Origin of the sequence: Limnobaculum parvum, assembly GCF_003096015.2 — a bacterium.
GTDB classification, from domain to species: domain Bacteria; phylum Pseudomonadota; class Gammaproteobacteria; order Enterobacterales; family Enterobacteriaceae; genus Limnobaculum; species Limnobaculum parvum.
The window spans coordinates 2,359,534-2,417,204 of the sequence record NZ_CP029185.2; the positions used below are offsets into that span (position 1 = coordinate 2,359,534).

The following is a 57,671-nucleotide window of genomic DNA, read 5'->3' on the forward strand; positions in this document are numbered from 1 at the left end:
ATGACATTTCTGAAGCCGGCACACCAGAACGTCATGGCATCGATAAGTGCTTCACACAGGATAATGTCAGTGCTGGCCTGCATCGCCGCTTCATTCCACACTCCGGCCAGCGGAGAAGATAAGTAAAGGTGCCTTGGATTGCCTTTGGTTTCTTTATAGTCAGCCTGTGTTTTACGACCGTAGAGCTGTAACACCCGCCCACGGTGCGCCACGTTGGCCGACTCAGACCAGCCCACCACCGGTATCACCACCGCAGCCTTGAAGTGGTCATGGCGCGTAAGCTGACGCAGAACGCCGAGTTCAACCAGACGGTCACGCTGAGCTTTTCCTTTATGGCTTAACCGGGAGGGTAATACCTCTGTCACACCCTGCAACCCGGCATAGCCTAAGCGGAAGTGGCTTATCAGTTCAGGATGATTGAGGCCACGACGGATTAACCATTCCTGTGCCTCCGGCGATTCCAGTAATTTTTGGTGATAGAAGTCGACTACCTGATTCAGCAGCGCCTGCCCGTCATCATTCAGGTCGATAAGTTTTGTCCGGGACACGGTGCTAGCCTCTTGTTCTGATAGTACTGGCTGGCTAAGCAGCCCGGCCGATTTTCCCAGCTCTCGCAGCCGCACCAGACCATTCAGGAAGGTCAGGTGTTCGGTTTTCATTAGCCAGTCCAGCGCCGAACCCGACGCCCCACAGCCGAAGCAGTGAAACAGGTTTTTGGACGGGGTAACCACTAACGAAGGGGTTTTCTCCTGATGGAACGGACACAGGCAGGTGTAGCTATCCTGACCGCGCTTTTTGAACTTATGCCCCTGTGACTCGGCCACTGATAGCAGGCTTAATGACTGTTTCAGTTCATTGATTTCGTGTTCGGGGATGCGGGGCATAACTCAACTCCTGTAAAAACCTGTCAATAGGGTTTTGATAAAAATAACTCTGTTGCAGAGTACTCTATTATAGGGTATTGTCAACTGAGTTATTTAAAACAGGGGGTATCATCATGGCAACGTCAACAACCAGAATTTTACAAGCCATGAATACAAAAGATGAGCAGTTCTTTAAAGCTCTTGGCTCACGAATAGCCCAAGCCCGTAAAGAAAAGCAGTTAACACAAACACAATTAGCTGAAAAACTGGGTATTGCACAGCAGACAATGGCGCATTACGAAGGGGCAAAACTGAAAGTTTCAGTCTCACTGCTGCCTTTGTTGGCAGAGATACTCAATCTGTCCATTGATGAATTATTGGGGCTACCCAGTACACACCAGACAGCTAAAAGAGGGCCAGCTTCACGGCTGGAACAACAGATAGATGTTATTGCCCAATTACCCAGAGCAAAACAAAAATTGGTGTCAGAGATTTTAGATAACGTAATTGGCAAAACAGAGTAGTTAACAGTCGCGGAGCTGAAGTGCTTGCAACATTCCAGCCCCGCTAACCACAGCAACTAAACGAGGTAGTTATCATGGCTAAACGCAATCATAAAGCAATACACCGGATTTCCCAAGCTGAACGCTATATCCGGGTCAATCGCAACGGGGTTTCACTACAGGGCCGCTGGCTGGCTGAGGCGGGGTTTACTCACGGTATGCCGCTAAAAGTACGGGTGATGCCCGACTGTATTGTGCTCACCGTTCAGAACACCCGTGAACTGTGGAGTTGTCTGGAGGGCTTAAGCATTCAGCCGTTTGATGCTAACGCCGCTCTCAACTGGCTGAACGGTTATCCCGGTGGATTGATGGTGACGGAGGTGGCGCAATGAAGATAGCTTTTTCCGCTGACCAAACCCTGCCTGAAGTGATTATTAGCGGCCCTGAAGCTTTGGCACAGCACGGTTTTACACCGGAGACACCGATTAAACTGCTGCTCAAACAGGGTGCGCTGTGGGTCATTCCCGTGGACGATGAAAGCTCTTGGTTAACGCTGTGCCACTGTTCTGATGCAGAATTGGGGCTGGACGTTATTCGGGACAACGGCGAACTCTATTTAGCCGGTGACTGGCTAACGGAGATTGGTATCACTCAGGCCAGTGATATTGATATGCTCTGTGATACGGGTGTGATTGTGCTGTTTAATCGACAGCGAATGAAGGAAAGCGTCACCGCTTATGACTGTCATTAACCGCTGACGATTAACCCTTAAATCCCGGTCAATTTAAACACTGGCCGGGATTTATTGTGTATATCAGAATGAATTATTGGTATCCTGATTGAAGCATTAGCCAACGCCTTTATTACTGAGAGATAGTATTTTTCATCCTATTAATATTGTTTCCCCTCAGCCCGTTCACTGATATTTTTCAATACAGCATCACAGATAATCACCGGTATTTTTTAGCATAAGTGCCGCTCAATAATCAGCCAAAAAACAAAGCCTATCGCCGGGTAAAACAACAAAATAATAGAGTCTTATTAGAGTTAATTGTGACAACATAGCCGACTCTATATAGAGTCATTCACATCTAACCTACTGATTATAAATACAAGACTCTAAACCTACTCCCAAGCAACTCTAAACCGACTCGGTGACGACTCTGTTTTGACTCTGATTTCATCTTTATTTTTATTTGAAAACTTTCTTTGCAAACTAACTCACTGAAATAGAATGACAATCAGGCAAAATGCAATTTTGCGTGGGGTGTGGTAACTGAACGTCAAAGAGCAGGTATAGAGGCAATACTTTTATCGGGTGGGGTTTTATTTTTAGATTTAGGGATTTTTATATTAATAGGCGCGAAACAGGTAAACAAAATATGCCACACGCAACCCAGCCCACAGCTTAAAATCAGCGGTAAATGGCTGGAAGCTTTGAGGGGTTACCACTGAACGGAGGAGGATGGTGATTGTGGCTGTAGTTAATGTCTGACGTTAAAACTAAATTCCCGGCCAGAGTTTAAAGTGACCGGGATTAAATAACAGGTACTTACACAAATTATTAAACTGACTCATATTTGATGGTTAATACAAAGCTCCCAAATTTAACTGGGAGCTTCTTAGTAATAAACTATGACTAATTTAGTTATATATATTTCATTTTTCGGGATTGATATACGTATACCTATCATCTATTTCTAAGCCAAGTTCATTTGCTATTTTAATTATCTGGCTATATTCATCTTTACTAATCACAACATCATAATCAGCAATATGGTCACATAACGTCTCAAATGCTAATACAACTTCTGAGAATTCGATATATTCAAGCGCAAAGTCAATAAGCGTAGGATCCAGTCGATTTTTTAATCCGTTACCTAATAAATTAATTTGCTTACTTATATCCATGATATTTTTTCTCTTTACTTAATTGGCTTTAACGCAGGTGGAATTGGTTTATCATCTGGGAATGCCGTTACGATTTTACCATTCGCTGGCTCATATACCACTCGAACACGTACCCCATCCCTAACCTCCCAAGCAACCCATCTTGCTGCTTTACCAGCATTAGTATATATACCCCCTGCTCCCGATTGAGCAAACCATTGGGTGCTAGGGGAAGTAACTATATCACCTACATTACTAACAACTCTTTCAGGGGGCCAGTTATTAGGGAAAAAGGTCTTTCCTGGTTGTCCTGGAAATAAATGCCCACCACTACCTGGCTTATCGCCATAAAGCGTATGCATTTTGGTTTCCGAAGAGAGAATATCAACATAATCTATTTTAGGTAATGGTTTATCATAAAGGAACGAATTAGCATCATATTTACTAATATGATAGTCAACATCAGTAACTTTCCCATTTGCTTTTATACTAAATTCACCCTCACCAGCTTTCCAGTTATAAGAAGGTTCTGTCGTTCCTCTTGTCGATGATGTTCCAGCTTTGGTTCCCACCTCACCCGGTTTAACCGTTATCTTCTCTGCACCACCCAGCCCCAGCCAACCCAGACCAGAACCAATCTGCTCATGGCCTTTGGCACTGGCACACTCGCCCCAGCTCATACCCATGCAGGTACCTATCCATTCTGCTGCAACAGCACTGGTTCCATCTAGTGTATTTACCAGATCCGGATCAACCCCCATCGCTTTCAGATAAGCGTATTCTTCTGTGTTGGCTCTTCCATCAAATAATGCTTCAGCCTTAGCAGCATCATTTGAAGCCATCGCTTGGCCTAACTCTTCCAGATTGGCATTAGACCGCTGAATGGCCTCTTTCTGAACCTGCTGCTGACAAGATGCCTGACTACCGCCACCGGACAGACAGGATTTCATCATATCAGCCAGTAATTCTGGTTCACCTTTGCTCAGATAGTTATTGACCGCAACAACTCATCCCGACATGAACTTACTCTTCGAACACCACTTTTCCCTGTTTAGTCAGCTAGTTACAACCACTTTTTGCCAGTGCATTTTGATACCCGAACACTCAAGCCCAGACGCGCTTTTTTGGCCCGATAAGGCACCACCCCGGAACTGTTAAAGAGCAACCAACGCCACATCATAACAGCGGCGTTAGCCGCTGCCATTACCGGTTTTGACCTTTTTTGCTGAACCTCCCCCGTAACCTGCCAGACCAGAACCGGTGACGGTTTCGCAGCTTGCTGCGGGACTGGCGCCGGTTGACCGGGGCGCGGGGTGGTAGACCCCGCTTATAAAGCTTTAACAGGGAGGCCCCCGTGGGGGCCGGATGGGGCGAAGGCTGGTTAAACAGGGAACGAGCAACGCAGTGCGAGCCTGTTTAACCAGACGTAGCTGGGTGGGCCGGGGGTAATAAGCTGCGGAGGCCAACGGCCGACATGCCTTTAGCGTTGTTGAACTTGGCCCTTGGAGCCAACAGGACGTTGGCGACTGCGGTGGTGGGCGTGGGTGATGCAGCCAACAGCGGCGGGAACCGGCGCGCCACTCAGCACCACGATGCCAATGAGCGGCGGCAAGCCGCACTGTGAAGCCCTGTAAGACGCGAAGCGCCCTGAGCTGAACGGCGCTGACATAATGTGTGTTAACCGTACCAGACCGTTATGGGCTGGTACGGTTAATGCCACATTATGTTGAGTGGGGGATGGCCGGGAACAGGTGTTGCAGAGTAGAACTTGGCCAAGTCCCGGACAGCCACCACGTACCGCCGCTGACACTGATGGTAGGGGGCAGTCCGTGCACAAGGATGTGCGCGGTCTGCCAACTCGGACTCAGCAGGCTCACAGAGAGCCAGCTAACTTTGCTCTTTTTGACTCTCCGGCAACGCCGGTGTATCACTGATATTTGGCACTACCCGCAGGTTGCCTTTCCTTACGTCTCCACACTCTGCCGGGTGCGTAGAGGTATGCACCGACTGAAGCGCCTTGATCGATACCTGAGTATAGATCTGCGTGCTGCTCACATCCGCATGACCTAACATCGCCTGTATCCAGCGCAGATCGGCACCGTTCTCCAGCATCTGGGTTGCCATCGCATGACGGAACAGGTGACAGCTTCCCCACTGGCTTATTTCCGCCGCCCGGATATAGTGACCGATGGCGTTGGTGATTCCATTAACCCCCAGTCCCGCCATACCATCCGCCGCCACGAACAGCTCGTTAACTTCCGGGTTGATAACCAGCTCCGAGCGGACCTTATATTTGTACTGTTCCACCCACTTTAACGCACGTTCGCCTATCGGGATGATACGGTCCTTTTTCCCTTTGCCCTGCCGGACTATCAAGGTGCGTCTGTCGGCATTCACGCTGTACATATCCAGCATCGCCACTTCCCCACGCCGGATCCCCGTAGACCACAGTACTTCCATCAGCGCACGATCCCGCAGGCCTAACGGTGTACTGACATCAGCCTGCGCCAGCACCCGCTCTATCTCTTCCACACTCATGATGTGGCGCGGCAGGTGTTTTTCTGCCCGTGGTAACTCAAGGTCTGCTGCCGGGTTAGCCAGTATCAGATTGCCTCTCGCCATCCAACTGAACCAGCCCTTCAGCGGATCTAACGCAGTACGCTGCGTCCGGCTGCTCAGCGGTTCTCCGTTGGCCTTACGATACTGATACAGATGGCGTTGATAGCGCTCAAGCACCGGCCGGGTAATATCACCGGCATAGTGCAGGCCGTGTTCATTCGCCCACAGGATGAAGTGATACAGATGGTGGGTTTGCACCTTCAGCGTGGTTTCTGACCAGTTGCGTTCTCTGCGCCAGATAATGAACTTCAGCAGCAGCGTGTACAGGCTTTTCGGGTGATCGATTGGGCCAACCGGTGTTCGGTACACCTGATCCACCGTCAGCAGGCTATCAACACGGGTGCGGCGCTTAACCATGTGTCACCTCCCGATCGTTCACCACAGCGGAAGAAGCACTTTTCTTTTTCTTTCTTATTACTGTGTTTTGCTCAGACCCGACCACTTTAGCCTCAACCCCTTGCGCCATCTGGCCCGATGCCCCTTTATCACCCTCCGACTGACCGCCGACCACACCCCGACCTTGAACCGACTGAGCCTCATCACTAACCGACCGGTCAGACTCAGACCCCGACCGGCTCTTCCTGCCCGTCACCTTTTGATTGATAGCTGGCTCTACTGACTGAGACATTCCTTTTTTCTCCTTTATTATTCTTTTTTTGCCAGACCCGACCGCTTTGCCCTTTAGGCCTTGCGCTGCCTGACCTGAAGCCCCTTTTTCACTCTCCGACTGACCACCGACCACATGCCGACCGGAGGCCGACTGAGTTCCACCAACATTCGACCGGTCAGGCTCACACCCCGACCGGTTATCATTCCCCGTATCCAGCAACCCACACAGATGGGTGCCGTTGTTATCTTCCCCATCCCATAACAGTGTGTATTCATAGGTCAGTCCGCGCCGGTACAGCAGCAGATATTCCATTTCCAGCAGCCGGGCCAGATGTATCTTGAGTTGCGTATCGCCCCAGCCTAACGCGGCCCGTACATCACGGCGGCTGAAGCGAACCTCTTCGGCCTTCAGCGCCTGATGTACTGCCGTTTCTCCTACCCAGCCCTTTAACAGCACCAGTAACCGGCGGGTTTGCGGCGGCATTTCGTCCAGCGTTCGCCCCAGCACTTCATGGGCCAGCTTATTAGCCAGTTCGATATCGCTTTTTTCCACCTCGATGTAGTCCAGCCACTGACCACGATGCTCCACCCGCTTAACTTTCCGCTGGTACTGATGCAGCAACGCGATGCTTTGTATCAGTGTCAGATACTTCATATGGTCTCTGCGGGTGCGGGTTTTGTCTGACAGGAAGGTCAGTTGATGGGCGAACGGATTGACCACCTTCAGCGGTCGTAGTAGCCGTTGGGCGTTTTGATGCAGTTTAGTCAGCCAGCCTTTTTCACTTTCAGCCAGCAGCCCTTCAAGGGTTTGGTTATGACGCTGAAGCGCGTGGATAGCCTGAGTTTGTTCCCGGCTCTCGTTCACCGTCAGCACAAGACAGCGGTTTAACAGTTCTTCGTCCACGTCGATGGCCGTGGTGGTAAGCATTAGCATGACCGGCCCCTGCACCTTGTACTCCCGCGTCACCAGTTCGCCGCTTTGCTCATTCTTGCCAGTTGAGGCTATCTTCAGCTCACCGTCTGACTGTAGCAGCTTCAGCGCATAAGCAGCCTGCCGAACACCCTCTTCCTCCGCTATCGCCAGTATCTTGTGCTGAAGGCTGGTTTCACCCAGATAGTAAAGGCTCTGACCGGTCATGGCCGAGTACTGGATACGCTCTTCTTCCGGCATCAGGCCGAGAACCGCATCCATCAGACTACTTTTACCGGCTGCCGAACTGCTTTGTATCAGTACGGCCAATGGCTTATCTAACTTGCGTGAAGTCGCCGCCAGATAACCGGTCAGCAGATTGCTGCTCTCTCCCACCACACCGCACGAAGCCAGGTCATTCACCACCCGCTCAGCCAGGTCAGGGGATTTCAGCAGTTCAAGCGCCGCCGCTTCATCCTCTGCCGACATGGTTATCGCAACCACCTCACGCGCCTGCTGTGCCTCCCGCTGTTCGTCCTGCTTTTGTTCCAGCATCAACAACACCCGGCCACATTCGCGTTTGATAACCGAAGGTTCGCATTCCAGCTCTTCCGCTGCCGTATTGATATACCCCTGCCGGTGGCGTGAGCTGTACATATCCAGAGTATCAACGTGGAACACGCCACTGGTTTCGTCACGCACCTGTATGCTGACCTTCATCACTTCCGCAACGGTATTTTTCTGCCAGCCCCGCACCCGCCACACGCGAGGGCCACAGCGTAGCAACAACTCACCTGTTGCCGTTTGTTCGCAGGGTATAATTTCCTCAACGGACTGAGTAGCCGGTGAGGCCGGGGCGGCTAAAGAAGAAGGTTTTTCTTCCTGTCGTTCATCATTATTCGGCGTGGTTTGTAACACCGCCATCGGCCCGGTACTGTGCCCCATCCATGCAGCCTGTTGCAGCACCAGACCCAGAGCCTTTTCAGGCGCACCGCTTTTAACCGCGAACTCGTTGGCATCCATCCCCAGCGAGAACCGTACCCGCCACGCCTCTATTCCCACTTCCAGCAGTTCAGCCGCCACCGATTCAGCCCCTTTATCTCCGGCCTCATCACGGTCGTAGGCAATGAACACTCGCTTCACCCCGTGATGCTGCAACGCCACCAGATGGTCAGCCGTAAAGCCGTTACAGCCATAGGCCGCAATGACATTTCTGAAGCCGGCACACCAGAACGTCATGGCATCGATAAGTGCTTCACACAGGATAATGTCAGTGCTGGCCTGCATCGCCGCTTCATTCCACACTCCGGCCAGCGGAGAAGATAAGTAAAGGTGCCTTGGATTGCCTTTGGTTTCTTTATAGTCAGCCTGTGTTTTACGACCGTAGAGCTGTAACACCCGCCCACGGTGCGCCACGTTGGCCGACTCAGACCAGCCCACCACCGGTATCACCACCGCAGCCTTGAAGTGGTCATGGCGCGTAAGCTGACGCAGAACGCCGAGTTCAACCAGACGGTCACGCTGAGCTTTTCCTTTATGGCTTAACCGGGAGGGTAATACCTCTGTCACACCCTGCAACCCGGCATAGCCTAAGCGGAAGTGGCTTATCAGTTCAGGATGATTGAGGCCACGACGGATTAACCATTCCTGTGCCTCCGGCGATTCCAGTAATTTTTGGTGATAGAAGTCGACTACCTGATTCAGCAGCGCCTGCCCGTCATCATTCAGGTCGATAAGTTTTGTCCGGGACACGGTGCTAGCCTCTTGTTCTGATAGTACTGGCTGGCTAAGCAGCCCGGCCGATTTTCCCAGCTCTCGCAGCCGCACCAGACCATTCAGGAAGGTCAGGTGTTCGGTTTTCATTAGCCAGTCCAGCGCCGAACCCGACGCCCCACAGCCGAAGCAGTGAAACAGGTTTTTGGACGGGGTAACCACTAACGAAGGGGTTTTCTCCTGATGGAACGGACACAGGCAGGTGTAGCTATCCTGACCGCGCTTTTTGAACTTATGCCCCTGTGACTCGGCCACTGATAGCAGGCTTAATGACTGTTTCAGTTCATTGATTTCGTGTTCGGGGATGCGGGGCATAACTCAACTCCTGTAAAAACCTGTCAATAGGGTTTTGATAAAAATAACTCTGTTGCAGAGTACTCTATTATAGGGTATTGTCAACTGAGTTATTTAAAACAGGGGGTATCATCATGGCAACGTCAACAACCAGAATTTTACAAGCCATGAATACAAAAGATGAGCAGTTCTTTAAAGCTCTTGGCTCACGAATAGCCCAAGCCCGTAAAGAAAAGCAGTTAACACAAACACAATTAGCTGAAAAACTGGGTATTGCACAGCAGACAATGGCGCATTACGAAGGGGCAAAACTGAAAGTTTCAGTCTCACTGCTGCCTTTGTTGGCAGAGATACTCAATCTGTCCATTGATGAATTATTGGGGCTACCCAGTACACACCAGACAGCTAAAAGAGGGCCAGCTTCACGGCTGGAACAACAGATAGATGTTATTGCCCAATTACCCAGAGCAAAACAAAAATTGGTGTCAGAGATTTTAGATAACGTAATTGGCAAAACAGAGTAGTTAACAGTCGCGGAGCTGAAGTGCTTGCAACATTCCAGCCCCGCTAACCACAGCAACTAAACGAGGTAGTTATCATGGCTAAACGCAATCATAAAGCAATACACCGGATTTCCCAAGCTGAACGCTATATCCGGGTCAATCGCAACGGGGTTTCACTACAGGGCCGCTGGCTGGCTGAGGCGGGGTTTACTCACGGTATGCCGCTAAAAGTACGGGTGATGCCCGACTGTATTGTGCTCACCGTTCAGAACACCCGTGAACTGTGGAGTTGTCTGGAGGGCTTAAGCATTCAGCCGTTTGATGCTAACGCCGCTCTCAACTGGCTGAACGGTTATCCCGGTGGATTGATGGTGACGGAGGTGGCGCAATGAAGATAGCTTTTTCCGCTGACCAAACCCTGCCTGAAGTGATTATTAGCGGCCCTGAAGCTTTGGCACAGCACGGTTTTACACCGGAGACACCGATTAAACTGCTGCTCAAACAGGGTGCGCTGTGGGTCATTCCCGTGGACGATGAAAGCTCTTGGTTAACGCTGTGCCACTGTTCTGATGCAGAATTGGGGCTGGACGTTATTCGGGACAACGGCGAACTCTATTTAGCCGGTGACTGGCTAACGGAGATTGGTATCACTCAGGCCAGTGATATTGATATGCTCTGTGATACGGGTGTGATTGTGCTGTTTAATCGACAGCGAATGAAGGAAAGCGTCACCGCTTATGACTGTCATTAACCGCTGACGATTAACCCTTAAATCCCGGTCAATTTAAACACTGGCCGGGATTTATTGTGTATATCAGAATGAATTATTGGTATCCTGATTGAAGCATTAGCCAACGCCTTTATTACTGAGAGATAGTATTTTTCATCCTATTAATATTGTTTCCCCTCAGCCCGTTCACTGATATTTTTCAATACAGCATCACAGATAATCACCGGTATTTTTTAGCATAAGTGCCGCTCAATAATCAGCCAAAAAACAAAGCCTATCGCCGGGTAAAACAACAAAATAATAGAGTCTTATTAGAGTTAATTGTGACAACATAGCCGACTCTATATAGAGTCATTCACATCTAACCTACTGATTATAAATACAAGACTCTAAACCTACTCCCAAGCAACTCTAAACCGACTCGGTGACGACTCTGTTTTGACTCTGATTTCATCTTTATTTTTATTTGAAAACTTTCTTTGCAAACTAACTCACTGAAATAGAATGACAATCAGGCAAAATGCAATTTTGCGTGGGGTGTGGTAACTGAACGTCAAAGAGCAGGTATAGAGGCAATACTTTTATCGGGTGGGGTTTTATTTTTAGATTTAGGGATTTTTATATTAATAGGCGCGAAACAGGTAAACAAAATATGCCACACGCAACCCAGCCCACAGCTTAAAATCAGCGGTAAATGGCTGGAAGCTTTGAGGGGTTACCACTGAACGGAGGAGGATGGTGATTGTGGCTGTAGTTAATGTCTGACGTTAAAACTAAATTCCCGGCCAGAGTTTAAAGTGACCGGGATTAAATAACAGGTACTTACACAAATTATTAAACTGACTCATATTTGATGGTTAATACAAAGCTCCCAAATTTAACTGGGAGCTTCTTAGTAATAAACTATGACTAATTTAGTTATATATATTTCATTTTTCGGGATTGATATACGTATACCTATCATCTATTTCTAAGCCAAGTTCATTTGCTATTTTAATTATCTGGCTATATTCATCTTTACTAATCACAACATCATAATCAGCAATATGGTCACATAACGTCTCAAATGCTAATACAACTTCTGAGAATTCGATATATTCAAGCGCAAAGTCAATAAGCGTAGGATCCAGTCGATTTTTTAATCCGTTACCTAATAAATTAATTTGCTTACTTATATCCATGATATTTTTTCTCTTTACTTAATTGGCTTTAACGCAGGTGGAATTGGTTTATCATCTGGGAATGCCGTTACGATTTTACCATTCGCTGGCTCATATACCACTCGAACACGTACCCCATCCCTAACCTCCCAAGCAACCCATCTTGCTGCTTTACCAGCATTAGTATATATACCCCCTGCTCCCGATTGAGCAAACCATTGGGTGCTAGGGGAAGTAACTATATCACCTACATTACTAACAACTCTTTCAGGGGGCCAGTTATTAGGGAAAAAGGTCTTTCCTGGTTGTCCTGGAAATAAATGCCCACCACTACCTGGCTTATCGCCATAAAGCGTATGCATTTTGGTTTCCGAAGAGAGAATATCAACATAATCTATTTTAGGTAATGGTTTATCATAAAGGAACGAATTAGCATCATATTTACTAATATGATAGTCAACATCAGTAACTTTCCCATTTGCTTTTATACTAAATTCACCCTCACCAGCTTTCCAGTTATAAGAAGGTTCTGTCGTTCCTCTTGTCGATGATGTTCCAGCTTTGGTTCCCACCTCACCCGGTTTAACCGTTATCTTCTCTGCACCACCCAGCCCCAGCCAACCCAGACCAGAACCAATCTGCTCATGGCCTTTGGCACTGGCACACTCGCCCCAGCTCATACCCATGCAGGTACCTATCCATTCTGCTGCAACAGCACTGGTTCCATCTAGTGTATTTACCAGATCCGGATCAACCCCCATCGCTTTCAGATAAGCGTATTCTTCTGTGTTGGCTCTTCCATCAAATAATGCTTCAGCCTTAGCAGCATCATTTGAAGCCATCGCTTGGCCTAACTCTTCCAGATTGGCATTAGACCGCTGAATGGCCTCTTTCTGAACCTGCTGCTGACAAGATGCCTGACTACCGCCACCGGACAGACAGGATTTCATCATATCAGCCAGTAATTCTGGTTCACCTTTGCTCAGATAGTTATTGACCGCAGAATTATACGCAGCCGCCGCAGCCGTTCCCGCATCTGCGGTATTATCAGCCACTAAACCCGCCGCCACGCCGGTGGCGATTGAGGTCATATTGGCAATAAACTGACGTTCGGCTTCGGTCAGGTCATCAGCCTTCTTATGATACAGATCTTCCGCTATCGTCTTCGCTATCAGCTCACCGCTGGCCGCACCTAACGCACCAGACAGGCCATTATTACCCGAACCCTCAGCTACCGCCAGACCAACAATCGCATGACCTATCACTTTCGCGAACAGGTTCGCATTGTTCGGATGTTCCTCGTCTATCGGGAAATTCGTATCCGCCAGTTTCTTCACGCCCTGAGCCAGTAACGGGGCCGAAGCCGCCGCGGCGGCGTTCCCCGCACTACCACCGCCCATCGCTACCGTCAGCGCTGCACCGGCTGCCTGTATCGCTCGGCCAACATTGCTGCCGGTGCCGTAGAACTCCATTTCCTTTTCGTAGAATTTGTCATAAGAAGCCTGATAGATAACCGCGTAGGTCGCTTTGTTTAAATCTTCCTGCGTTGGGTTCTCATTACCGGCTTTAGCTAAATCAGCTCTCGCCTGCGCGATGATAGCCGGATCTTTAGAAGCGGCATCCTTATTGGCATCTGCTTCGGCACGGGCTTGATCCTGTGCGTTCATCACCCCAATATTGGTCGCAATGGTTGTCACCTGCGACACTATCTGCCCCGCCAGACCAATTGCCTCCAGATTACGCATCTGCTCATCGGCATCAAAAATCTTATCCAGCGGATTGGCTGCGTTAGCCGTGTCATTGCTGAGCTTCGCAATATCCTGCTGTTGATTGTTTTGGTAGCGAATAGTGATATTGCCATCCGCTATCGCCGCATGAGTCGTGCTACTGGCGCTGTCACCATAGGCCACCACGATAGGCGTACCCGGTACGCCTGGGAACCCAAACGGGGCACCACCGCCCGAGCCGATACTCATCGACACATGGCTGACGTCATAATCTGCCTTGTTCTTGATATCGCTCCAACCCAACGTGCCGGTGTCCAGACTGTTCAGCTCTGGCGTCGCTTCCGACGCAATCACCGCCCCGTCTAACTGGGTGTGCTTACCGACGGTAATGTCATAACCGCCCTTACCGGCGTAAATCCCGCTCTGTTCATTGACGCTGGCCCACGTGCTGTCCATCTTGTCCATCGTGAAGCCCAGACTGCCGTCGAAACCGGTGCCGTAGCTGCCGGCAATATTCAGTGAGTATTGCTCGTAGCTGTAGTCATCGGTGTCCTGCAATGAACGAACGGTCAGGTCACGACCCACGTCCATCGTGACGGAATCCCCTTTCGCCAGTGCACCAATCAAATTGGTATCCCGACCGCTGATGATGGTCAGGTTATTACCGGCCTCTAGCTGACTCTCGCTCCAGTACAGGCCGTCTGCATGCATATTCCCTTGTGAGAAGTTCGCATCCGCAAAGAAGCGCAGGCCGTTTTTACCCCCGCCAATACCAAAACTGACCCCGGCGTTACCGCCGTAGCTCTTGTTCTCACTGTCGGTTTTCTGGGTGTTCGCCGCCGCCAGCAGGTTAACGTCCCGGTTGGCGTCAAGCAGCATATTATTCCCCGCATTGATGGCGGAGCCTTTAAGGGTGATATCGCCATCCACCCCTTTCTCACCGTTACCGGTGGCGGTAATCGACAGATTATTCCCCGCCGCAATGGTTGAACCCTGCGCCGCCCGTATATTGGTGTCAGTGGTGGATTCAGTACGTTGAGCACCGCCCGAAATACTGATACCCACAAACCCTTCGCTGTCTTTGGGCAAGTCCATCATCCCGGCCTGTACGGCCTGCACCGCCGACAGCGCCGCTTTGATTTCCTGTAGCGCCTTGATTTTGCTGTCGTGAGTTTCCTGCGCCTGTTTCGCTTCGGTCACCGCCGCATTCAGTGCACCACCCACCGCACCAGACAGCGCAACGGTCACGCCCGACTGGGTACGTTCGTACTTGTCCTGAATGTGGGTCTGGTTTTCCACTGACTCAACGGTGACGTTTTTACCCGTCAGGCTGATGTCTTGCTGGGCGACAACGTCTGAGCCTTTGACCGCGAGATGATTGCCCGCGCTTAAGGTGACGTTGCCTTCGGTGCTGCCGACAATACTGCCAAGATTGCCAATACCGTGCGTCGTGTTGGTGGATTTTTCATCTATTTTGCCAACGGTAAAGCCAATACCCCCGGTGCCCATCAGGCCCGATTTGGTGGTGCGGGACAGATGCATCTCATCCCGTTTTTCCGCGGCGGTATCGATAGTCAGGTCATTTCCGGCACTGAGCGAAACATCATGAATTCCAGTAACCTGACTTCCGTGAACCAACAGGTCGTTTCCGGCCTTCATCACCACTGAGTCACCGCTAAAGTTGCTGCTGACCCCCGAAACAGCATGCAGCTCATCATGGCTTTCTGACGTAAGTTTTTTGCCAAAACTTCCCCGGCTACTGTACTTTGAATGTTCGCTCAGGTCTTCCGTTGACTCACCGCTGGTAATCGACAGATTATTTCCCGCAATGACCCCGAGTTGACCACCGGCCTCCACCTGCGCTGCTCGGGCATTGATGTCATTTTTCGCTGACAGGGTGATATCGCCGCTGCCGGTCATTTGACTGCCCACCTCTGACGAAGTCGATTCCCGACGGTAGTTGTTTTTGTCTTTATAAAACTCCGTCTGTTTCGCTACTGTCACCGTATTCAGATTCAGGTCGTGACCCGCCGCAATGCTCGTATCACTGTTCTGACCCGCGTTGCTCAGCAGCGCCGCCGTCAGATTAATATCGTGACCCGCCGAAAGCTGTAATGTGCCGTTGTCGTGATTAACCGCAAGGGCTGCCACCTGATTGATAGCCGTATGGGAAGAGCCATTGCGACCCGCCTTTTCTCCCTGCGTGGTGGTGGTGATGAGGTTAATATCATGCCCGGCCTGAAGCCTCAGGCTGTCAAAGCCCTGCATCAACCCACCGATATTATTAATATCGTTATTCGCCAGCAACATCACATTATTGCCGCTGATGCTACCGCCCATATTTTGAATATTCTGCGCCAGCACATTCAGCTTATCCCCCGCCAGAATACGCCCCTGATTGACCAAATCACCGGTCAGTTGCAAATTGACCTGCTTACCGGCCAAAAGCGCACCGCTGCCGTCAATATCCTGCGGCCTAATCATGGCATACACCTGCGGCACCAGAACCGTTTGGATACTGCCATCCGGTAAGGTCACGTCACGGCTGACCAGCCAGACGATGTCTGAAGTCAGGTTAGCCATCTGCTCTGGCGTCAGCGCGATACCTAATGACAGAGGATACTTCTGAGCAAACTCCACGCCGCTGTTCATCAGCGCCATATATTGCTCTTCGTCATTGGCGTAGCCGTTTAAAAAGCGCTGTCCGGTTAGGTTAATTATCTGGTCGCTAATCAGCCGCTGCTCATAGTAACCATCCCCCAGACGTTTATGCATATTGTTCGGGTCAGCCTGTAAGCGGCTGGTCATATAGTCCGAACCCAGCCAGCGCTTAAGTTGGGTATATTGAGGGTCGGTTTCGATTAAATAGCGACTACCTACCGCCGGATTGATTTTATACAGACTGGCATTGGGTAATATCAGATTCAGGCTCGGTGGACGGGTTACCACGCTGACGTCCTTCATACCGTTCTCACCCGGCAGTTGAATGTTTACCCGTTCAATATTGATACCGTTAATACCGCTATTGGGGGCAATGCCTTCCTGACGACCATCAATTGATGTTCTTCCACTGCCATCAGGCTGGGTGTGATTCAAGATTTCAGACGGATGTAGCGTGATGTCCTGCACCACGGTGGCAGGATGATATGGGTTTTTGTCTATATCCTGTGTATCTTCTTTCTGACGCTTTACATGTCGGGTGTACTTCCACACGCGACCAATTTCATCAATGTAGCGCTGACCGGTGACCTCCACATTATTCAAGGTGTTGGCCTCAATACTCAGGACATTACCCGCGACAATCTGGCTTTTATCGTTATTCACCGTATCCGCAGTCATCAGCAAATTATTACCGGCTAAAATTTTGGCCGGGTCTGTTTCCGTGATAACGCTTTCGCTGATGATATAGTCATAAACATACTCATAATGCGTTTCGAAGTATCGGTTAGGGATACCCGCAATTCGAATACGCCTGACCAACTCATCATAATCATAGGTGACCATTTCTTTTGGGTAGCGGGTGGTGTCGCCAACAACGCTGAACTCAAACCGGCTTTCGCGCGAAATTTCACGTACTTCGGTGCTAAAGTGGTCATTAACGTTATTCACCTGCCCCACCGACAACCGTAAATCCCCTAATGCTTCTATGGTCGCACTGTGGTTATTCAACGTTCCACCCATACCGGTGGCGTTGCCGTTGTCATCCAACAATCGGCCGATGGACATATTACCGCCGCTGAATATCAGCGAATGGGTATAGTTGTTTAAGGTTCCTGCGCCCATATCCAGCGTTTCACGACCGGCGATAGTGGCGGCCGTGCTGCCTTCTTCCCGGTTGTTGATAACATCCGCCTGTAAACCCAGCCAGGTTCCGTAGATGCGACCGGTGCCGTAGTTGTCGATTTGACTGGCCTGTAAACGGGTCAATAGCCCGTCAATCAGCCCCCGGTTACTTAACAGGCCATTCAGGGTGAGGTTGGTGGACTGCGCGCTGATAATCCCCGCCGCATCGTTGGTCAACGACCCCGCTTTGAGCTGCATATCACCGGCGTACAACTGACCGCCAAGGTTGCTCCAGTGACCGGTGGTTTGTGCGGTGAACACATTGTTCACGTAAAGTTGAGCCCGGTCGGTGTTTATCTCACCCCCGTGCCCCTGTAAATTCATCGCGCCCGCGCTCACCAGTCCGTCAGCCAGATTGATGCCGTTCGCATCCACGTTAAAGGTGCCAGAGGCCAAGATCTGGCCCTGTAAATCCGCAGGCTGTGCGCTGACAAGGGTGATATCACCGGTATTGACCCGTTGACCGTTGCTTTGTACACCGGAGGCCAACAGCGCATTGCTGCCATTGCTAAAGTGGGTGGTCGACAGCGTCATATCGCTGAATGCCGCCAGCACCGAGGTGTTGCTGATATCCCCGATGGCGTGCAGGTTCAGTGCCCCGCCGCTGTATATCTGAGCATGGTTATCCATGCGCTGTCCGGCACTGAAATCAAGCCCGGCAAAAGCATAGATATCCGCGTCATTGAGGAGACTGCCGCCCACCTCCACCGACAGTGTATCTTCGCTGCGCAGCAGGCGGTTGTTGGTAAAGCTGCCCTCGGTGAGGTATTTCCCCGCGCCCTGACTGTACAACGTGCCGTTATTGAGGATGTCCTCACCGGCCTTGAGCATCAGGTTACGGTCAGCGCCGATGGTGCCGTCATTGGTGACCGCGCCGCTAATATTGAGGTTCGCATGGCCTTTGGCGTAAATCGTGTTGCCGTTATACAGGGAATTTTGGCCGGTCAGGGTTAAATCACTGCCGCTGTTGACGGTGCCGCCGTTGGTGATGCGACCGTTGGCCGTGACCGTCATCGGGCCACCGCTGTACAGGGTGCCGGTATTCAGCAGGTTGCCCGGGGTGGTCAGGGACAATCGGCTATCCGAGCCTATCACCCCGAGGTTGGTGACATCGCCACCGGTTTTCAGGGTAGTCTGGCCTTTGCCGTACAGCATTTGGTTATTAAACAGCGTTCCGTAGGTGCTCAGACTCAGTTCGCCGTCAGCACCGATGCCACCATAGCTGGTCACCGACTGGTCCGCGCTTAAGGTCAGGTTGCCTTTACTGTACAGCGTGCCGTTATTGTTCAGCGCGCCCGGCGTAGTCAGGCTCAGCAACCCATCCGCGGCCAGCGTACCGTTATTACTCACTGTATTACCCGCCGTTATCCGGGCATTGCCTTTAGCATAAATCGTATTGTTACTGGAGAACTCACCCGCTGCATTCAGGGTGATATTCTGGTCAGAGCCGAGGGTACCACTGTTAAGCAGGTCACTGCGGCTTTGCGCCTGAACATCGCTACCGCCATACATCGCCCCGGCGTTGTTGATATGGCTGGCCGACAGGGTCAGCCCCAATCCGGTATCCAGAGTTCCCCCGTTAAACAGGGCATTTTGAACTGAAATCGAAGCCGCGTCCGCCGAGTAAATACTGCCGTAGCTGGTCATCCAGTCGCCGCTGTCGAGGCTTAAAAAGCCCGTGCTGCTGATTTTTCCGCTGGCGGTCTGGTTGATGTACCCCGGTGTGCTGATGGCAGTGCGCCCTTTGCCCTGCAACGTCCCGCTGTTATCAATGCTGGCGCCCGAGACCCGGAGTGTCTGACCGGCAGAGACAGTTCCGCCGTTATTCAGGCCGCGACGGCTGCTCACCGTGGTGTTGCCATCCGCCGCCATCACGCCTTGCGTGGTCAGGCTACCCTGCGTGGTGACGTCAAGCTGTCCGTTAGTCCCCATTTGCCCAGCGGCGGTGTTAACGATATCCCCCTGCGCATTAATCTGAACCGTATTTTTACCAAATAGCGTTCCGCTGTTGGTCAGGCTTTCCGGCGTAGAGAGGGTCAGGTCTTGGGCGCTGCTCATCGTTCCGCTGTTCTCAATCCGCCCGTCGGTTGTCACCACCACCGACCCGGCCTGCGTACCAATATGCCCCGCGTTGTGAACCCCCACCCCGTTTTCGGTACCCACCATGCGAATGCTGTTGGCGTACATGCCGCCTAGCACCGCCACATCCACGGAAAATTGAGGGCTGCCCGCCTCATTGCCGCCCTGTTTTTCAATCTGGCTGGTATCGGCACTGACCTTGTTCTTACCGGTGACGACGTTAAGCTCATTGGCCCAGACGCCCGCATTCACACGCACTGAGCGGGCAATAATATCGGTATAGCTTTGCTGGCTGCTGTCCATGCCTCGGCCCTGAATGGTCACATTGCCCTGTTGGACGTTGTAGCCCTCCAGTTGACCATTGACCAGATTCGGCGTACCGGTAGTCAGCGTGGCGCGGTTGGCGTTAATAAAACCACAGCCGTCACAGGTAATGCCTGACGGGTTGGCGATGACCACCTGCGCTTTTTGCCCCGCCACTTCCACATAACCGTTAAGCTGACTTGGGTCGCGGGAATTGACTTCGTTAAGAATGATTTTGGCCCCGCCGCGTATCACCTGCGGGTTACCGTCAACATAGCCGCCCAGTTGGGTTTGTACCGGCGCGGCTGAGTTATTGAGGATAGCGCCACGGTTATCCACATCGAACTGGCTGTAGGTATTGCGCGATACGCCTGCGGCGCTGGGAGTCTGAATATTGACCTGCGGCGTGCCGTTCGCGCTGCTGATAACCGTGGGCTGCTGGTTGCCCGGCGCGCTGTGGTCCGCCACGATATCCGCCTGAGCGGGCAGGCTAATGGTCATCAGGCCTAACGCTAGGCTGGTCAACAGCGTCAGCGGTTTAAGACCGGCAATCAGTTGGCTTAAGGGATGTCTGCCGCCAGACGACGCGCGAGGCGTTCCCCCCGCAGTGTGGGCACCGGCAATCTCCGGTACCACCATTAACTGACCACGCGCTTGGTTAAAAATTACGCGGTATAAATTCTTGTTCATCGGTAAAATCCTTTTACGTCTTTTTGTATTGTTTTTGATTGTTGTTGATTGTTGTTTTTGTTTGTTGTTTCTGATGGTTCATATTTTTCTTCCCGTTATCGGGAACCTGTCTTCATTTTCAATTGAAATCAGACACCTTCCGTATTCCTGCGGCCTGATTAATACTGCCAGTTCAAATTGAACCCCAGCGTCACCGGGTCCGTCTTAAAACCATCCGGTTTTGAGGTGGGAATACCGGCAAACAGGTCATAGCTGGTATTCAGGACATGGCCTCTTAGCCCCAGCGCCGCCCCCGCCAGATGTTTCCCCAGCAGGTATTCACTTCCCCCACCGCCCACTTCGCCGTAGTCCAACCCGACATAGAGTTCCTGCGACGGCATCGGCGTTTGCCACGCCAGTTCATTGCGGGTAAACCACCCTCGGTCAGCCGACAGGCTCAGTTCGCCGTCATAGCCCCGCACCGTGTAGCGACCACCAATGGAGAAGCGGTCCTGTGAGGTCAGCGGGGTTGAGGATGGGAGCTGGCGCTGGTACTGGCTGCGAAAGCTAAATTTCTGTTCAAACAGACTGAACGGCACGTCCAAATTAGCGGAAAGCTGGGTGATTTTACTCAGCGCCGTCGCCAGACCGCTGTACTCCTCCGGGGCAGGCTGTGCGCCAAACCAGCGGGTTCCCTGTTGATAGCTCACCCCCGCATCCAGCGTGGCGGCATAGATGTAATGGCGATGCTGTAACCCTAACCGCCAAGCGGAGGTATTGCGGCGCTGAACCTCAACTTCGGTGTCATTCACGTAGTTACGGGTCGATTTCATCAACACATCGTAAGTCAGGGTGGTTTTCTGTGAGGCATCCCGATGCAGCAAACGACTCAGCCCAAAAGTCAGGTTGTTGCTGTCGCCGCTGTAGTCATAGTTCTCAATCAGGCCGGCCACCTTCTGGTTGTAGCTGTAGGCGCTGGTGGTGACGTTCAGCCCCCAATAGCCGTAAGGCACGGAATAGTTCGCGGTGTAGTTATGGCTGCCCCGGTCGTTTTTCCATTGCAGGTCATGACCGCCAGAAATATAGAAGGTATCGTTGAGGGAAAGCGGGTTATCCACATACAGGGTTAATCCCCCCTGATAGCGACCGGTGCTGGTGGTGCCCGAATCGTCCAGCGAAGCCCCCAGTCGCCAGTGGCGGCTCTGCTTCCAGCTAATGGCTAAATCGGTTTCTCCCGGTTCATGACCGGGCAACATATTGATGTCCGCCTGCGCGGTGGGAACGCGACGCAGGTTCTCTATCCCTTGCTCAATATCACGCAGGTTGAGTAAATCCCCTTCAGAGACCGGCAGCGTATTGAACGACTGAATATAACTGTCGCTTTCCGGCGTAAACCGGATATGGCTGACGTTGCCTTCTAAAATTTGCAGCTTCAGCTCACCGCTGTTCAAATCCTGCGGCGGAGCCAGTACCCGAGAGGTGATATAGCCCCGGTCCACTAACCGATTTTGAATGGCGCTCATCAACAAGTTAATGCCTTGACCGCCGATACACTGCCCTTTAGCTTGGTCGGCTACCCGCTGCAACAAGAGCCAGTTGGTTAAGTAGTCACTGCCGCTTAACGTCACCTGTTGGATGCTAAAGCAACTCTGTTCTTCGGGGAATTGCGTGATGACCGAGCTGCCCGCAGGCAGTTCCATACGCACGTCAGGCTGCTCCGGCGCGAGTTGGTCTTCCAGTGCTTTTTGACGCTCTTGCTGATTAATGATTTGCTGGTCATTGATGCGGTTCAACTCCGGCGCTGAATGGGCCGAGAAAGCAAATGACAGCAACAAAGCTGTACGCCAAACAGGCGGGAAAACTCGCTTCCGATGAGCGAAACTAGAATTGGTTTTAAAAGGCATACCCTGTCCGTGGTCATTTATCCGTTATAAGGGGCTAGCGGTAAAGCTTAAGAAGCGGCTTATTACACTGTAGCCATTGTATGATTACAATAGGTGATTATTGTTTTTTTACTTATAAGACAGGATATTATGTGAGACGTATGTATTATTTTTCTACCTGTCAAAGATACCCGTTTTAGTGGCAAGTCATATTTCAGTAAGGATGTAAGGTGAACAGCGCGTGCCATAATAGGCAATGATTTACCGATTCAAATACTGACCATCAATCTGAATAAACAGCGGTTATTTTTTGATTAAAATTGTAGATACCCATTAAAAATCATGGGTCATATTCGCTGGTTGCGTACTAACAACATTAAGACACCTGAATTTGTTTTCACCTCAAGAAATAACACATTCCTTGATCCCTTCCCACGGCTAGTGCTTAATAAGCCAACACAGCGTTCACACTGAGATTCTCATGATTAACACTCTGCGAAAACTGGCTATTGTTTTGGGTTTAGCGCCTCCATTGGCTTGCGCTTATCCAGCTTATGATCTGGTGATGCCTAACGGCAGTCAGTTACATCTGGTAGGCAGTATTCATATGGGAACTAAAGCGATGTCTCCCCTTCCTAGCTCTCTGATGGAGCAACTCAAACAGGCGGATGGAATCATTGTTGAAGTCGATATTTCCAAACCCGTTAGCTTTAGTGGTCGTCGTGACTATCCCCCTCTCGCTGAACGGTTAAGTGAACCAGAATATCTGGCGCTGACTAACATTAGCCAGCAGCTCAAACTCGACATAAAGCATATCGCAACCGAATCTGGCTGGCAGGCGGCACTGGTATTACAAAATACTCAGGCTCAGCAGTTTGGCTTGCAAGGAGAGTATGGCATTGATTATCAGGTGATACGGGCGGCAAATCAGCACGCTATTCCGATTATTGAATTGGAAGGGGCCCAAAAACAGCTCAATCTATTGGAACAACTTCCCAATAATGGCATACCGCTATTGCAGGATTCGCTAGAGCACTGGCAGGATAATGAGCTACTGATGCAAATCATGGTGGGCTGGTGGCTAAATCAACACGCCAGTAATGAAACCCTCAGCTTACCCTACGGTATGGGAGGCGATCTGTATAACCTGCTGGTTACCGATCGTAACCGTCAATGGAAACAGCATCTATTGGCTTTGCCCAAAGGCAAATATGTGGTCGTCGTTGGCGCTTTGCATCTGTTTGGTGAACATAATTTGCTACAGCTATTAAAAGAAAATGCTGGCGTAACAAGCTATGATAGATCCACGTCACTTTAACCCCTATTTTGATTTTACTGATAGCTAGCTTGAAAGGTATGTTCTATGACGCCCGCGATTGAACTGTTAAAAAAACAAAAAATAAGCCACACGCTGCATCCTTACGATCACGACCCTAACGAAACCCATTTTGGTAATGAAGCGGTTAACAAACTGGGCTTAGATGCCGAACGCGTATACAAAACCCTGTTAGTTAGCATCAATGGTGATATCAAGCAGTTAGCCGTTGCGGTTGTGCCGGTATCCGGCATGCTCGATTTGAAGAAAATGGCTAAAGCGCTGTCCGCTAAAAAAGTCGAGATGGCCGATCCCATGCAGGCCCAGCGCGTTACTGGTTATCTGGTTGGCGGTATCAGCCCTCTGGGGCAGAAGAAAAGGCTGCCTACCGTGATCGATGCCGGCGCAGAGACGTTCCCCACAATATATGTTTCTGGCGGGAAACGAGGGTTGGATATTGAACTGGCACCGGCAGATCTGTGCCGTTTAACCGCTGCTACTTTCGCCCCAATTGCAGCAGAAAGCCGTTAATTACCCATAGAAATGGCGTTTTAACACAGAATAACGCCTTTATTGCCGACCACCACCACGCTATACTAACTTCACACCCATTTAACATATGCACAACCGATAAAGTCCTATTTCAGGGTTTTATCGATTGTTCTTGGGTCAGGGCTATGTTCAGGGGCATTTTCAGCAAAAAATAGTGAATACTATGACAAATCAAACCAGTACCGATACATTGCCACCTGCGGTGGATAATTCGCGCAAGACATCCTTTCGCATATTAGGCGCAATCAGCGTTTCTCATCTACTTAATGACATGACTCAATCGCTGATTATTGCTATCTATCCGATGCTACAAGGGGAGTTCTCACTGTCGTTTGGTCAAATAGGCTTAATCACCCTGACCTATCAATTAACCGCGTCATTATTGCAACCGTTAATTGGGCTTTATACCGATAAGCATCCAAAGCCTTTCTCACTGCCGGTGGGGATGACATTTACCCTGATTGGTCTGCTATTGTTGGCTTATGCCTCAAATTTTCACATGGTGTTATTAGCCGCTGCGCTAGTAGGTACTGGCTCTTCGGTGTTCCATCCTGAATCATCACGGGTTGCCCGTATGGCTTCCGGTGGTCGCCACGGTATGGCGCAGTCTATCTTTCAGGTTGGCGGCAACTTTGGTGCTTCGCTAGGGCCATTATTGGCTGCGGTATTTATTGCCCCTTACGGCAAAGGCACATTAACTTGGTTCGCTATCGCGCCTTTGCTGGCTATTGTGGTGTTATTGCAGATTGGTCGCTGGTATCAGGCTCAACAGCGTAGCAATGGCGGTAAACCGCTACGGCCGTCGTCCGCACAGAACTTGCCTAACCGCACCATTGCTTTTTCACTATTTATTCTACTTTCGCTGATTTTCTCCAAATATTTCTATCTAGCCAGCATAAGTAGTTATTATACTTTTTATCTGATGCATAAATTTGGCGTTACGCTGCAAAATGCTCAGATTCATTTATTTGTTTTCTTGTTTGCCATTGCTGCCGGAACCATCATTGGTGGACCGGTTGGAGATAAGATTGGGCGTAAATATGTTATTTGGGCCTCTATCCTTGGTGCGGCCCCCTTTACCCTTATTTTACCCTATGCATCTCTCTATTGGACCGGTATTTTGACCGTGATTATTGGTCTTGTCATGGCATCGGCCTTTTCAGCCATTTTAGTGTATGCTCAAGAGCTTATTCCGGGGAAAATTGGCATGGTTTCCGGTTTATTCTTTGGCCTTTCATTTGGCATGGGTGGATTGGGAGCCGCTGCCTTAGGCTATGTAGCGGACCAAACCAGTATCGAGACGGTATATCATATATGCGCTTTTCTTCCTCTGCTTGGCATTCTCACTGCTTTACTTCCAAATATTGAGAATAAAGTGTAGTAATTAAGCCTTTTTCTGCGTTGAAAATATTTTTCTTCTCAGATAAAAACCTTATAGAGCATAGTGATAATAATTAAATATGATATAAATACCTACCTTTAATCGATTCAGTAATTGATTGATATTATTTTCATAAAAAAACAAATATTCCCAAGCAAAAATACGATAGATACCATAAAATTAAAACGTCCCCTTTTCCCCCGTAACAAAAAGGAGCGTTGATGGATCACTCTACACCACTGATTACCACTATCGCCGGAGGCCTAGTACTGGCCTTTATTTTCGGCCTCATTGCCCATCGTCTGCGAATTTCCCCTTTGGTAGGGTATCTGATCGCAGGGATTGTCGCAGGTAAACACACTCCAGGATTTGTTGCTGATGAAGCCCTTGCACATCAGCTAGCCGAAGTTGGCGTTATCTTGTTGATGTTTGGTGTAGGTTTGCACTTCTCGCTCAAAGACCTTCTTTCAGTCAAAAAGATCGCTATTCCCGGTGCTATTGCACAAATAGCCGTTGCAACCCTACTCGGTATGGGGCTGGCTTATGGGTTAGGCTGGGATGTGATGACCGGCATCGTATTTGGGCTATGTTTGTCCACCGCCAGTACCGTGGTGTTGCTGCGAGCGCTTGAAGAGAGGCAGCTAATTGAGAGCCAGCGGGGGAAAATAGCCATTGGCTGGCTGATTGTCGAAGATTTAGCCATGGTGCTAGTGCTGGTTTTATTGCCTGCCATCACCGGCATTATGCAGCAAGAACACAGTGACTTTACCAATCTGGCCATTTCGCTGGGCATAACCCTAGGCAAAGTGATTGCCTTTATTGTACTGATGATCGTAGTGGGTCGTCGGGTGGTGCCGTGGTTACTGGCAAAAAGTGCCGCTACCGGTTCCAATGAGCTGTTTACCCTTTCGGTTCTGGCTATCGCGATGGGAATCGCCTACGGTTCTGTACAGCTATTTGGGGCCTCATTTGCGCTTGGCGCTTTTTTTGCCGGTATGGTGCTTAACGAATCTGAACTGAGCCACCGGGCTGCACAAAATACCCTGCCGCTGCGTGATGCGTTTGCCGTACTGTTCTTTGTTTCCGTCGGTATGCTGTTTGAGCCAATGACGCTCATTCACCAACCATTAGCCGTATTGGGTACATTGGTGATTATTGTACTGGGCAAATCTATTGCCGCTTTCCTGATTGTACGCATGTTTGGGCATTCAAAACGTACCGCGTTGACCATCTCCGCCAGCTTGGCGCAAATTGGGGAGTTTGCCTTTATTCTGGCAAGCATGGGCATTGCCTTAGGCGTACTGAATAAAGAGGGGCAAAGTTTAATTCTGGCCGGTGCAATCCTTTCTATTCTGCTTAACCCTCTGGTCTTTAACCTGATTGGGCAATATCTGGCTAAAACTGAAACCATTGAAGATCAAATTATCGAGGAGGTGGTGGAAGAGGAAGTGGCACAGGTTCCTGTGGATATGTGCAACCATGTGATTCTGGTTGGCTATGGTCGGGTTGGCAATATTCTTTGTGAACGTTTACACGATCAAAATATTCCATTGGTGGTGGTTGAGAATTCACTTGCGCGGGTAGAAATCCTGCGGGAGCGGGATATCAGTACGGTACTGGGAAATGCGGGTAATCATGAGATTATGACACTGGCTCGGCTGGACTGCGCCAACTGTCTGTTAGTTACCACCCCTAACGGTTATGAAGCCGGTGAAATTGTCGCTTATGCCCGCTCTCAGCGCCCTGACCTAATGATTATTGCCCGCGCCCATTATGATGACGAAGTGGACTACATTTCAGAGCGAGGCGCAAATCATGTCATTATGGGCGAGCGTGAAATTGCACAAAGCATGATCAATGAGCTGTATCAGAACAGAGAAAACAAAAAAGATACCGTGATGGAAGGTTGTCCGATGTAATCTTTTGCAATAACTATCAGGCCAGTGACCTGCCGTTTGGCAAGCATTGGCCTTTATTTTATGCAGAATTAACTATAATCCGCGTTCGGTGACTAAAGCCTGAAACAGATCGATATGGTCAGCACTGTCATTCAATGCAGGAATATACTGATAGCGCTCTCCCCCATTTTCCAAGAAGAACGCCCTGTTCTGTTGTTCAATCTCTTCAATGGTTTCCAGACAGTCTGACGAGAAGCCGGGACAAATAACCTGTATGGACTTTACCCCCTGTGAAGGCAATAAACGCATGGTTTCATCCGTATAGGGCTGTAGCCAAACCTCACGCCCAAAGCGCGACTGGTAAGTCATTTTGTACTGTGAAGGGTTCAGCCCCAGAGCTGCCACGACGCCACGCGTGGTCGCTTCACAACGTTGGGGGTAATCATCCCCTTCATTCGCATAGCGTTGTGGAATGCCATGATAAGAGAACAGCAGTAAATCTGGTTTGCCATTGCGCTCAAACGATGCCTGAACGGAACGCGCTAATGCAGCGATATATGCCGGATGCTCCGCATAATCACGAATAAACGAGATTTCCGGCAGGTCACGCCGATTCGACAGCTCGGCTGAAAGCGCATCCCAGACAGCGGCTGTGGTTGAGCAGGAGTATTGCGGATAGAGCGGTAGCACAATCAAGCGCTTAATATTCTGGCTTTGTAAGCGGTCAAGCGCCTGTTTAACCGAAGGTGAGCCGTAGGTCATTGCCAGCTCTACCGGTGTTTGTGGCATACGAGCAGCTAGCGCCTGCTGTTGACGTCGACTGTAAACCAATAGCGGAGAGCCCTCTTCCATCCATACTTCGTGATAGAGTTTTGCCACTCTGGGTGCCCGACGCGGTAAGATTATTCCTTTCAGTATAAAAGACCATACCAGTGGATTGAGATCCACTACCCGACGGTCTTGTAAGAACTGCGTCAGATAGCGCTTTACCGCCGCGGTAGTTGGCGCATCCGGTGTACCCAAATTAACCAATAATATGCCAGTTTTAGGCTGGCTTTGTGGAGAATCTACGCTATCTGTTATGAGTTCTGATGACATAATTTGGGGGCCAATGGTTAGCGGCGAATAGTTAACATTATACTGGCTCAATCAGCGGCTTGCTGCCCTATCTTGATTGATTATGGCATCCATTGCGATAGTCCGCAGTTTACGATACAACAAAGGCGACCTAAGTCGCCTTTGTTCTTCAAACCGTTCGGGAATTATCCCAAAATTTTAGCCAGCTCATGGCTAACTTCGGTGACCTTGCGAGTCCCATCAATTTTGAAATAGCGAGTATTCCCGCTTTTTGCTTCTGCATTATAGTAATTAATCAGAGGCTTGGTTAACGCATGATATTCAACCAAACGTTTACGCACGGTATCTTCCTGATCGTCTTTACGAATAGTCAGCTCTTCACCGGTGGCGTCATCTTTACCTTCAACCTTCGACGGGTTAAATTTAACGTGATAAACACGGCCAGAAGCAGCGTGTACCCGACGACCAACAATGCGTTCTACAATGATTTCATCCGGTACATCAAATTCAAGAACGTAATCCACTTGAATCCCCGCCTCTTTCATCGCATCTGCCTGTGGAATGGTGCGAGGAAACCCATCAAGCAGGAAGCCATTTTTACAATCTGGCTGAGCAATACGCTCTTTCACCAAAGCGATAACCAGTTCATCGGTCACTAACTTACCAGCATCCATCAGTTCTTTTGCTTGCTTACCCAATTCAGAACCCGCTTTTACTGCTGCGCGCAACATGTCGCCGGTGGAGATTTGCGGAATACCGTACTTCTCCATGATGAATTGAGCTTGAGTGCCTTTACCGGCGCCGGGAGCGCCAAGTAGAATGATACGCATTGCGTAAATCCCCTAGAATTTTAGCTTTTATATATGAATTATGGAAAACCAGCGAACCTTATCACCCTACGTCAGGATGCTCAAGAGGCAGATTGCGGGGAGATAAGGGGTACAACAAACCAAATAGAACTTTAACACATTGAAATAGATATGTTATTTTTGTATTTTTTGCTGATTTTATACCCAGTATGGTTTTCAAATGAATAGCTATAACAGGCTGATATGGACTATCAGCCTGTTTAGTACCGCTAACTTTCCACTATCATTACTTCAACAGTAGTTGGTTCATGCGGCGGATGAAGCTGTTTGGATCGTCTAAGCTGCCCTTTTCTGCCAGTAATGCCTGCTCTAACAGTAACTCAATCCACTCACCAAACGTTGCGTCATCGGTAACTTCTGATGCGCGCTTAACCAATGCATGGTCGGGGTTCAGCTCAAAGATATATTTAACTTCTGGCGCTTTCTGACCTGCGGCGGCAAATAGCTTGGCCATTTGGGTTGACATTTCATCAGCATCCGTCGTGACGACTGCTGGCGTATCGGTTAAACGATGGGTCAGACGGACATCTTTTACTCGATCGCCCAACAGCGTTTTAGTACGGTCAACAAAAGGTTCTAGCGCTTTCTCAGCCTCTTTTTGCTCTTCAGTTTCTGAATCCGCCAATTTATCCAGTGCTTCATCGGCTTTGCTGACCGACTGGAAAGATTTACCGTCAAATTCGGTCAGATAGCTCATCATCCATTCGTCTATGCGATCGGATAACAGCAGGACCTCAATGCCTTTCTTACGGAATAGCTCCAGATGCGGGCTGTTTTTCGCGGCCGCGTAACTGTCGGCGGTGATGTAGTAAATTTTTTCCTGACCTTCTTGCATACGGTCGATGTAATCAGCCAGAGAGACGGTCTGTACATCGCTATCGCTATGCGTAGAGGCAAAGCGCAATAGGCTGGCGATAGTCTCTTTGTTAGCACCATCTTCCGCCGGGCCTTCTTTCAATACTAGGCCAAACTGCTGCCAGAACTGCTGATATTTGTCCGCTTCGTTCTTCGCCAGTTTCTCCAGCATTTGCAGAACCCGTTTAGCACAGGCATTACGCAGGCTTTGAGTAATGCGATTGTCTTGCAGAATTTCGCGGGAAACGTTCAATGGTAAGTCATTAGAGTCAATCAGCCCGCGGACAAAACGCAAGTAGTTCGGCATAAACTGTTCGGCGTCATCCATGATAAATACGCGTTGTACGTACAGTTTCAGACCGTGTTTATGGTCGCGATTCCATAAGTCCCACGGCGCCTGAGAAGGGATATACAGCAGGCTGGTATACTCTTGCTTACCTTCTACGCGGTTGTGGCTCCAAGCTAGCGGGTCGCTAAAGTCATGGGAAACATGCTTGTAGAACTCGTTGTACTCTTCATCCGTCACTTCTGCTTTATTACGGGTCCACAGCGCCTGAGCTTTGTTAATTTTTTCCCAGCTAACGACCGCCTCTTCACCTTCTTTTTCTTCGGTCACCTGAATCTCTACCGGTAATGCAATGTGGTCAGAGTATTTACTGATTACAGAACGCACACGCCAGTCATCCAGAAACTCATCTTCACCTTCACGTAGGTGCAGTGTAATTTCAGTGCCGCGAGCCGCTTTGCTGATATCGGCAATGGTATATTCGCCTTCACCTGCCGATTCCCAGAAAACGCCCTGATCTTCTGTTGCACCTGCCGCACGGGTACGTACTGTCACTTTATCCGCAACGATAAAAGCGGAATAGAAACCTACCCCAAACTGACCAATTAATTGGCTATCTTTCGCCTGATCGCTGCCCATCGACTCCAGAAACGCTTTAGTTCCTGATTTCGCGATGGTACCCAGATTATCTATCACTTCATCCCGGGTCATACCGATGCCGTTATCGCTCAGAGTCAGAGTACGTTTCTCTTTATCAACAGACACCCGCACGCCAAGCTCGCCGTTACCTTCATACAAATCCGAATTGGACAGCGCACGAAAACGCAATTTATCTGCCGCATCGGAGGCATTAGATATCAACTCACGCAAAAAGATCTCTTTATTGGAGTAGAGAGAGTGAATCATCAAATGCAGTAACTGCTTAACTTCTGACTGAAATCCTCTGGTTTCCTGACTTTTCATGCTCATGACTTACCTCAATTACTTGATTTTACTCAGGCAAATTTCTTCATGCCCTGGATTCTATGGGAATGGTAAACAGATGGGGATTAAGGTGAGTATTTTCAAGGGAATAATATTGGAATAGATAAAAAATATGATGACTGCCGCTAAATAAAAGCAACAATATATCCCTTGACCTTATGCCCTTCATCTTTTGACCTTTAGGAGCACAGGAATTCAGCTGACGACTGAAGGAGGGTAGCACGACCAGCAGGGAAGCTGGTCGAGGTGCAGCGACGCCGGGAGCGGCTCTGCGCCGGTGCGTAAGCCCGAGTGATGGAGGAAGGCAGTCGCCTAAGCGACCTGAATTCGTGTGCGGAGGCGCGGAGGTGCAAGAGGCGCTCGCCATAGCACCTCTTGCTCGGCCACTGGCACGGCGGTCAATTCGAACACTGCACTATTAGTGGACGAAACTCTCTCAGCACTAGATTTTCTTTACTGTGCAATAACTAAACTAAAACTTAATCTGCTGCCGCCCCGCCAACGAGTGCGATAACGTGGTTCCATCTACCATCTCTAACTCACCACCCACCGGGACCCCATGCGCAATACGGCTCGCCATCACCCCATACATACCGCACATCTCAGCGATAAAGTTAGCGGTCGCGTCCCCTTCTACCGTTGGGTTAGTCGCCAGAATCACTTCATTGACTTTCTCTGACGCGAGACGCTCTTCAAGACGATCCAATCCAATATCATTCGGACCAATACCATCCAGCGGAGAAAGGTGTCCCATCAATACAAAATATCGACCGGCAAACTGACCGGTTTGCTCGATGGCATGGATATCTGCCGGACTTTCCACTACGCAGATTTGGCCGCTGTTTTGACGGCGCTGATTACTGCAAATGGTACAAACTTCTTCTTCCGTAAAGGTTCGGCAATCCCGACAATGACCAATTTCAGACATGGCACGGGTTAGCGACTGTGCCAAACGCATACCGCCGCTGCGATCGCGCTGCAACAGTTGAAAAGCCATACGCTGTGCAGACTTCGGCCCTACGCCGGGTAAACAGCGCAGGGATTCCATCAAAGATTCTAACAGTGGGCTGGTTTGCATCAGAACGGCATCTTAAAGCCAGGGGGTAATTGCATACCGCCAGAAACCTGAGCCATTTTCTCTTTTTGCGTTTCTTCAACACGACGCGCTGCGTCATTAAACGCTGCGGCAATCAGATCTTCTAACATCTCTTTGTCATCTTCCATCAGGCTGGGATCGATCTCCACGCGACGGCAGTTATGAGCACCATTTATTGTGACTTTAACCATACCTGCACCTGACTCACCGGTGACTTCCATTTTTGCAATCTCTTCCTGCATCTGCTGCATTTTGTCCTGCATCTGCTGAGCTTGCTTCATTAAATTGCCAAGACCGCCTTTACCAAACATGGTTATCTCTCTCTTTGCTGGGGGTAAAAAATCAATCATCGCCGTGAATGATGTTCACAACGATCGGTTATACGGGTCGAATACTCTCTTCATCCAATTCAGCATCAAAATAACGACACAGCGTCTGTATATGCTGGTCTGCCGCTATTGATTCCCGAGCTTGGGTTAACTTTTCTTCATAAATAGCCTGACGCCATTCCAACGGCGTTTTGACCGTCATGTCTTCATCTTCAACGATGGTCAACGTAATCGTCTGTCCAGCCAATTGGCTGATAGCCGAAGCCAGCACCTGTTGAGCAGACTCCGAATTTAAATGACGCTGAGAAGGCCGCAAGTGCAGACAGATCTCACTCTCAGACACCTGTTGTTTAAAGGCGTTCAGTGCCAGTTGTTGAACCAGTTTTGGCAACGGCATTTGGTTGATTTCTGCCGCCCATAAATCTCGGGTTAATGACTCCTGCGCCAACTTAGCCGAAAGCTCCGGCGTTTTTTCGTGCTCTAGCGCCGAGCGCAAGGCTTTTGGCGTGGCTACGGGTTCACTCGCCACTTCAAAATCATTCTGCGCTTTCCAGCGATAACTCTCTTTTTTAGCCGGGGCCGGTGGCGACACTTTACTTCGGGCAACGGCGCCCTTTTCCGTTGCCGAAGCAAGACGTTCCAGCACCGAACCCGGCTTCACTTTTGATGGTGCCGCCGGTTCCCCCTTTTTTGAGTCGGGGTTTCCCTGATTTCGCCGCAGTTGATTACGGGCCTGCAACATTTGTGCGGTGGTTTCCGACAAACCTGATGCGACACGATCCTCTTGCGAAACTTGCGCTATTGGCGCCGCCGTTACTGGCACCGGAGGCTCTGATGTAGCAGAAGAAGGCATATCTCGGGAGGTATAAACAGGTACACTCTGTGCTTCATGGCGCTGTTCGTGGCTTGGCGCAGCCGGTGGGGTAAACGTTGACGCACGGGTATTTTGCGCTACGGCTTCCGGCGTTTTTATCACCGCTTTAGGATGAAACGCCAATGCCCTCAACAGCGTCATTTCAACACCCATCCGCCGATCGGGCGCATAGGCTAATTCTTTACGACCTACTAATAGGGTCTGATAGTAGAGTTGCAGATCTTGCGGAGACATTTGTCGAGCTAGCTCACGCATCCGCTGCTCATTTTGCTGCAATGGGTCTAACGCAGATGGCAATAACTGCACCATGGCGACCTGATGTAATAAAGCCAGCATATCCACCAGCAAGGTTTCCCAGTCGACGCCTTTTGCCGCTATCTGACTGACCAATGACATCAGCTTTTCGCCATCCGCCTGATTTAATGCTTCCACTAGCGCCAGCGAATGCTCATCGTCCAGTGTACCCAGCATCATGCTGACGGATTCCGTAGCTACGACGCCATCGCCCGTAGCTATTGCCTGATCTGTCAGACTAAGGGCATCACGCATACTGCCTTCCGCCGCACGGGCCAGCAGTTGCAGTGCTCGAGGTTCGGACTGAATGTGTTCAGCCTGAAGAATTTTATCCAACTGGCCCTTTATCTGCTCCATGTCCAGCGCTTTCAGATGAAACTGCAAGCAACGGGAGAGAATGGTAACCGGTAGTTTTTGTGGATCGGTGGTCGCCAACAGGAATTTTACGTGCTCCGGCGGCTCTTCCAGCGTTTTTAGCAATGCGTTAAAACTGTGGCGGGAGAGCATATGGACTTCATCAATAAGATAAACTTTGAAGCGGCCACGTGCCGGTGCGTACTGAACATTGTCCAGCAATTCGCGGGTATCTTCGACTTTAGTTCGAGACGCGGCATCAATCTCTAACAGATCGACAAAGCGCCCTTCTTCGATTTCACGACAGTTACCACATTTGCCACAGGGTGTCGCGGTAATGCCGCTTTCGCAATTCAGACCTTTGGCCAACAGACGAGCTATCGAAGTTTTACCTACGCCACGGGTGCCAGAAAAAAGATAAGCATGATGGATTCGTCCTAAAGACAAACCATTAGCGATGGCGGTCAGAACATGTTCCTGACCGACAACATCTGCAAAGCTTTGTGGGCGCCACTTACGGGCCAGAACTTGATAGCTCATTGGTACCAGAAAAGTCGATTAAAATAGGTGAAACATCTTATCACAGCCGATGATTCGCGACGACGTCTGTTCTGGATTAATGACCGTCAAACGAGACAAGGCTATAACTTTCAACGTTCTGAGCGGCTAAACGAGCGCGACCATCCAGCTCTGGCAATTCAATGACAAAAGCGGCATCGCTCACCTCTCCACCTAAACGGCGAATCAGTTTTACCGTCGCGCTAATCGTGCCACCGGTTGCTAGTAAATCGTCAATCATCAGCACTTTATCATTTGGCTGAATGCTGCTGGTGTGAATCTCCAGTACGTCAGTGCCGTACTCTAATTCATAGGTTTCTTGCAGCGTTTCACGAGGCAATTTGCCCTTTTTGCGTACAGGAACGAAGCCAACGCCTAGCGCCAACGCTACCGGAGCACCAAACAGAAACCCACGCGCTTCGGTACCTACAATTTTGGTAATACCTTTATTTTTGTAGTGTGCAACCATCAACTGGATGGTTGCGGCAAAAGCAGCCGGGTTTTCCAATAACGTCGTAACGTCACGGAAAAGGATTCCTGCTTTTGGATAGTCAGGGATAGTCATAATGCTATCTTTGATCAGCGTTAGCTGCTGTTCTGTCGTCGTCATAAATTGTACCCGGTTAACTAACGGTTCTATTCCATAACGCCGGTGTCGGGGTCTATTTTTCCATCAATAAACTCAGGGACAGCGGCGAAAAACGCTCAAATCTATGCAAAGCCCGCAGGAAATGCAACTGGTTGTTGTCACAATCAGAAAATTAATCACTTTTTTGCTGTAGTGGATCAATAACCGGTAGCCTCAGCATAAATATCAGCAACACCAACAAAGTCACCAGCAATAACACTCTGACCCACAGTGACGACACCAGCCACAGTGACACGACAAAAGTCATGACGATCAACAGAATCGCTTTACTCTTCGCCCCTGGAGGTAGTCCGCGATATGTCTGCCAGTGGCGTAGATAGGGACCAAACCATGAACGATACAATAACCAATCATGAAAACGTGGTGACGAACGAGCAAAACACCAAGCAGCCAACAGCAAAAAAGGGGTCGTTGGCAATATCGGTAATATCGCCCCAAGACAGGCTAATCCCATTGCTATCCAACCAAGGCAGAGAAGAAACCAACGATACATAATTTCACCCGTTATAAAAACGCTAAGGTCAGTTTAATCAAAAATAACCCTACCCCCAATGTAATGATAGCCATTCTCGTACAATCGGTGCTATTTCAGCCAAATTTCATATCCCATTTTTATTCAAACGCCCGCTGATATAAGATGTCTTCACAATTTCCGGCAAACGCTATCGTCTGGCCAATATTGCCACCTTACACCAATCAGAGATGCCTATGAACACCGGCGCTTTATTACAGGCTTTACAGCATCAGGTACAGCAACTGGCGCAAGCCATTGCCGATGCCCCGGCCTCCGGTGCGATGCCTCCCCGTTTCGATCATCAACTGTTTAGCCAGCGCGACTCGCGCCTGAGCCACTATCTGATTGAAGTAGAAAAAAATCTGCAACAGCTAAAGCAAGAAGTGGATAAAAACCGCCTAGAACAGGTTGCTTTTCTGGCGGAACGTATCGTGGCGCAAATCACGGCGTTACAACGTGAGCTGGCTACCCTTAATTTACGTAAAATGAATACGAGCGCAGTAAAAACCAACAGTGATATTTACCAAACATTGGCCCAGCATCAAGACTATGAGCGACGCCTGCAAGAAATGCTGAGGGATAAAGAAAGTCAGCTTGTTCAGCAAACGACCCTGATAGCTCAGCAGCAGATTCAAAAAGAGCTGGCCGTGCTGGAAGGTCGTTTGATGCGCTGTCGGCAAGCCCTTAAACGGATTGAAAAGCAGATTGAGCGCCGGGAGTCAGGTTTGTAATTCAAATCACGAATACCAGTTACAATTTGTTACATGATTATGCAGTAAACACACAACTCAAAAATTAATTCACCAATAATGTCGGAACACCCCCAATGACAGGAGTTATGTGATGAATATAAAATATCTGTTTTCTGCCCTAGCCCTTTTATCCGGTTCGACTTTCGCGACATTGACCGACCTTGTTTCGTCACCTTACCCGACACCTTATGTAATAGCCAAGAGTGAACTTTCATCCCCGATTATTCTGGAAGGTTCACAAGAACATAACTACCTGAAAGTTTCTCTGACGGGTGGCAAACAAGACACCAATAAACGCACGCCAATCAATCTGGCATTGGTTATTGACCGATCGACCTCTATGGCTGGCGATCGTATTGAAAAAGCGCGTGAAGCGGCGATACTGGCAATCAATATGCTAAAAGATGATGACATCATCTCTATTATCGCTTACGACGACGACGCCCATGTAGTTATCCCTGCGACCAAAGCCAATAACAAACAAAAGCTGATTAATACCATTAATGAAAAAATCACCCCTCAGGGATGGACAGCGCTATTTGCTGGCGTGAGCAAAGGCATCAAAGAAGTTAATAAATTCCATAAGAAAGAGCAGGTAAACCGCATTATTCTGCTGTCCGACGGTCAGGCTAACGTAGGGCCAAGCAGCACCAAAGAGCTGGCTGACTTAGGTATTGTCGCCGCTAAACAAGGTATTGCCGTAACGACTATTGGTTTAGGTGCCAGCTATAATGAAGACTTGATGACCGCTCTAGCTAGCTACAGCGATGGTAACCATGCCTTTGTTGAGAAATCAGCCGATCTGGAGGCTGCGTTTGTACGTGAATTTAAAGATGTGATGTCAGTAGTAGCTCAAGAAGTCACCATCACCATCCACCTGCAAGACGGCGCTAAACCGGTCCGTCTACTGGGGCGTGACGGCGATATTAAAGGTAATGATGTTACGGTAAAAATGAATCAACTGTACTCCAATCAGGAAAAATATGTGCTGTTGGAGGTTATCCCGCCTAAAGGCAAAGAGAATGAGAAAAAACCATTAGCCGATGTGACCATCAGTTACGACAACTTACAAACCAACAAAAAAGATAATCAAGAAAACCGCATTGATATTGCTTACAGCAAGTCAGAACAGGCGGTAAAACAGGCGATACAGGAAGAGATCGTGGTTGACTCAGCGATTCAAAAAGCCAACCTTGATAATGAAAAAGCCATTAAGTTACTGGATGAAGGCAAAAAAGAAGAAGCTAACAAGATTATTCAACAAAACGCCATCACTTTAGATGCCTTATCCGGTTCGGTCAGCAGCCCAACTGCCAAAGGTAAAGCCAGCGTTAGCGCCATTGAAAATAAAAAATTATCCGACGATCTTGATACTAAATCTGAAGCGGTTTCCCGTAAAAATATGAAAGAGAGCACCTATCAGACACAAAAACAACAATCTAAAAACTAAGTAGTACGCTTTTCACCGGAGATTAGATGATCTAATCTCCGGTTCATTAACAACATGATTGGGTACGGAATGAAATCTAAAAAGTTTCTTTATCTGTTTATGGTCGTCACCGTCCTGATTGTCGGACTGATTGGCTATTTTGGATACCGTACTCTATCGCAGGAAAGTACCTTAAATGAGTACCAAACCCAGCAATTGGCAAAAACCCGGGTAGCTCAAACTCAGGATTTCATTTTGCAGCAGTTGAGACAGAAACAGATCCGTCTGAACACCATTCTGACTTACCTGAAACTGGACCCTTTGTCTCTCAATACGCTAATTGCCCAAGATAGCGATATCGAAGCCCTGTTTGTACTGGAACATAACAAACTGGTGTTTCCAAATGCCTATAAGCCGCTGAATCAAAAAGAGTCACTGTTTATCCAACTGATCGCGCCCATCATTCAGGATCCGACCATTCTTATCGCGAAACAACATCAGTCGGATGATAAACGCCCCGATTCTGGCTGGTATGTGATGCAAGAGCAGCAGCAACCGGTACTGATTTACTGGCATAACATCAATGACCGAACGATTGGATTTAAGTTGTCCTATGTGAAGTTACTGTCAGATATCGTTTCCAGCATCGATTTCAATTATGAGCCGGATAGCCTCGTGATCTCAGATAACGGGCAGGTGTTGTATCAATCTCTAACCGGTGCTTATGATAAAGCCAAGCAACCGACCTACAATCAGGCGCTGCCCTTCCCGCTTCACGCATGGAAGATTGACTATTACGCCAGTAGTAGCAGTAATTACTCGCTCTATTATTTCACCCTTGGTCTGTTAGCCATTGTGATTCTGGCGGTGGGGGTTATTGCATTATCACTGTATCGTGAATTTAACCGGGCTACTCGTCTGGCCAGCCAACAGGTCAGTTTTGTTAGTCAAGTTTCCCACGAACTGAAAACGCCGCTCACCAATATCACGCTGTATGCAGAAATGCTTAAAGAGATGGAACAGGAAGAAGACAGCCAGAATATCCACTATCTGGAGGTGATTATCAGTGAAAGCCGTCGCCTTTCGCGCCTGATTCAAAATGTGCTGACGTTTACCAAACTACCCCAAATTAACTTACAACCGCTGGATATCAGCCAGTTACTGTCGCAGATTCAGACTATTTTCACACCGGTATTTGAGGTGAAAGGAATCCATTTGTCTATGTCCGTTGAGGAGCATCTCAGTACCCACAGCGATATCGACCGGATAACTCAAGTCATCAGCAATTTGCTTAGTAATGCGGAAAAGTATGCGGCTGAGGGCAAGAAAGTCCAACTCAGCGCCAGCCAGGACGATGAAAACATTTATATCCGCGTTCGAGATTATGGCAAAGGTCTGTCTGATAAAGAGTTGAAACATATCTTCCAGCCGTTCTATCGAGTGAAATCAGAAATTACCGAAGGCGTTACCGGTACCGGCATTGGCTTAACGATTGCGCGTCAGTTGGCTCAAAGCCTATCCGGTACCCTAACGGCAGAAAATTGCAATAGCGGGCTGGCATTTACCTTATGCATTCCGCGCACCTGAAAGGTGTACGGAAACATAAAACGGATGAATAACGATGAAAATTTTAATTGCTGAAGATGATGTACATATTCGCAATGGGCTGAACGATATGCTCTCCCGCGAAGGCTACAGCATTATTACCGCTGAAAACGGTAAAGTCGCATTAGCGAAATATCAACAAGAGCAACCCGACTTCATTATTCTGGATATTATGATGCCAGAACTGGATGGCTACTCGGTGTGCAAAGAAATCAGAAAGAACGATGAGCATACGCCGGTCGTTTTTCTTTCCGCTAAGGGAGAGGAGATCGATAAAGTATTGGGCCTTGAATTGGGTGCTGATGACTATATCAATAAGCCCTTTGGTATTCATGAAGTACGCGCCCGAATTAAAACCATTGCCCGTCGCTGTCTGAAGGCTAAACAAAACTCACCGGATCAAATTTTTCAATTCGGCGATCTGCTGGTATCTCCGGCAGAGCTCTGTGCCAAACGCGGGCAACAGGTCATTGAGTTATCGTTGCGCGAAATTAAAATTCTGATGTGCCTGTGGCAGCACAGAAATCAAGTTGTCTCTCGCGATATGCTGTTTGACTGTGCGTGGGGATATGACTATGTTCCTAACAGCCGCACGCTGGATCAGCATATATCTAAACTGCGTAAGCTTCTTGAACTCGACCCGGTAACTCCGATGCTGATTAAAACCATACATGGTGCCGGTTATCGTTATCAGGAATAACTGGCTATAGAAAAAGTCGCTACAATTAGCGGCATCGTTAGCTCTTTTACCTGAGGTGTTCACCGATGTCACTGGAACAAGCTCCTGAAGAGATCAAACTGGCTGTTGATCTGATTTATCTGCTGGAAAGCCATCAAATCGATGCCAAAACCGTACTCGCCGCACTGAAAATTGTCGAACAGGATTTTTTGCATAAGGCAGAACAAGAGCAGAAACAGGGTTGAAATCGCCCACGTTACCTATTCTGCTGCTGAGAAGTGAATACACCCGCGCTAAACAGGGTATAAGTTAACATGGTTAATAGTGGCAACCATTGAGGCTCTTTCAGACGAGAGGCTATCCAATGGAAAGGAAAGCAGGCCCGCAAAGCAAAATCATAAGGTTGATAGCCAAGAATGGGCTCTCCGCCTGCCGATAACACCAATGTACAAACCACCTGAGCGTAAAGAATAAACATCAAAAAAGGAACATAACGCCATAGCCGCTGCCGTGGTAATTGCACATAACGGCCATAGACATGCCCTATTGCCAATAACCCCAGGCAAAAAAACGCCAGACAAAACCAGCGCGTCATCTGAAACAGCCCTGCCCGACTAATGGTCAATCCTTCACTCAGTATCAAATCACGATTGAACGAAGCACTGGAATCCATCAGCAACAGACAGAAATAAGCCAGTATTTGGCTTAACAGCGGCAAAATTCCGGCTAACATCAGTAGCAATAGGATGAATGCCGTTAATGATGAACGGAAAATAGAACGGGTATGCGTCATGAATGAGACCTGTTCCGATGCATCGTATTACTCATCAGAATGTCAGCACTTTATCGGCATTCAGCGTCCACTGGGCCAACTCAACTAATGTACCAATCTCTACCCCGTCAATCAGCGGTAATTGGCTGATACCACGACTATCGCTACAGGTTTTACATAATTTCACTTCAACATTTTGAGCGGTCAGGATTTCCAGCATTTGCTGAAGATTATAGCCTTCATGAGGTTTGTGCCCACGAATCCCGGCGCTAACCGCGTCTGACATCAGAAATAGTTTCAATTCACCAGCCGGTGACTGTTCGCGAATCGCGATAGACAGGCGTAAAGCGTTAAATAGTAGCTCGCTGCCATAAGGCGCGCCGTTAGCGATAACCAGTATACGTTGCATCTGTTACTTCCTGTGATGGGATAAATTCGGCCCTGAGGCTAAAAACATACTTTTCTTAACGAAGGACTCTGCTTCATCAAATCAATAAAAGCATCAACTAATCGCGGAGCTTCCTGTTCTAATGAATAAGATTCCGGCATAAAAAGCCAATTCTCAATCAGACCACAAATATATGCCCGTAAAGTAATGGCCGCAAGGCTGATATCCAGTTGTTCATCCAATTGCTTGTACTGAACACACAATCGCAGATCTTTCTCAATTCTTTCATAATTTTCAAGATATAAAGATTGATGAATTTGTTGTAATGAAAGCAATTCTCCGACAAACTCACACTTATGAAATAATATACCCAGTAAAGTTCTTCGACGAGGGTCGGTCACTGTTGTCTGGAGAACAAAAATAAGCGTATGGCGTAACGCTAAAAGCGGTTCTGAGGGAAATTCATTTCTGTATCGCAGCGCTACGTCATCAATGCTAGACTCTACTTGAGTCCACATTGCATTGAAAATATCGACCTTATTTTTGAAATGCCAGTAAATAGCACCTCGCGTCACTCCTGCCGCTAGGGCTATATCATTCAGCGATGTACTGGATACTCCCCGCCGGGCAAATTCCTGCATGGCGGCATCAAGAATATACTGACGGGTTTCCAAGGATTGTTGCTTAGTTTTGCGGCCCATGATTTTTATGCTTTATGTGCGGTGTGTTCTGTAATTACTTACATACATACATGAATGTTTGTATTATATCACACTAAATTTTTTGAGAATAACCGTGTGGTTACCTGAGTTTAACTATAACGGTAACTGATATTGAAATATTGAGTTGAGGTTGATCTATGAGTAGAAACAGAGGGGTGATGCCTCTGGCAGCGGTGCTAATGCTTTCAAGCGGTTTAGTACTCGTAGGATGCGATAATAAATCCGACGCGGGCGCCCAACACGCAGCTCCAGAAGTTGAGTTTGTGAAGGTAAAAACACAACCAATCAATATCACTACTGAGCTTCCGGGACGAACATCTGCTTTCCGTATCGCAGAAGTACGCCCTCAGGTAAGCGGGATTATACTTAAGCGCCAGTTTACCGAAGGCAGCATGATTAAAGAGAGTGACTCTCTTTATCAAATCGATTCGGCAACCTATCAGGCGACTTATAACAGCGCCGTTGCCGATCTGGCTAAAGCAGAAGCTAACGCTACCCTGATGAATCTAACCGTAAAACGTTATCAGCCCCTGCTGAAAAATAACTTTGTTAGCCGTCAGGACTACGATACGGCAGTGGCTAATGCTCGTCAGGGCGATGCCAGCGTTCAGGCAGCGAAAGCGGCTGTGCAATCCGCTCGCATCAATCTTGAATACACCAAAGTTATGTCTCCTATCAGCGGACTGGTTGGTAAATCCAACGTCACCGAAGGTGCATTGGTGAATGCCAATCAGGCAACTGCTCTGGCAACCGTACAGCAACTTGACCCTATCTATGTCGATGTGACTCAATCCAGTAATGATTTCTTACGTATGAAACAGGAACTGGCTGACGGCTCACTGAAGAAGGAAAACAAAGCCACAGTAAGTCTGATTTTTGATAACGGTAGCGTCTATCAGGAAAAAGGAACTCTGGAATTTGAAGACGTCACCGTTGATGAAACGACAGGCTCTATTACTATGCGTGCCGTTTTCCCGAATCCAAACCATCAGCTCCTTCCTGGTATGTTCGTTCGTGCTCGTGTTGATGAAGGGGTAAGACCTAACGCGATGCTGGTTCCTCAACAGGGAATCACCCGTAACCAGCGTGGTGAAGCAACAACACTGGTTATCGACAAAGAAGAAAAAGTTGAATCACGCGTTATCACTACCGGTCAGGCTATTGGTGCTGATTGGCTGGTAACCAAAGGTCTTGAATCTGGCGATCGCGTGATTGTAACGGGACTACAGAAGATCAAACCGGGCGCATCTGTCACTGCTAAAGAGTATGCAGAAAAATCGAAAGATGGCGCATCAAACGTACCAGCAGCGAAATCATAAACGAGATTGAGTGTAGCAGATGGCTAAATTTTTTATTGATCGCCCGATATTTGCTTGGGTAATCGCCATAATTATTATGTTGGCGGGTGCTCTGGCGATAATCCAATTACCGATATCGCAATACCCGACCATTGCTCCTCCGGCAATATCTGTTTCTGCGTCTTATCCGGGTGCAGATGCACAAACAGTACAAGACTCTGTCACACAGATTATCGAACAGAATATGAACGGTATCGATAAACTGATGTACATGTCATCCACCAGTGATTCAGCGGGTAATGCTACAGTAACCCTAACGTTTGACTCTAAAGCCGATCCAGACATCGCTCAGGTTCAGGTGCAAAACAAACTGCAACTGGCTATGCCTTTGTTACCCCAAGAAGTACAACAGATGGGGATCAGCGTTGAGAAAGCCAGCAGTAGCTTCCTGATGGTTGCCGGTTTCATCTCTGACGATGGCAGCCTGAGTCAGGAAGACATCGCTGACTATGTAGGCTCTAATATTAAAGATCCTATCAGTCGGACGAGCGGCGTCGGTGACGTACAATTGTTCGGTTCACAGTACGCGATGCGTATTTGGTTAGATCCTAACAAGTTGAATAACTTCTCATTAACGCCAATTGACGTTAATAACGCCATTAAAGTTCAGAATAACCAGATCGCTGCCGGTCAGTTAGGTGGTACACCACCCGTGAAAGGCCAGCAGTTAAACTCATCCATCATTGTACAGACTCGTTTAAAAACACCGGAAGAGTTTGGTCAGATCCTGCTGAAAATCAACTCCGATGGTTCACAGGTTCGTCTGAAAGATGTTGCAACCATCGCTCTGGGTGGTGAAAGCTATAACATAATCGCACACTACAATGGTAAACCTGCTTCTGGTCTAGGTATTAAACTGGCTACTGGTGCTAACGCACTGGATACATCCGCAGCGGTTAAAAGCGAATTAGCCGCATTGGAAAAATTTTCTCCACCAAGCCTGAAAATCGTTTATCCATACGACACCACACCATTTATTAAAATATCCATTAAAGAAGTATTAAAAACACTGGTAGAAGCGATTCTGTTGGTCTTTATCGTTATGTACCTGTTCCTGCAAAACCTGCGCGCAACGCTCATTCCTACGATGGCAGTGCCGGTAGTTTTATTAGGAACGTTTGCGGTTTTATCTGCTTTTGGTTATTCGATAAACACCTTGACGATGTTCGCTATGGTGCTCGCCATCGGCCTGTTGGTTGATGACGCCATCGTAGTGGTAGAAAACGTAGAACGGATCATGGTGGAAGAAGGCCTACCACCAAAAGAAGCCACAAAGAAATCGATGGTGCAGATTCAGGGCGCGTTAGTGGGTATCGCTCTGGTACTGTCAGCCGTATTTGTGCCGATGGCTTTCTTCGGTGGCTCTACCGGTGCAATTTACCGTCAATTCTCAATTACTATCGTTTCTGCAATGGTGTTATCGGTTCTGGTTGCGATGATTCTAACGCCAGCGCTGTGTGCCACTCTCCTGAAACCTGTGGCAAAAGGTAGTCATGGCGCAACAAAAGGGTTCTTTGGCTGGTTTAACAATCTGTTTGAGCGAAACACCCATCACTATACCAATAGTGTTGCCAACATTCTGGGTAGTACCGGTCGCTATATTCTGATCTATCTAGTTCTGGTTGCGGGCATGATATTGCTGTTTATCCGCCTTCCCTCTTCCTTCCTGCCAGAAGAAGATCAGGGGGTATTCCTGTCGGCAGTTCAATTGCCTCAGGGTGCCACTCAGGAAAGAACGCTAAACGTTCTAAGTGAAGTCACCGATTACTTCCTGACTAAAGAGAACCACAATGTTGCTTCGGTGTTTACCGTGTCTGGTTTCGGTTTTAGCGGACAGGGCCAGAATACCGGTTTAGCCTTTGTTAGTTTAAAGGACTGGAGCGAACGTTCAGGGCGAGAGAATAAAGTACCGGCCATTGTTGGTCGTGCAACCCAGTCATTCTCTAAAATTAAAGACGGTATGGTGTTTGCTTTTAACCTTCCGGCCATTGTTGAATTAGGTACCGCTTCTGGTTTTGACTTCCAGCTCATCGATCAAGCTGGTTTAGGCCATGAAAAACTCACTGAAGCACGTAATCAACTATTCGGTTTGGTGGCTAAACACCCTGATATGTTAGTTCGGGTTCGCCCAAATGGTCTTGAAGATACGCCTCAGTTCAAACTGGCTATCGATCAAGAAAAAGCGCAGGCTCTAGGCGTCTCCATTAGCGATATTAACCAGACGTTATCAACCGCGTTGGGTGGATCTTACGTTAACGACTTTATCGACCGTGGTCGTGTGAAGAAGGTTTACGTTCAGGCTGATGCGCCATTCCGGATGATACCAAAAGATATCGATAACTGGTTCATCCGTGGTGCAAACGGTCAGATGGTCCCCCTTTCTGCCTTCTCCAGCGCACATTGGCAGTTCGGCTCACCGCGTCTAGAACGTTACAACGGTCTACCTTCTATGGAGATCTTAGGTGAAGCCGCACCAGGCAAGAGTAGTGGTGATGCGATGAAACTGATGGAAGACTTAGCGTCTCAGTTACCCGTTGGTATTGGTTATGACTGGACCGGAATGTCTTATCAGGAACGTTTATCCGGTAATCAGGCGCCATCGCTATATGCCATTTCACTGATTGTGGTATTCCTGTGTCTGGCGGCACTGTATGAAAGCTGGTCAATTCCGTTCTCGGTTATGCTGGTGGTTCCGCTTGGGGTTATCGGTGCATTGCTGGCAACCACGGTACGCGGCATGGAGAACGACGTTTACTTTATTGTAGGCTTGTTAACCACCGTCGGACTCTCAGCGAAGAACGCCATCTTGATTGTAGAGTTCGCCAAAGATCTGATGGACAAAGAAGGTAAAGGGCTGATTGAAGCAACGCTGGATTCGGTACGTATGCGTTTACGTCCGATTCTGATGACTTCTCTGGCCTTTATGCTTGGGGTACTGCCGCTAGCTCTCAGTACCGGGGCTGGTTCCGGCTCTCAGAACGCGGTAGGTACCGGGGTTCTAGGCGGTATGATCAGTGCGACCATACTGGCAATCTTCTTCGTACCGGTGTTCTTTGTAGTGGTGCGTCGCCGCTTTAGTAAACGCGGTGAAGATATCGAGCATACACATGCGATTGAGCATAAATCCTAAGTTAAGATCAAATTAACTTCTCCTCAGGGGTCGCAATTGCGACCCCTGTTTCTTTTACATATCACCAATAAGGGATTAGTATCGTAAGCCACATAGCAGGTAATTTTCCGGAGGCATCATGAAGAATTTCTCCGAGCTTTCAGAAAAGGAAATTCTGGCTCTAGCCATCTCGTTAGAAGAAGAAGACCACAAGATATATAACGAATTTGCTGAAGGATTACGGGAAACCTATCCTGACTCCGCAAAAATTTTCGAGCTAATGTCCCAAGAAGAAAATGGTCATCGCCACCGCCTGATTAAGCTGTATCAGGAAAAATTTGGTAACCATATACCATTAATTCGTCGGCAGGACGTAAAAGGGTTTGTTGAACGCAAGCCCATCTGGCTCAACCGTCCGCTCAGTATTGATAAAGTCAGAAAACAGTCGGAAGTGATGGAGCTAGAAACCCAGCACTTCTACTATCAGGCCGCTCGCAAAACGACTGATGCCGCTGTTCGTCAACTGTTAGGTGACCTTGCCGCAGAAGAACATCGTCATCAGCTACGCGCTGAACTGTTGGAAAAGCAGTTAATCAATTCAAAAGTACAGGAAACAGAGAGTAAGTCGGCTCACCGCCTATTTGTATTGCAGATTGTTCAACCTTCTCTGGCTGGTTTAATGGATGGTTCAGTTTCGACATTAGCACCTGTGTTTGCTGCTGCACTTGCCACCAAAGATAGCTGGCAAGCCTTTCTGGTTGGCTTAGCCGCCTCTATTGGTGCAGGGATCTCCATGGCATTTGCCGAAGCAGTTTCAGACAATGGTTCATTGACCGGACGAGGCAATCCATGGCTACGGGGAGCCTCCTGTGGCGTTATGACCACATTAGGCGGACTGGGGCATACCCTTCCCTTTCTTATCAGTGATTTCTGGACGGCTATGATCGCTTCCGGCGTGGTAGTGATATTCGAGCTGGCTGCAATATCTTGGATCCGTAATCGCTATATGGATACGCCATTTCTACAGGCCGCATTTCAAGTTGTGGTGGGGGGATTACTGGTTTTCGCTACCGGACTGGTTATTGGTAGCTCGTAATTTTCTTATTTTTCAGATAACCATAACAATGTCAGAGAATATGCCGCGTTATCACTTTTTTATGATCAATGCCCTGATGATTTCTCTTAATATTCGATATCATTCCCCCTAGTTACCTATGGATGGGATCCCAACGAATGAGATTTACCCTAAACTTTAGCTTATTACTGATAGCATTAGCCATTTCGGCTGCTTGTTTATGGATAGCCAGCCATAGTTCATGGTACTGGGCAATTGCCGCTATTTGGTTTTTCGCGCTAATCAATAATATGCCATTTGCTATCATGCATGAAGCTGTGCACGGTGTAGCAGCCAAATCCGAATGGGGTAATCATATTATAGGAACTATCGCCAGTTGGGCTTTTCCCACCTCATTTTTATTACAGCGAAAGGCTCATCTGGATCATCATCGCCGCAACAGAACAGATGAAGAACTGTATGACTATTATTTACCCCAGCAATCAAAATGGTTACGTAGCGCTTGGCTTTATATGGGTAATCTGTTGGGTTTCTATTGGTTTTTTGTAGTATTGGGCAATGCCATTTATCTGCTTGCCAGCGGGTTCTATCGTTCAAACCTGTTCATCAATAAGATAGCGCCGGTATTAGGCTTTGGCCCTCAAGTTGCAGAACTGGCCAAGTTACCCGCGTTTCGGGTGTGGTATGAAATTGCCATGTCGTTTGGCTATCAGGTTCTGCTGTTTTGGCTATTAGATTTAAACTGGCTAGGTTATCTCATCTGTCAAATCGCCTTTGCTGTTCACTGGTCAGCGTTACAATACGTTGATCACGCTTGGAGCAGCAGAGACGTTAAAAACGGGGCTTGGAATTTAAAGGTACTGCCGGTTTCACGCTGGCTGGCGCTAAATTATCATTATCATCTGGCTCACCACCAGAAACCGGAAGCACCCTGGTATCAACTTCCTTCATTAGTTGATCATCAGGCACAACAGCCCAGTTTCTGGCGTGTCTATTTCAGTCTGTGGAAAGGCATTCGCCCAGCTCCACCGATGGGGGCCCCAGCAGATTTAACGTTTCTTTTTCCGGAAAACAAAAAAGCCAAATAGCACCCCCAACAGTATGCCGCCTACGGCACCACCAATTGCACTTTTCATGATGGTGTCGCGGGCTTCATTCAACAGAGGGTTATCCATAAAATCGGTACCAAAATGGATGGCCTTTATCTTCCAACGCCCCTCTTCTACCACCAGTGTCGCCGTCCAGCGGGTATGAAAATCATAGGAGCGTCCGTCACTCAGGCTATATTTCTCAATCCCCGTTCCATAAACCACACCCCAAGTTTTATCCGGTGATAGCTCAGTAACAACATCTGGCACAAAAGTAATATTTAATTTTTTTAAAAAACGTTCAGGACCAAACCATTTACGAAAATAGGGTATGACCTGCTGCTGCCCATCAATAAATTCCTGAGTAATCGGGGTCGCTTTAATCTCTTTACTCAATACGGGAAGCATCTTTTCATATTCACCACTGTTAATGGCATCCGTCACCGTTTTTAACGTTTGACGTAACTCATCATGAATCACTTTGTCTTGCTCTTCTGCCTGCACATTAATGCTGAATAGCATCACGGCCAGAATCAGTAATTTTTTCATAACGCCTGTCCATAAGTTGATAAGTGAAAAACGACAGCAGCGCACCCGTCAAAATATCCAACAGATGATGTTGGTGGGTGAATACCGTAGAAAGTATTAAACCTGATAGCCAAATCAATAAACCATAACGAACTAAAGATCGGCTATGTTGAACTATCGCCAAAACGATAGTCACCGAATAGGCCACATGCAGTGAAGGCACCAAATTATGCGGTTGATCTAACGAAAAAATATATTCGAATATTTCTCGGTAAATATCACTCTCCGGTAGCTGGCGGATGAACCCTAACTGCGCGGGAAACAGCAGAAAAATTATCGCCCCGACAATAGTTACTGTTATAAGCTCATAGGCTAAACGCTTTAGCTCGCTGGAGTTCAGAAAAAACACTGGCAGCATAAATACCAAATACATGGAAAGATAAAACCAGACAAAAACCGGAATAAATGGAATTGCCAGCTCTGCTGCTACATAGAACGTGAAAAAATTGGTACGCGTACTGGTAAACCAATTAATAATGGGATACAGACCAAAAAAGAACACACCGACCCAACAAGAGTAACTTAAATAAGTTTTCAGGCGTTTTGTAAACGGTTCTCGTGTTAATTTCATTTATTTAAATCAAATAAATAATCATAAATTGATAATCTCATAACTCACGGCTAAATATAGCCTGAATTATTTGTTTTATTTCAGGCCAAATCTCATCTGATGCTTTTTATGCACCTCTTTACGGAACAAGAGCGTATAACGCCAAAATGAAGCCATTCTCGATAGAGATTGCAACGTCATTCTGATATCTGAAAAGCGCCGGATAATGGAAGGTAGACTATTAAACTGGCTACGTACCTGATGACAAGCTTCCGTAAGTTGTTCTGCCGTCATTAACTTAGGATTGAATGCCGCCTGATTAAAACGATACTCCGGATGAAGCCACCATTTCTGGTCATATAGCAGTCTTCCTTGCTGCTGGAGCTGAGTATAAAGTGGAGTATTCGGGTAAGGCATCAAAATATTGTATGCCGCGAATGCAAAACGGTTCTTGAGGGCAAACTCTACCGTTTGCTCAATACTTTCCAACGTATCATGATCGTAACCCAATGTGAATGCGGCCCAAGTCTGCATACCATGATCCCGCAGCACTGCAATCTCGTCAATATAATGGGAGAAATTCCGCATATTGGGCGATTTTCTAGCATCCTTTAAACTCAGAGGATTGATGGACTCAAACCCCATCACGTTTCCCCAACAGCCGCTTTTTTGCATTAAAGACATCAACTGATGGTTTTTAGTCACATCCAGACTGGCCTGGCTAATCCAGTTTACTTTTAAAGGAGTGAGCGCATGACAAAGCTCAATTAGCGCGGGTTGGTCTGAAGCGATGTTGTCATCCACAAAGAAGATAAACTTACGTTCTTGCTGCTCAATTTCTCGCACCACATCATCAATTTTTCGTAAGTAATGCTTACGTCCAAAATATTGGCTTACCGCACAGAACTGACAGGCAAAACGACAGCCGCGGGAAAACTGCATCAGAGAAATAGGTAAGTAATCCTTTCCCCGAAAAATATCGCGGCGCGGTATCACGCTTAAACCACAATGGGTTATCTGTCCGGTGCCAACAGGTGCATCATAACGTACTTTTAAGCGATGATGGCGAGCATCATTAATCAGTTCATGCCAGAGGGTTTCGGCATCACCGGTAAACAGACTATCCGCATGCTGAATCACCTCTTCCGGCAAGAGGCTGGCATGAATTCCACCCATCACCACCTTAACCCCACGGGAACGATACTCATCTGCAATCTCATAAGCACGGCGAGCAGTATAGGTTTCTACTGTAATAGCCACCAAATCCGTAGGTTCATCAAATGGAATTTTTTCCATGCGATCGTCATACATGATCACTTCCACGTCATCAGGCGTTAGTGCGGCCAAAATCCCCAGCATCAGCGGTTCCATACGGCCTTCATCAATGTAGAGACTATGCTCCATCCGCCCAATCGTTGGTTTAATTAGCGTCAGCTTCATCCCTTTTCCCCTAGCCGTTTGCCCTGCTTTCGTATAATTTCCCGATGTGAAATAATATTTGCTAATAGCGCAATACCCCTATCTTTCCAATAGGTGCGTTTGCTCAAGTTCAATAACCGTTTAGCTATCGAAGGATAATTGTAAAACTGTTTTTTAGCCGAAAAGCAAAGTGCCGTTAGCCGTTCCGCTGTTATCTTTTTGGGCTGAAAAATAGGATCGCCATAACGATAATCAGGATCTTTCCACCACTGCGGTGAGATCAACCGCCCTTCTTCCGCCAACCGTTGATACAGTTTTGAACCCGGTGTAGGGATAAGCAGATTAAAATTAGCAATTTCCAGCTTATTACGCAGCGCAAAATCAATCGATTGCTGGATAGTTTGTTCATCATCTTCATCATAGCCAAAGACAAAGGTGCCATAAATACTGATCCCCCTGACGTGAAGCGCCTGAACCACTTCATCATAATCACCAGCAGAATGATTCCAGGACTTTCCCATCTGCTGTAAGTTTTGTGTATTCAGGCTCTCAAAACCAATCAGTGCAAAACGACAGCCCGCCTGTGCCAATTGATCCAAAAGCTGTGTATTTCTCGCCACATCAATACTGATCTGACACCCCCAACGCCGCTTCAGCGGTTTAAGCATCGTCAGAAGCTCTTCAAGTATGGTTCGGTTACCGAACAGATTGTCATCAACAAAGGCAATAAACCGATTGGGGTCCAAAACCATCAATTCCTCACGTAACTGCTCTACAGGACGGGCCCGAACGGTGGAGTGATAAAAACCATGAATCGAACAGAAATCGCAGGCAAAACGACACCCTCGGGTATATTGAACCAATTCAAGCGGAGCATATTTTTTACCGCTGAAAATAGTGCGTTCGAGAAGATAGTTGTCCAGTTGCAAACTATGATCACCATAATAATAACGCTGCAATTTCCCCTGAAGTTTATCCTGTAACAACGTTTCCCAGGCGCCTTCAGCATCACCAATGATGACACTGTCAGCATGTTCTAGCGCCTCATCGGGCAAAAACGTGGGGTGATATCCACCCATAACTACCGTATTTCCTTGAGCGCGGTAGCGATCGGCCAGTTGGTAGCTGCGTAATGCGGTAAACGTTTCTACTGAAATCGCGATCAAATCTGCCTGTAAAGTAACCGGGATTTCTTCTACCCGATCATCATAAAAAGTGACTTCATGACCAGAAGAGCGAGCGGCAAGAATCCCTATGGCTAAAGGTGGCATCGCATCTGTCGTGCGGTAGTCCCCCATATTGGGTCGTAGCAAGATGATTTTCATAGAATCGCAACTTCCGGACCGATGGCCTGTTGATGCCATAGTGGGCTGGCAACCAAATCAACACCGTATAAACAAGTTCTATAGCTGAAAGGATGAAAACGCTTAATGACTGCATTCAGCATCGGATGGCTACTGGCGAGTCCAAAGGTCAGAACTCGCGTGGTACAACGGGACAAAGCATCATCAATCAAAGCAAGCATGTTCTGTTGATCTGCTATGGCAAAAAAGGCAAAAAAGCTCTGATCCAATGCCTGCTGTTCCGGTGGTAGAACAATTCGCTTCATCAAGCTGGCATAGCCGTTATAAACAGGTCGGATGGTGCGCCAAATTGAGTGATAGTGCAGGGCTATCACTTGCTTAAACGCCTGCTGATTCCATAATACGGCACAGGCCTGTAATTCACCGTTCATCCGATAACCCCATACCGGCAAACCTGAGTTTATAAGCCACTCAACGCTTAACTGTGGACTTAGCTGATAGCGTATCGCCTGCCGATGATAGAACGCCACCACTTCCGGGTATTGGTCTGAAGTAATATTTTGCCACAACCCCAAATTACGCCCTCGTCGAGTGCTGATCGCTAGGGTATTCAGCTCTCCTAGGAAATGATAACGGGGCAATCCACTATTCTCTTTTTCCAACAATTTTCTTGCGGTAGTGTTATCACTGGCAATACTGGTGTAACAGTACTGCGGCGGTGATAAATGCTGTTTCAGATAGTCAAAACCTGACTTCAATACACGGATGCGATTTCGATAACCGTGACTAATACGTAAACTATTTAGATAACCTAGCTGCTGCGGTTGACCATTAATAAAACCCTTATGTTTAGTCAGTTGACACATTCCCACTATCCGATCTCGCTCTTCTGCCAGCACCGGATATTCTTTACCAAAATAGTGCAGGTTAGAGAAGTAGTCTGGCCGTCGAGTCATCACCATGTCTATCGCACCTTGCATGGCATTCTCTTCCAACAGTTGTAATAATGACGCATTATGCGATGGCGACGCCGTGTGGAAATGCACTATCTCACCTCCAACAGGGATCCTTGCCAAGTTTCATCACCTAATGGATAGCCATTACGGGCACTAATTTCATTATGGTGTAACGCATTAATGGGAACATAATTGCGAAACATGAAGAAATCATGGCGATTATTCCAGCTACGTTTAGCAATAGACCGCCAACTATAGAAAGTTCTACGCGCTTCAATACAACCTTGAGTGACCTGCTGTGGTGTTAACTTAGTGGGGAAAAATGGCAATTCGTTATAACGATAATTATCATCCAACCACCAATTTTGGTAACGAAGCCGGTTTTCCTGCTGCAAGCGAGTATAAAGTGGCGTGCCGGGGAACGGCGTCATATGGTTAAAGGCTGCAATATACATCCCCTGCTGTTGTGCAAACGTAACGGCCTGTTGGAAGGAATCTACATTATCGTGGTCATAGCCAAAGACAAAAGTGCCATATACCGCAATACCATATTTACGCAAGTTGGCTAACGCCTGAACAAACCCACCTTTCATGGTATTAAAGTTTTTATTCATCAGCTTCAGGTTGGCTTCATTAAGCGATTCAAAACCAATCAGCACCCCTTTACAGCCAGCCTGAGCCAATTGATTTAGAAAGCTCTCATCATGGGCGGCATTAATACTCATTTGGGTAATCCAACGAATATTCAGCTTCGCCAAATCAGGAAGCCACAATCGGCTCTCACTGATATTGCCAGCAAAGTTATCATCCACAAAAAAGAATAATTTCTTATACTTTTTCTGCTCCGTTAACTCACTTAATACCCGATCGGGATCCCTTCGACGATACTTACGTTGATAAAAGGTTTGTACCGCACAAAACTCACAGGGAAAACGACAACCACGCCCCGTTTCTACCAGCCCTATGGGTAAATAACGTTTGTTTCGAAACAGGCTTCGGTCAACGCGCACATGGCTAAGATCCATCTGTTCTCCACGATAGAGGGGTTTTAGGGTTTGGTGCTGTAAGTCATCCAACAGCTCATGCCATATAGACTCCGCTTCGCCGATCATAATGGCTTCCGCATAACGTGCTGGCTCATCAGGCACTAGCGTCACATGGAATCCACCCATAATCACGGGAACTCCCCGACGACGATACTCGCTGGCAATTTGGTAAGCTCGTTTAGCGGTATAGGTTTCAACCGAAATGGCTACGGCATCCGTTGGCTCGTCATAGGGAATGGCCTCCAGACGGTCGTCGTAAAAACGGGTTTCAATATGTGAGGGCGTTAACCCCAACAAGGTTGCTATCGGAAGAGGCTCCATCTGCCAGGAACGTAAATAAGGCTCATTAGTACGGTGACCAATCGCCGGATGGATAAACGTCAAGCGCATAATTATCTTACCCTCTGCTTTTTGCCGGATTATGCTCAATCGGCCAATCACAGGTATAGAACTTATGCAAATTATGGGCATAAAAACGGTAACCCAAATTCGCAGTAATCGCTAACGGTTGAAAGTTTTTCGCATTCCAAAGACGACGAACAATATTGTTGTACTGATAGATTTTTTTCCATGCTCTTTCATGCCCGTCCTCCAGTTGTTTCACTGTCAGCAGTTTCGGCTGAAAAACCACATGCTGAGCATCGTATAACTCCCAGTTTTTGGTCAGTATACGTTGCTCTTGCTCCAGCCGCTGATACAGTGGCGTAGCCGGAAATGGCGTCAGAATAGAAAAACGCGGAAGATCGATACCGGCATCAATAACCAGTTCTACCGTCGCATCAAAGGTATCTACCGTGTCGTGGTCCAGACCAAAAACAAAGCACCCCTGAATTGAAATACCCAGTTTATGTAATTTGGCCACCAGCTCTCTATAGTTCACTGATGAGTTAAACTTTTTACCCGCATCTCCTAGGCTACCGGTAGTCACCGTCTCCAGACCAAGCAATAAACCTTTACAACCGCTGCGGGCCATTAGCTCCATCAGTTCTTCATTATGAGCGATCAGCACTGTCGACAGGCCAAACCATTTAATCTTAAGAGGGATCAGCGCGGTAAACAGCGCTTTAGCATAACCAATATCCGATACCAGATTCAGATCGACAAAAATAAGCTTTCGTTTTCCAGTACGCTCCACAAACTGACGAATATCATTCACCACCCATTCAACAGGGTGCTGATACTGCTTTCTACCCCACGCCGTTGGCGCCACGCAAAACTCACAGTTATGGGTACAGGCTCGAGTCGCCTCAAATACCGCCTGAGTAAGGAAATCTTCGCTGTTAAAACGATGTCGTTCAGGAAAAGGCATGTGAGGATCGTCAAGATTAAAATCTGGCGCTTGCTGGTAGCGTTTTTGAAGCTGCCCCGTCATAACGTCACGCAGTAGCTGCGGCCAACTCTGTTCGGCATAACCAACACAAATAGTATCCGCATGTTCTGCCGCTTCGTCTGGTAACAGCGTCACATGCGGGCCACCCAGCACGACACTCATACCCTTTGCCCGAAACTGATCGGCCAGAAAATAGGCTCGAGATGCGGTACCGGTAATAACGGTTAAACCAATCATATCGGCAGTTAAATCGGCAGGAATCTCCGTGATACTTTCATCAATCAGCGCCACATCTATCGGTAAGTCTTTTGGTATTAACGCCGCAAGGGTGGTCAGTGTTAGAGGCTGATAACGTAAAGAACGCTTAAAAATACCACCACGTTTACGATATAACGGCCCTTTTGGTGAGATAAGCACCAGTTTCATTTTACGACTGTGAGTAAATACATGAGATTCCATACCGGTACCTATTCCACTATTTGAAATATTTCACGCCAGCTGTTGTTATGCATCAGGCTGGGTATTTTAATATCTCCCAGCCGTTTTCCCTGAGCACATTGCCAAGCCAAATAGCAGCTATCTGGCTGTTCAATCGGCAAACAGGATAATGGTGCTAGTTGAGACAAGGTTCTAGCGTATGCATATTGGGGATTTTTATTCAATTGTTGTTCAACCACATCGATAGCGTCTTGATTGTTCTGTAAATATCGTTTATCTAACAGTAGGTAATACCTTAATGACTTCTCATCCGGGCATAGCATGGCAAAACCTTTGAAGGACGAGAGACAGCCATTCACAAAGCTCTCCGTTAGCTTTTCACCGACTAAATCACTGACAACGCCAGCCCGTCCGGTAAAACGTAACAGCGGGACATCCCGTTGGAACCCAATGCATTGCACTATATCACCGATACGATAGCGATATAGTCCGCTGTTCGTCGTCACTATCACCTGATAGTGATGGCTAATCGTTAAGGTATTTGCCAACTGAATTTGGCCTTGTTCGTCAATAAACTCATAAAAGTTACTGTCAACGCATAACTGGGGCTGATTTTGCAGGTTTGGCGCGGTGATAATGGCTTCCGTTGCCAGCAGCCCTTTAGGCTGTAAAGAGACTGAAGGAAAATAACCAATCAATTGTGTCGCTAATGTTTTTGATGAAGCGTCCGCCCAGCAGCTAATAACAACAAGCTGAGGCCATAAAACGCGAGTATCGCCAACCTCCAGATAATGTTGATAAATATTGACGGCGTTTTGAT

General features: G+C 48.0%; 47 protein-coding genes (2 of these 47 only partly in view). 20 read left to right on the top strand and 27 right to left on the bottom strand.

What is annotated here, in order from left to right; translation table 11 throughout:
- Positions 1-884, bottom strand: the beginning of a protein-coding gene (locus HYN51_RS09925; RefSeq protein ID WP_108899887.1) for a CHC2 zinc finger domain-containing protein. The gene continues 2,374 nt to the left of window position 1, outside the view; the window shows 884 of its 3,258 coding nt (coding positions 1-884); its start codon is at positions 882-884; its stop codon lies off the left edge, out of view.
- Between the two features lie 113 nt (positions 885-997).
- Between HYN51_RS09925 and HYN51_RS09930 the strand changes: the two genes are divergently transcribed.
- The 3 genes from HYN51_RS09930 (at position 998) to HYN51_RS09940 (ending at position 2,117) form a co-directional block, all read left to right on the top strand.
- Complete coding sequence (locus tag HYN51_RS09930) at positions 998-1,387, top strand: helix-turn-helix domain-containing protein (RefSeq protein ID WP_108899888.1); 390 nt, start codon at positions 998-1,000, stop codon at positions 1,385-1,387.
- A gap of 74 nt (positions 1,388-1,461) precedes the next feature.
- Positions 1,462-1,758 carry a SymE family type I addiction module toxin gene (locus HYN51_RS09935; protein WP_108899889.1) on the top strand — a complete coding sequence of 99 codons (297 nt, stop codon included), beginning with the start codon at positions 1,462-1,464 and terminating at the stop codon, positions 1,756-1,758.
- Positions 1,755-2,117, top strand: a complete 363-nt coding sequence (locus HYN51_RS09940; RefSeq protein WP_108899890.1) for a hypothetical protein — start codon at positions 1,755-1,757, stop codon at positions 2,115-2,117. Before HYN51_RS09935 ends, HYN51_RS09940 begins: the two co-directional genes overlap by 4 nt.
- 908 nt (positions 2,118-3,025) lie before the next feature.
- On the opposite strand, the gene HYN51_RS09945 is transcribed toward HYN51_RS09940, so the two are convergent.
- Positions 3,026-3,277: a MafI family immunity protein gene (locus HYN51_RS09945; RefSeq protein WP_108899891.1), complete on the bottom strand. Its 252-nt coding sequence runs from the start codon at positions 3,275-3,277 to the stop codon at positions 3,026-3,028.
- A 14-nt stretch (positions 3,278-3,291) separates the two neighbouring features.
- On the bottom strand, positions 3,292-4,209 hold the full coding sequence (locus tag HYN51_RS09950; RefSeq protein ID WP_108899892.1) for an EndoU domain-containing protein: 918 nt from the start codon (positions 4,207-4,209) through the stop codon (positions 3,292-3,294).
- Between the two features lie 521 nt (positions 4,210-4,730).
- Here HYN51_RS09950 and HYN51_RS16360 point away from each other — a divergent pair.
- The gene (locus tag HYN51_RS16360) at positions 4,731-4,880 is read left to right on the top strand and encodes a hypothetical protein (protein WP_157953024.1); all 150 of its coding nucleotides are present in this window, start codon (positions 4,731-4,733) and stop codon (positions 4,878-4,880) included.
- Positions 4,881-5,143: 263 nt separating this feature from the next.
- On the opposite strand, the gene xerC is transcribed toward HYN51_RS16360, so the two are convergent.
- Together xerC and HYN51_RS09960 are read right to left on the bottom strand one after the other, a co-directional pair.
- Entirely contained in the window at positions 5,144-6,232 is a 1,089-nt protein-coding gene (gene xerC / locus HYN51_RS09955; protein WP_108899886.1) for a site-specific tyrosine recombinase XerC, read from the bottom strand.
- Positions 6,225-9,482, bottom strand: a complete 3,258-nt coding sequence (locus HYN51_RS09960) for a CHC2 zinc finger domain-containing protein (protein ID WP_108899887.1) — start codon at positions 9,480-9,482, stop codon at positions 6,225-6,227. The genes xerC and HYN51_RS09960 overlap by 8 nt, the downstream gene beginning before the upstream one ends.
- Before the next feature lie 113 nt (positions 9,483-9,595).
- Here HYN51_RS09960 and HYN51_RS09965 point away from each other — a divergent pair, with 113 nt between their 5' ends.
- The 3 genes from HYN51_RS09965 (at position 9,596) to HYN51_RS09975 (ending at position 10,715) form a co-directional block, all read left to right on the top strand.
- Positions 9,596-9,985, top strand: a complete 390-nt coding sequence (locus HYN51_RS09965; protein ID WP_108899888.1) for a helix-turn-helix domain-containing protein — start codon at positions 9,596-9,598, stop codon at positions 9,983-9,985.
- 74 nt (positions 9,986-10,059) lie between these two features.
- On the top strand, positions 10,060-10,356 hold the full coding sequence (locus tag HYN51_RS09970) for a SymE family type I addiction module toxin (protein WP_108899889.1): 297 nt from the start codon (positions 10,060-10,062) through the stop codon (positions 10,354-10,356).
- A complete protein-coding gene (locus HYN51_RS09975) occupies positions 10,353-10,715 on the top strand; it encodes a hypothetical protein (protein ID WP_108899890.1) in 363 nt (120 codons plus the stop codon). Before HYN51_RS09970 ends, HYN51_RS09975 begins: the two co-directional genes overlap by 4 nt.
- A gap of 908 nt (positions 10,716-11,623) precedes the next feature.
- On the opposite strand, the gene HYN51_RS09980 is transcribed toward HYN51_RS09975, so the two are convergent.
- The 3 genes from HYN51_RS09980 to HYN51_RS09990 all read right to left on the bottom strand — a co-directional run bounded on the left by HYN51_RS09980 (position 11,624) and on the right by HYN51_RS09990 (position 22,379).
- On the bottom strand, positions 11,624-11,875 hold the full coding sequence (locus HYN51_RS09980) for a MafI family immunity protein (RefSeq protein WP_108899891.1): 252 nt from the start codon (positions 11,873-11,875) through the stop codon (positions 11,624-11,626).
- Between the two features lie 14 nt (positions 11,876-11,889).
- The gene (locus HYN51_RS09985) at positions 11,890-20,496 is read right to left on the bottom strand and encodes a hemagglutinin repeat-containing protein (protein WP_108899893.1); all 8,607 of its coding nucleotides are present in this window, start codon (positions 20,494-20,496) and stop codon (positions 11,890-11,892) included.
- Between the two features lie 158 nt (positions 20,497-20,654).
- A complete protein-coding gene (locus HYN51_RS09990) occupies positions 20,655-22,379 on the bottom strand; it encodes a ShlB/FhaC/HecB family hemolysin secretion/activation protein (protein WP_108899894.1) in 1,725 nt (574 codons plus the stop codon).
- A gap of 460 nt (positions 22,380-22,839) precedes the next feature.
- Between HYN51_RS09990 and HYN51_RS09995 the strand changes: the two genes are divergently transcribed.
- From HYN51_RS09995 to ybaL, 4 genes are all read left to right on the top strand, one after another.
- A complete protein-coding gene (locus HYN51_RS09995; RefSeq protein ID WP_108899895.1) occupies positions 22,840-23,676 on the top strand; it encodes a TraB/GumN family protein in 837 nt (278 codons plus the stop codon).
- A gap of 45 nt (positions 23,677-23,721) precedes the next feature.
- Positions 23,722-24,204 carry a Cys-tRNA(Pro)/Cys-tRNA(Cys) deacylase YbaK gene (gene ybaK, locus HYN51_RS10000; RefSeq protein WP_108899896.1) on the top strand — a complete coding sequence of 161 codons (483 nt, stop codon included), beginning with the start codon at positions 23,722-23,724 and terminating at the stop codon, positions 24,202-24,204.
- Between the two features lie 184 nt (positions 24,205-24,388).
- Positions 24,389-25,606, top strand: coding sequence for an MFS transporter (locus HYN51_RS10005; RefSeq protein ID WP_108902021.1), 1,218 nt, complete (start codon positions 24,389-24,391; stop codon positions 25,604-25,606).
- Between the two features lie 221 nt (positions 25,607-25,827).
- Positions 25,828-27,525: a YbaL family putative K(+) efflux transporter gene (ybaL, locus tag HYN51_RS10010; RefSeq protein ID WP_108899897.1), complete on the top strand. Its 1,698-nt coding sequence runs from the start codon at positions 25,828-25,830 to the stop codon at positions 27,523-27,525.
- 72 nt (positions 27,526-27,597) lie between these two features.
- Here the strand turns inward: ybaL and hemH are convergent, their stop codons facing one another.
- From hemH to HYN51_RS10050, 8 genes are all read right to left on the bottom strand, one after another.
- Positions 27,598-28,602, bottom strand: coding sequence for a ferrochelatase (gene hemH, locus HYN51_RS10015; RefSeq protein WP_108902022.1), 1,005 nt, complete (start codon positions 28,600-28,602; stop codon positions 27,598-27,600).
- Between the two features lie 164 nt (positions 28,603-28,766).
- Positions 28,767-29,411, bottom strand: a complete 645-nt coding sequence (adk, locus tag HYN51_RS10020; RefSeq protein WP_108899898.1) for an adenylate kinase — start codon at positions 29,409-29,411, stop codon at positions 28,767-28,769.
- A 265-nt stretch (positions 29,412-29,676) separates the two neighbouring features.
- Positions 29,677-31,554, bottom strand: a complete 1,878-nt coding sequence (gene htpG, locus HYN51_RS10025; RefSeq protein ID WP_108902023.1) for a molecular chaperone HtpG — start codon at positions 31,552-31,554, stop codon at positions 29,677-29,679.
- Positions 31,555-32,047: 493 nt separating this feature from the next.
- The gene (gene recR / locus HYN51_RS10030; protein ID WP_108899899.1) at positions 32,048-32,653 is read right to left on the bottom strand and encodes a recombination mediator RecR; all 606 of its coding nucleotides are present in this window, start codon (positions 32,651-32,653) and stop codon (positions 32,048-32,050) included.
- Positions 32,653-32,982: a YbaB/EbfC family nucleoid-associated protein gene (locus HYN51_RS10035; RefSeq protein WP_108899900.1), complete on the bottom strand. Its 330-nt coding sequence runs from the start codon at positions 32,980-32,982 to the stop codon at positions 32,653-32,655. Before HYN51_RS10035 ends, recR begins: the two co-directional genes overlap by 1 nt.
- A gap of 67 nt (positions 32,983-33,049) precedes the next feature.
- Positions 33,050-35,062: a DNA polymerase III subunit gamma/tau gene (gene dnaX / locus HYN51_RS10040; protein ID WP_108899901.1), complete on the bottom strand. Its 2,013-nt coding sequence runs from the start codon at positions 35,060-35,062 to the stop codon at positions 33,050-33,052.
- A gap of 76 nt (positions 35,063-35,138) precedes the next feature.
- The gene (apt, locus tag HYN51_RS10045; RefSeq protein ID WP_108899902.1) at positions 35,139-35,690 is read right to left on the bottom strand and encodes an adenine phosphoribosyltransferase; all 552 of its coding nucleotides are present in this window, start codon (positions 35,688-35,690) and stop codon (positions 35,139-35,141) included.
- Positions 35,691-35,841: 151 nt separating this feature from the next.
- Positions 35,842-36,222 (bottom strand): DUF454 family protein, encoded by a 381-nt coding sequence (locus HYN51_RS10050; protein WP_108899903.1) that lies wholly within the window; start codon positions 36,220-36,222, stop codon positions 35,842-35,844.
- Positions 36,223-36,437: 215 nt separating this feature from the next.
- On the opposite strand from HYN51_RS10050, the gene priC reads away from it, so the two are divergent.
- The 5 genes from priC (at position 36,438) to rsmS (ending at position 40,953) form a co-directional block, all read left to right on the top strand.
- The gene (gene priC, locus HYN51_RS10055; protein WP_108899904.1) at positions 36,438-36,974 is read left to right on the top strand and encodes a primosomal replication protein PriC; all 537 of its coding nucleotides are present in this window, start codon (positions 36,438-36,440) and stop codon (positions 36,972-36,974) included.
- 112 nt (positions 36,975-37,086) lie between these two features.
- Complete coding sequence (locus HYN51_RS10060; RefSeq protein WP_108899905.1) at positions 37,087-38,445, top strand: vWA domain-containing protein; 1,359 nt, start codon at positions 37,087-37,089, stop codon at positions 38,443-38,445.
- Between the two features lie 69 nt (positions 38,446-38,514).
- A complete protein-coding gene (locus HYN51_RS10065) occupies positions 38,515-40,011 on the top strand; it encodes a sensor histidine kinase (protein ID WP_108902024.1) in 1,497 nt (498 codons plus the stop codon).
- Positions 40,012-40,045: 34 nt separating this feature from the next.
- Positions 40,046-40,729, top strand: coding sequence for a response regulator transcription factor (locus tag HYN51_RS10070; RefSeq protein WP_108899906.1), 684 nt, complete (start codon positions 40,046-40,048; stop codon positions 40,727-40,729).
- 65 nt (positions 40,730-40,794) lie between these two features.
- Positions 40,795-40,953: a pleiotropic regulatory protein RsmS gene (gene rsmS / locus HYN51_RS10075; RefSeq protein ID WP_108899907.1), complete on the top strand. Its 159-nt coding sequence runs from the start codon at positions 40,795-40,797 to the stop codon at positions 40,951-40,953.
- Between the two features lie 11 nt (positions 40,954-40,964).
- On the opposite strand, the gene HYN51_RS10080 is transcribed toward rsmS, so the two are convergent.
- Genes HYN51_RS10080 through acrR form a run of 3 tightly spaced genes read right to left on the bottom strand, consistent with a single transcriptional unit; the run spans position 40,965 to position 42,569 of the window.
- The gene (locus HYN51_RS10080) at positions 40,965-41,501 is read right to left on the bottom strand and encodes a hypothetical protein (RefSeq protein ID WP_108899908.1); all 537 of its coding nucleotides are present in this window, start codon (positions 41,499-41,501) and stop codon (positions 40,965-40,967) included.
- A gap of 34 nt (positions 41,502-41,535) precedes the next feature.
- Complete coding sequence (locus tag HYN51_RS10085; protein WP_108899909.1) at positions 41,536-41,889, bottom strand: DsrE/DsrF/TusD sulfur relay family protein; 354 nt, start codon at positions 41,887-41,889, stop codon at positions 41,536-41,538.
- 38 nt (positions 41,890-41,927) lie between these two features.
- Positions 41,928-42,569: a multidrug efflux transporter transcriptional repressor AcrR gene (acrR, locus tag HYN51_RS10090; RefSeq protein WP_108899910.1), complete on the bottom strand. Its 642-nt coding sequence runs from the start codon at positions 42,567-42,569 to the stop codon at positions 41,928-41,930.
- 158 nt (positions 42,570-42,727) lie between these two features.
- Between acrR and HYN51_RS10095 the strand changes: the two genes are divergently transcribed.
- From HYN51_RS10095 to HYN51_RS10110, 4 genes are all read left to right on the top strand, one after another.
- On the top strand, positions 42,728-43,909 hold the full coding sequence (locus tag HYN51_RS10095; RefSeq protein WP_108899911.1) for an efflux RND transporter periplasmic adaptor subunit: 1,182 nt from the start codon (positions 42,728-42,730) through the stop codon (positions 43,907-43,909).
- Between the two features lie 19 nt (positions 43,910-43,928).
- Positions 43,929-47,078, top strand: coding sequence for an efflux RND transporter permease subunit (locus HYN51_RS10100; protein WP_108899912.1), 3,150 nt, complete (start codon positions 43,929-43,931; stop codon positions 47,076-47,078).
- A 118-nt stretch (positions 47,079-47,196) separates the two neighbouring features.
- The gene (gene mbfA / locus HYN51_RS10105) at positions 47,197-48,153 is read left to right on the top strand and encodes an iron exporter MbfA (RefSeq protein WP_108899913.1); all 957 of its coding nucleotides are present in this window, start codon (positions 47,197-47,199) and stop codon (positions 48,151-48,153) included.
- Between the two features lie 137 nt (positions 48,154-48,290).
- A complete protein-coding gene (locus HYN51_RS10110) occupies positions 48,291-49,220 on the top strand; it encodes a fatty acid desaturase family protein (protein WP_108899914.1) in 930 nt (309 codons plus the stop codon).
- Here the strand turns inward: HYN51_RS10110 and HYN51_RS10115 are convergent.
- The 8 genes from HYN51_RS10115 to HYN51_RS10150 form a co-directional block, all read right to left on the bottom strand.
- A complete protein-coding gene (locus HYN51_RS10115) occupies positions 49,182-49,769 on the bottom strand; it encodes a YybH family protein (protein WP_108899915.1) in 588 nt (195 codons plus the stop codon). The genes HYN51_RS10110 and HYN51_RS10115 overlap by 39 nt on opposite strands.
- Positions 49,726-50,379: a phosphatase PAP2 family protein gene (locus HYN51_RS10120; RefSeq protein ID WP_108899916.1), complete on the bottom strand. Its 654-nt coding sequence runs from the start codon at positions 50,377-50,379 to the stop codon at positions 49,726-49,728. Before HYN51_RS10120 ends, HYN51_RS10115 begins: the two co-directional genes overlap by 44 nt.
- Before the next feature lie 75 nt (positions 50,380-50,454).
- On the bottom strand, positions 50,455-51,798 hold the full coding sequence (locus tag HYN51_RS10125) for a B12-binding domain-containing radical SAM protein (protein ID WP_108899917.1): 1,344 nt from the start codon (positions 51,796-51,798) through the stop codon (positions 50,455-50,457).
- Positions 51,795-53,102, bottom strand: a complete 1,308-nt coding sequence (locus HYN51_RS10130) for a B12-binding domain-containing radical SAM protein (RefSeq protein WP_108899918.1) — start codon at positions 53,100-53,102, stop codon at positions 51,795-51,797. Before HYN51_RS10130 ends, HYN51_RS10125 begins: the two co-directional genes overlap by 4 nt.
- Positions 53,099-54,127 carry an N-acetyltransferase gene (locus tag HYN51_RS10135; protein WP_108899919.1) on the bottom strand — a complete coding sequence of 343 codons (1,029 nt, stop codon included), beginning with the start codon at positions 54,125-54,127 and terminating at the stop codon, positions 53,099-53,101. Before HYN51_RS10135 ends, HYN51_RS10130 begins: the two co-directional genes overlap by 4 nt.
- The gene (locus HYN51_RS10140) at positions 54,127-55,473 is read right to left on the bottom strand and encodes a B12-binding domain-containing radical SAM protein (protein WP_108899920.1); all 1,347 of its coding nucleotides are present in this window, start codon (positions 55,471-55,473) and stop codon (positions 54,127-54,129) included. The genes HYN51_RS10135 and HYN51_RS10140 overlap by 1 nt, the downstream gene beginning before the upstream one ends.
- Before the next feature lie 7 nt (positions 55,474-55,480).
- On the bottom strand, positions 55,481-56,872 hold the full coding sequence (locus tag HYN51_RS10145; protein WP_230513965.1) for a B12-binding domain-containing radical SAM protein: 1,392 nt from the start codon (positions 56,870-56,872) through the stop codon (positions 55,481-55,483).
- A gap of 8 nt (positions 56,873-56,880) precedes the next feature.
- Positions 56,881-57,671 carry the 3' portion of a GH3 family domain-containing protein gene (locus HYN51_RS10150; protein ID WP_230513966.1) on the bottom strand. It continues 739 nt past the right edge of the window, so only the last 791 of its 1,530 coding nucleotides appear in the window; its start codon lies off the right edge, out of view — the gene reads right to left on this strand; its stop codon occupies positions 56,881-56,883.

Bases quoted from the DNA above. Each gene is read 5' to 3' on its own strand.
- HYN51_RS09930 (WP_108899888.1), top strand. From the start codon at position 998: ATGGCAACGTCAACAACCAGAATTTTACAAGCCATGAATACAAAAGAT.
- HYN51_RS09935 (WP_108899889.1), top strand. From the start codon at position 1,462: ATGGCTAAACGCAATCATAAAGCAATACACCGGATTTCCCAAGCTGAA.
- HYN51_RS09940 (WP_108899890.1), top strand. From the start codon at position 1,755: ATGAAGATAGCTTTTTCCGCTGACCAAACCCTGCCTGAAGTGATTATT.
- HYN51_RS09945 (WP_108899891.1), bottom strand. From the start codon at position 3,277: ATGGATATAAGTAAGCAAATTAATTTATTAGGTAACGGATTAAAAAAT.
- HYN51_RS09950 (WP_108899892.1), bottom strand. From the start codon at position 4,209: ATGATGAAATCCTGTCTGTCCGGTGGCGGTAGTCAGGCATCTTGTCAG.
- HYN51_RS16360 (WP_157953024.1), top strand. From the start codon at position 4,731: ATGCCTTTAGCGTTGTTGAACTTGGCCCTTGGAGCCAACAGGACGTTG.
- xerC (WP_108899886.1), bottom strand. From the start codon at position 6,232: ATGGTTAAGCGCCGCACCCGTGTTGATAGCCTGCTGACGGTGGATCAG.
- HYN51_RS09960 (WP_108899887.1), bottom strand. From the start codon at position 9,482: ATGCCCCGCATCCCCGAACACGAAATCAATGAACTGAAACAGTCATTA.
- HYN51_RS09965 (WP_108899888.1), top strand. From the start codon at position 9,596: ATGGCAACGTCAACAACCAGAATTTTACAAGCCATGAATACAAAAGAT.
- HYN51_RS09970 (WP_108899889.1), top strand. From the start codon at position 10,060: ATGGCTAAACGCAATCATAAAGCAATACACCGGATTTCCCAAGCTGAA.
- HYN51_RS09975 (WP_108899890.1), top strand. From the start codon at position 10,353: ATGAAGATAGCTTTTTCCGCTGACCAAACCCTGCCTGAAGTGATTATT.
- HYN51_RS09980 (WP_108899891.1), bottom strand. From the start codon at position 11,875: ATGGATATAAGTAAGCAAATTAATTTATTAGGTAACGGATTAAAAAAT.
- HYN51_RS09985 (WP_108899893.1), bottom strand. From the start codon at position 20,496: ATGAACAAGAATTTATACCGCGTAATTTTTAACCAAGCGCGTGGTCAG.
- HYN51_RS09990 (WP_108899894.1), bottom strand. From the start codon at position 22,379: ATGCCTTTTAAAACCAATTCTAGTTTCGCTCATCGGAAGCGAGTTTTC.
- HYN51_RS09995 (WP_108899895.1), top strand. From the start codon at position 22,840: ATGATTAACACTCTGCGAAAACTGGCTATTGTTTTGGGTTTAGCGCCT.
- ybaK (WP_108899896.1), top strand. From the start codon at position 23,722: ATGACGCCCGCGATTGAACTGTTAAAAAAACAAAAAATAAGCCACACG.
- HYN51_RS10005 (WP_108902021.1), top strand. From the start codon at position 24,389: ATGACAAATCAAACCAGTACCGATACATTGCCACCTGCGGTGGATAAT.
- ybaL (WP_108899897.1), top strand. From the start codon at position 25,828: ATGGATCACTCTACACCACTGATTACCACTATCGCCGGAGGCCTAGTA.
- hemH (WP_108902022.1), bottom strand. From the start codon at position 28,602: ATGTCATCAGAACTCATAACAGATAGCGTAGATTCTCCACAAAGCCAG.
- adk (WP_108899898.1), bottom strand. From the start codon at position 29,411: ATGCGTATCATTCTACTTGGCGCTCCCGGCGCCGGTAAAGGCACTCAA.
- htpG (WP_108902023.1), bottom strand. From the start codon at position 31,554: ATGAAAAGTCAGGAAACCAGAGGATTTCAGTCAGAAGTTAAGCAGTTA.
- recR (WP_108899899.1), bottom strand. From the start codon at position 32,653: ATGCAAACCAGCCCACTGTTAGAATCTTTGATGGAATCCCTGCGCTGT.
- HYN51_RS10035 (WP_108899900.1), bottom strand. From the start codon at position 32,982: ATGTTTGGTAAAGGCGGTCTTGGCAATTTAATGAAGCAAGCTCAGCAG.
- dnaX (WP_108899901.1), bottom strand. From the start codon at position 35,062: ATGAGCTATCAAGTTCTGGCCCGTAAGTGGCGCCCACAAAGCTTTGCA.
- apt (WP_108899902.1), bottom strand. From the start codon at position 35,690: ATGACGACGACAGAACAGCAGCTAACGCTGATCAAAGATAGCATTATG.
- HYN51_RS10050 (WP_108899903.1), bottom strand. From the start codon at position 36,222: ATGTATCGTTGGTTTCTTCTCTGCCTTGGTTGGATAGCAATGGGATTA.
- priC (WP_108899904.1), top strand. From the start codon at position 36,438: ATGAACACCGGCGCTTTATTACAGGCTTTACAGCATCAGGTACAGCAA.
- HYN51_RS10060 (WP_108899905.1), top strand. From the start codon at position 37,087: ATGAATATAAAATATCTGTTTTCTGCCCTAGCCCTTTTATCCGGTTCG.
- HYN51_RS10065 (WP_108902024.1), top strand. From the start codon at position 38,515: ATGAAATCTAAAAAGTTTCTTTATCTGTTTATGGTCGTCACCGTCCTG.
- HYN51_RS10070 (WP_108899906.1), top strand. From the start codon at position 40,046: ATGAAAATTTTAATTGCTGAAGATGATGTACATATTCGCAATGGGCTG.
- rsmS (WP_108899907.1), top strand. From the start codon at position 40,795: ATGTCACTGGAACAAGCTCCTGAAGAGATCAAACTGGCTGTTGATCTG.
- HYN51_RS10080 (WP_108899908.1), bottom strand. From the start codon at position 41,501: ATGACGCATACCCGTTCTATTTTCCGTTCATCATTAACGGCATTCATC.
- HYN51_RS10085 (WP_108899909.1), bottom strand. From the start codon at position 41,889: ATGCAACGTATACTGGTTATCGCTAACGGCGCGCCTTATGGCAGCGAG.
- acrR (WP_108899910.1), bottom strand. From the start codon at position 42,569: ATGGGCCGCAAAACTAAGCAACAATCCTTGGAAACCCGTCAGTATATT.
- HYN51_RS10095 (WP_108899911.1), top strand. From the start codon at position 42,728: ATGAGTAGAAACAGAGGGGTGATGCCTCTGGCAGCGGTGCTAATGCTT.
- HYN51_RS10100 (WP_108899912.1), top strand. From the start codon at position 43,929: ATGGCTAAATTTTTTATTGATCGCCCGATATTTGCTTGGGTAATCGCC.
- mbfA (WP_108899913.1), top strand. From the start codon at position 47,197: ATGAAGAATTTCTCCGAGCTTTCAGAAAAGGAAATTCTGGCTCTAGCC.
- HYN51_RS10110 (WP_108899914.1), top strand. From the start codon at position 48,291: ATGAGATTTACCCTAAACTTTAGCTTATTACTGATAGCATTAGCCATT.
- HYN51_RS10115 (WP_108899915.1), bottom strand. From the start codon at position 49,769: ATGAAAAAATTACTGATTCTGGCCGTGATGCTATTCAGCATTAATGTG.
- HYN51_RS10120 (WP_108899916.1), bottom strand. From the start codon at position 50,379: ATGAAATTAACACGAGAACCGTTTACAAAACGCCTGAAAACTTATTTA.
- HYN51_RS10125 (WP_108899917.1), bottom strand. From the start codon at position 51,798: ATGAAGCTGACGCTAATTAAACCAACGATTGGGCGGATGGAGCATAGT.
- HYN51_RS10130 (WP_108899918.1), bottom strand. From the start codon at position 53,102: ATGAAAATCATCTTGCTACGACCCAATATGGGGGACTACCGCACGACA.
- HYN51_RS10140 (WP_108899920.1), bottom strand. From the start codon at position 55,473: ATGCGCTTGACGTTTATCCATCCGGCGATTGGTCACCGTACTAATGAG.
- HYN51_RS10145 (WP_230513965.1), bottom strand. From the start codon at position 56,872: ATGGAATCTCATGTATTTACTCACAGTCGTAAAATGAAACTGGTGCTT.